This is a genomic window from Smaragdicoccus niigatensis DSM 44881 = NBRC 103563, from assembly GCF_000380645.1.
Lineage (GTDB): Bacteria > Actinomycetota > Actinomycetes > Mycobacteriales > Mycobacteriaceae > Smaragdicoccus > Smaragdicoccus niigatensis.
On the sequence record NZ_AQXZ01000019.1, the window covers coordinates 1 to 57,671 of the forward strand.

General features: G+C 65.3%; 52 protein-coding genes (1 of these 52 running past the window's edge). 12 read left to right on the plus strand and 40 right to left on the minus strand.

The genetic code is table 11. The features are described from left to right. The coding region (locus tag F600_RS29270) for an IS30 family transposase (protein WP_018162658.1) at positions 1-286 on the plus strand (286 nt) is incomplete at its 5' end. A 35-nt stretch (positions 287-321) separates the two neighbouring features. Here the strand turns inward: F600_RS29270 and F600_RS0121165 are convergent. Beyond that, positions 322-2,106, minus strand: a complete 1,785-nt coding sequence (locus F600_RS0121165; RefSeq protein ID WP_018162659.1) for a CocE/NonD family hydrolase — start codon at positions 2,104-2,106, stop codon at positions 322-324. 180 nt (positions 2,107-2,286) lie between these two features. Between F600_RS0121165 and F600_RS0121170 the strand changes: the two genes are divergently transcribed. Beyond that, positions 2,287-3,252, plus strand: a complete 966-nt coding sequence (locus F600_RS0121170) for a GGDEF domain-containing protein (RefSeq protein WP_018162660.1) — start codon at positions 2,287-2,289, stop codon at positions 3,250-3,252. Here F600_RS0121170 and F600_RS0121175 read toward each other — a convergent pair. Next, complete coding sequence (locus tag F600_RS0121175) at positions 3,249-4,988, minus strand: proline--tRNA ligase (protein WP_026306799.1); 1,740 nt, start codon at positions 4,986-4,988, stop codon at positions 3,249-3,251. The two genes, F600_RS0121170 and F600_RS0121175, sit on opposite strands and share 4 nt — an antisense overlap. 37 nt (positions 4,989-5,025) lie before the next feature. Between F600_RS0121175 and F600_RS0121180 the strand changes: the two genes are divergently transcribed. The 3 genes from F600_RS0121180 (at position 5,026) to F600_RS0121190 (ending at position 7,686) form a co-directional block, all read left to right on the plus strand. Continuing rightward, positions 5,026-5,736 carry a dienelactone hydrolase family protein gene (locus F600_RS0121180; protein ID WP_018162662.1) on the plus strand — a complete coding sequence of 237 codons (711 nt, stop codon included), beginning with the start codon at positions 5,026-5,028 and terminating at the stop codon, positions 5,734-5,736. A 112-nt stretch (positions 5,737-5,848) separates the two neighbouring features. Beyond that, a complete protein-coding gene (locus tag F600_RS0121185; RefSeq protein WP_018162663.1) occupies positions 5,849-6,637 on the plus strand; it encodes an SDR family NAD(P)-dependent oxidoreductase in 789 nt (262 codons plus the stop codon). Further along, positions 6,634-7,686, plus strand: coding sequence for an alpha/beta fold hydrolase (locus tag F600_RS0121190; RefSeq protein ID WP_018162664.1), 1,053 nt, complete (start codon positions 6,634-6,636; stop codon positions 7,684-7,686). Before F600_RS0121185 ends, F600_RS0121190 begins: the two co-directional genes overlap by 4 nt. On the opposite strand, the gene F600_RS0121195 is transcribed toward F600_RS0121190, so the two are convergent. From F600_RS0121195 to mqo, 6 genes are all read right to left on the minus strand, one after another. Further along, positions 7,683-9,077: an MFS transporter gene (locus F600_RS0121195; protein ID WP_018162665.1), complete on the minus strand. Its 1,395-nt coding sequence runs from the start codon at positions 9,075-9,077 to the stop codon at positions 7,683-7,685. The genes F600_RS0121190 and F600_RS0121195 overlap by 4 nt on opposite strands. 127 nt (positions 9,078-9,204) lie before the next feature. After that, the gene (cobA, locus tag F600_RS0121200; RefSeq protein WP_018162666.1) at positions 9,205-10,404 is read right to left on the minus strand and encodes a uroporphyrinogen-III C-methyltransferase; all 1,200 of its coding nucleotides are present in this window, start codon (positions 10,402-10,404) and stop codon (positions 9,205-9,207) included. A gap of 9 nt (positions 10,405-10,413) precedes the next feature. Next, the gene (locus F600_RS0121205; RefSeq protein ID WP_018162667.1) at positions 10,414-11,778 is read right to left on the minus strand and encodes a cobyrinic acid a,c-diamide synthase CobB; all 1,365 of its coding nucleotides are present in this window, start codon (positions 11,776-11,778) and stop codon (positions 10,414-10,416) included. Beyond that, on the minus strand, positions 11,772-12,386 hold the full coding sequence (gene cobO / locus F600_RS0121210; protein WP_018162668.1) for a cob(I)yrinic acid a,c-diamide adenosyltransferase: 615 nt from the start codon (positions 12,384-12,386) through the stop codon (positions 11,772-11,774). Before cobO ends, F600_RS0121205 begins: the two co-directional genes overlap by 7 nt. After that, complete coding sequence (locus F600_RS0121215; protein WP_018162669.1) at positions 12,386-14,236, minus strand: magnesium chelatase subunit D family protein; 1,851 nt, start codon at positions 14,234-14,236, stop codon at positions 12,386-12,388. The genes cobO and F600_RS0121215 overlap by 1 nt, the downstream gene beginning before the upstream one ends. Further along, complete coding sequence (gene mqo, locus F600_RS0121220; RefSeq protein WP_018162670.1) at positions 14,233-15,921, minus strand: malate dehydrogenase (quinone); 1,689 nt, start codon at positions 15,919-15,921, stop codon at positions 14,233-14,235. Before mqo ends, F600_RS0121215 begins: the two co-directional genes overlap by 4 nt. Positions 15,922-16,010: 89 nt before the next feature. Here mqo and F600_RS0121225 point away from each other — a divergent pair, with 89 nt between their 5' ends. Further along, entirely contained in the window at positions 16,011-17,021 is a 1,011-nt protein-coding gene (locus F600_RS0121225; protein ID WP_018162671.1) for an alpha/beta hydrolase, read from the plus strand. Between the two features lie 10 nt (positions 17,022-17,031). Here F600_RS0121225 and F600_RS0121230 read toward each other — a convergent pair whose 3' ends face one another. The 6 genes from F600_RS0121230 to F600_RS0121255 all read right to left on the minus strand — a co-directional run bounded on the left by F600_RS0121230 (position 17,032) and on the right by F600_RS0121255 (position 22,727). Next, positions 17,032-17,541, minus strand: coding sequence for a hypothetical protein (locus tag F600_RS0121230; protein WP_018162672.1), 510 nt, complete (start codon positions 17,539-17,541; stop codon positions 17,032-17,034). A gap of 19 nt (positions 17,542-17,560) precedes the next feature. Further along, on the minus strand, positions 17,561-19,060 hold the full coding sequence (locus tag F600_RS0121235) for a cobyric acid synthase (RefSeq protein ID WP_018162673.1): 1,500 nt from the start codon (positions 19,058-19,060) through the stop codon (positions 17,561-17,563). 96 nt (positions 19,061-19,156) lie between these two features. Then, positions 19,157-20,017: a type I methionyl aminopeptidase gene (map, locus tag F600_RS0121240; protein WP_040632256.1), complete on the minus strand. Its 861-nt coding sequence runs from the start codon at positions 20,015-20,017 to the stop codon at positions 19,157-19,159. Between the two features lie 10 nt (positions 20,018-20,027). Then, complete coding sequence (locus F600_RS0121245) at positions 20,028-20,852, minus strand: ABC transporter permease (RefSeq protein ID WP_018162675.1); 825 nt, start codon at positions 20,850-20,852, stop codon at positions 20,028-20,030. Continuing rightward, positions 20,849-21,781: an ABC transporter permease gene (locus F600_RS0121250; RefSeq protein ID WP_018162676.1), complete on the minus strand. Its 933-nt coding sequence runs from the start codon at positions 21,779-21,781 to the stop codon at positions 20,849-20,851. The genes F600_RS0121245 and F600_RS0121250 overlap by 4 nt, the downstream gene beginning before the upstream one ends. Then, entirely contained in the window at positions 21,762-22,727 is a 966-nt protein-coding gene (locus F600_RS0121255; protein ID WP_018162677.1) for an ATP-binding cassette domain-containing protein, read from the minus strand. Before F600_RS0121255 ends, F600_RS0121250 begins: the two co-directional genes overlap by 20 nt. 144 nt (positions 22,728-22,871) lie before the next feature. Between F600_RS0121255 and F600_RS0121260 the strand changes: the two genes are divergently transcribed. Continuing rightward, positions 22,872-23,357, plus strand: coding sequence for a peroxynitrite isomerase (locus tag F600_RS0121260; protein WP_018162678.1), 486 nt, complete (start codon positions 22,872-22,874; stop codon positions 23,355-23,357). A 3-nt stretch (positions 23,358-23,360) separates the two neighbouring features. Here F600_RS0121260 and F600_RS0121265 read toward each other — a convergent pair whose 3' ends face one another. The 7 genes from F600_RS0121265 to dxr all read right to left on the minus strand — a co-directional run bounded on the left by F600_RS0121265 (position 23,361) and on the right by dxr (position 30,121). After that, on the minus strand, positions 23,361-24,830 hold the full coding sequence (locus tag F600_RS0121265; RefSeq protein ID WP_018162679.1) for an APC family permease: 1,470 nt from the start codon (positions 24,828-24,830) through the stop codon (positions 23,361-23,363). Positions 24,831-24,913: 83 nt separating this feature from the next. Then, positions 24,914-25,480 carry a hypothetical protein gene (locus F600_RS0121270; RefSeq protein WP_018162680.1) on the minus strand — a complete coding sequence of 189 codons (567 nt, stop codon included), beginning with the start codon at positions 25,478-25,480 and terminating at the stop codon, positions 24,914-24,916. Next, the gene (locus F600_RS0121275) at positions 25,477-25,731 is read right to left on the minus strand and encodes a hypothetical protein (protein WP_018162681.1); all 255 of its coding nucleotides are present in this window, start codon (positions 25,729-25,731) and stop codon (positions 25,477-25,479) included. Before F600_RS0121275 ends, F600_RS0121270 begins: the two co-directional genes overlap by 4 nt. Before the next feature lie 9 nt (positions 25,732-25,740). Further along, on the minus strand, positions 25,741-26,574 hold the full coding sequence (locus tag F600_RS0121280; protein WP_026306805.1) for a GNAT family N-acetyltransferase: 834 nt from the start codon (positions 26,572-26,574) through the stop codon (positions 25,741-25,743). 45 nt (positions 26,575-26,619) lie between these two features. Further along, positions 26,620-27,780 (minus strand): flavodoxin-dependent (E)-4-hydroxy-3-methylbut-2-enyl-diphosphate synthase, encoded by a 1,161-nt coding sequence (ispG, locus tag F600_RS0121285; protein WP_018162683.1) that lies wholly within the window; start codon positions 27,778-27,780, stop codon positions 26,620-26,622. Then, positions 27,774-28,994 (minus strand): M50 family metallopeptidase, encoded by a 1,221-nt coding sequence (locus F600_RS0121290; RefSeq protein WP_018162684.1) that lies wholly within the window; start codon positions 28,992-28,994, stop codon positions 27,774-27,776. The genes ispG and F600_RS0121290 overlap by 7 nt, the downstream gene beginning before the upstream one ends. A gap of 5 nt (positions 28,995-28,999) precedes the next feature. After that, entirely contained in the window at positions 29,000-30,121 is a 1,122-nt protein-coding gene (dxr, locus tag F600_RS0121295; RefSeq protein ID WP_018162685.1) for a 1-deoxy-D-xylulose-5-phosphate reductoisomerase, read from the minus strand. Positions 30,122-30,301: 180 nt separating this feature from the next. Here dxr and F600_RS0121300 point away from each other — a divergent pair, with 180 nt between their 5' ends. Then, positions 30,302-30,604 carry a DUF2631 domain-containing protein gene (locus F600_RS0121300; protein WP_018162686.1) on the plus strand — a complete coding sequence of 101 codons (303 nt, stop codon included), beginning with the start codon at positions 30,302-30,304 and terminating at the stop codon, positions 30,602-30,604. Positions 30,605-30,799: 195 nt separating this feature from the next. Here the strand turns inward: F600_RS0121300 and rlmN are convergent, their stop codons facing one another. After that, entirely contained in the window at positions 30,800-31,909 is a 1,110-nt protein-coding gene (gene rlmN, locus F600_RS0121305; RefSeq protein ID WP_040632259.1) for a dual-specificity RNA methyltransferase RlmN, read from the minus strand. A gap of 88 nt (positions 31,910-31,997) precedes the next feature. On the opposite strand from rlmN, the gene F600_RS0121310 reads away from it, so the two are divergent. Both F600_RS0121310 and F600_RS0121315 read left to right on the plus strand, forming a co-directional pair. Continuing rightward, positions 31,998-32,330: a LapA family protein gene (locus tag F600_RS0121310; RefSeq protein WP_018162688.1), complete on the plus strand. Its 333-nt coding sequence runs from the start codon at positions 31,998-32,000 to the stop codon at positions 32,328-32,330. Between the two features lie 123 nt (positions 32,331-32,453). Continuing rightward, on the plus strand, positions 32,454-33,290 hold the full coding sequence (locus F600_RS0121315) for a DUF559 domain-containing protein (protein WP_018162689.1): 837 nt from the start codon (positions 32,454-32,456) through the stop codon (positions 33,288-33,290). 60 nt (positions 33,291-33,350) lie between these two features. On the opposite strand, the gene F600_RS0121320 is transcribed toward F600_RS0121315, so the two are convergent. From F600_RS0121320 to rpsB, 5 genes are all read right to left on the minus strand, one after another. Further along, positions 33,351-34,208 (minus strand): phosphatidate cytidylyltransferase, encoded by an 858-nt coding sequence (locus tag F600_RS0121320; protein ID WP_018162690.1) that lies wholly within the window; start codon positions 34,206-34,208, stop codon positions 33,351-33,353. A 33-nt stretch (positions 34,209-34,241) separates the two neighbouring features. Then, complete coding sequence (gene frr / locus F600_RS0121325; RefSeq protein ID WP_018162691.1) at positions 34,242-34,799, minus strand: ribosome recycling factor; 558 nt, start codon at positions 34,797-34,799, stop codon at positions 34,242-34,244. Positions 34,800-34,847: 48 nt separating this feature from the next. Next, positions 34,848-35,576 carry a UMP kinase gene (gene pyrH, locus F600_RS0121330; RefSeq protein ID WP_018162692.1) on the minus strand — a complete coding sequence of 243 codons (729 nt, stop codon included), beginning with the start codon at positions 35,574-35,576 and terminating at the stop codon, positions 34,848-34,850. A 197-nt stretch (positions 35,577-35,773) separates the two neighbouring features. Then, positions 35,774-36,598, minus strand: a complete 825-nt coding sequence (gene tsf, locus F600_RS0121335; RefSeq protein ID WP_018162693.1) for a translation elongation factor Ts — start codon at positions 36,596-36,598, stop codon at positions 35,774-35,776. Positions 36,599-36,636: 38 nt separating this feature from the next. Beyond that, positions 36,637-37,458 carry a 30S ribosomal protein S2 gene (gene rpsB, locus F600_RS0121340; RefSeq protein ID WP_018162694.1) on the minus strand — a complete coding sequence of 274 codons (822 nt, stop codon included), beginning with the start codon at positions 37,456-37,458 and terminating at the stop codon, positions 36,637-36,639. Positions 37,459-37,769: 311 nt separating this feature from the next. Here rpsB and F600_RS0121345 point away from each other — a divergent pair, with 311 nt between their 5' ends. After that, a complete protein-coding gene (locus F600_RS0121345) occupies positions 37,770-38,249 on the plus strand; it encodes a murein hydrolase activator EnvC family protein (RefSeq protein WP_018162695.1) in 480 nt (159 codons plus the stop codon). 12 nt (positions 38,250-38,261) lie between these two features. Here F600_RS0121345 and F600_RS0121350 read toward each other — a convergent pair whose 3' ends face one another. Further along, positions 38,262-39,152 (minus strand): tyrosine recombinase XerC, encoded by an 891-nt coding sequence (locus F600_RS0121350; RefSeq protein ID WP_026306810.1) that lies wholly within the window; start codon positions 39,150-39,152, stop codon positions 38,262-38,264. Between the two features lie 215 nt (positions 39,153-39,367). Between F600_RS0121350 and F600_RS0121360 the strand changes: the two genes are divergently transcribed. Beyond that, a complete protein-coding gene (locus tag F600_RS0121360; RefSeq protein ID WP_018162698.1) occupies positions 39,368-39,712 on the plus strand; it encodes a histone-like nucleoid-structuring protein Lsr2 in 345 nt (114 codons plus the stop codon). Positions 39,713-39,753: 41 nt separating this feature from the next. On the opposite strand, the gene dprA is transcribed toward F600_RS0121360, so the two are convergent. The 12 genes from dprA to F600_RS30760 form a co-directional block, all read right to left on the minus strand. After that, on the minus strand, positions 39,754-40,863 hold the full coding sequence (gene dprA / locus F600_RS0121365) for a DNA-processing protein DprA (RefSeq protein ID WP_018162699.1): 1,110 nt from the start codon (positions 40,861-40,863) through the stop codon (positions 39,754-39,756). Then, positions 40,860-42,368, minus strand: a complete 1,509-nt coding sequence (locus tag F600_RS0121370; RefSeq protein ID WP_018162700.1) for a YifB family Mg chelatase-like AAA ATPase — start codon at positions 42,366-42,368, stop codon at positions 40,860-40,862. The genes dprA and F600_RS0121370 overlap by 4 nt, the downstream gene beginning before the upstream one ends. Beyond that, positions 42,368-42,724 carry a YraN family protein gene (locus tag F600_RS0121375; RefSeq protein ID WP_018162701.1) on the minus strand — a complete coding sequence of 119 codons (357 nt, stop codon included), beginning with the start codon at positions 42,722-42,724 and terminating at the stop codon, positions 42,368-42,370. The genes F600_RS0121370 and F600_RS0121375 overlap by 1 nt, the downstream gene beginning before the upstream one ends. 99 nt (positions 42,725-42,823) lie before the next feature. Then, entirely contained in the window at positions 42,824-43,129 is a 306-nt protein-coding gene (locus tag F600_RS0121380; protein WP_018162702.1) for a DUF2469 domain-containing protein, read from the minus strand. Continuing rightward, positions 43,126-43,887: a ribonuclease HII gene (locus F600_RS0121385; RefSeq protein WP_018162703.1), complete on the minus strand. Its 762-nt coding sequence runs from the start codon at positions 43,885-43,887 to the stop codon at positions 43,126-43,128. The genes F600_RS0121380 and F600_RS0121385 overlap by 4 nt, the downstream gene beginning before the upstream one ends. Before the next feature lie 9 nt (positions 43,888-43,896). Further along, a complete protein-coding gene (gene lepB / locus F600_RS0121390) occupies positions 43,897-44,742 on the minus strand; it encodes a signal peptidase I (protein WP_018162704.1) in 846 nt (281 codons plus the stop codon). Between the two features lie 64 nt (positions 44,743-44,806). Then, positions 44,807-45,148 (minus strand): 50S ribosomal protein L19, encoded by a 342-nt coding sequence (rplS, locus tag F600_RS0121395; RefSeq protein WP_018162705.1) that lies wholly within the window; start codon positions 45,146-45,148, stop codon positions 44,807-44,809. Positions 45,149-45,344: 196 nt separating this feature from the next. Continuing rightward, positions 45,345-46,376, minus strand: coding sequence for a sulfotransferase family protein (locus F600_RS0121400; RefSeq protein ID WP_018162706.1), 1,032 nt, complete (start codon positions 46,374-46,376; stop codon positions 45,345-45,347). Then, complete coding sequence (locus tag F600_RS30750; RefSeq protein ID WP_162141460.1) at positions 46,373-47,221, minus strand: alpha/beta fold hydrolase; 849 nt, start codon at positions 47,219-47,221, stop codon at positions 46,373-46,375. Before F600_RS30750 ends, F600_RS0121400 begins: the two co-directional genes overlap by 4 nt. 69 nt (positions 47,222-47,290) lie before the next feature. Continuing rightward, on the minus strand, positions 47,291-47,584 hold the full coding sequence (locus F600_RS0121410) for a hypothetical protein (protein WP_018162708.1): 294 nt from the start codon (positions 47,582-47,584) through the stop codon (positions 47,291-47,293). Beyond that, a complete protein-coding gene (locus tag F600_RS30755) occupies positions 47,584-52,632 on the minus strand; it encodes a type I polyketide synthase (protein WP_018162709.1) in 5,049 nt (1,682 codons plus the stop codon). Before F600_RS30755 ends, F600_RS0121410 begins: the two co-directional genes overlap by 1 nt. After that, positions 52,629-57,671: the 3' portion of a type I polyketide synthase gene (locus F600_RS30760; protein ID WP_162141461.1), read on the minus strand. Its footprint extends 2,643 nt past the window's final position; the window shows 5,043 of its 7,686 coding nt (coding positions 2,644-7,686); the start codon falls outside the window, past its right edge; it ends in the stop codon at positions 52,629-52,631. Before F600_RS30760 ends, F600_RS30755 begins: the two co-directional genes overlap by 4 nt.

Consider the following 57,671-nt stretch of genomic DNA (forward strand, 5'->3'; position numbering starts at 1 on the left):
AGAGATGGCCTTGCACGCCAAAATCACCGCCACGATCGGCATGCCGATCTACTTCTGCGACCCGCACTCACCGTGGCAGCGCGGCAGCAACGAGAACACGAACGGGCTTCTGCGCCAATACTTCCCGAAAGGAACGGACCTCTCGTTCCACGGCCCGGGAATCCTCGACAACGTCGCATCCGAGCTCAACGGCCGACCGCGAAAGACCCTCAGCTGGAAAACCCCAGCCGAGGCCCTCGAACAACTACTGTCCAATCCAACCGAACCAGTTGCAGCGACCGCTTGAAACCGCCTGGGTTTCCTCGGCTGTCAGACGTCTTTTCAGCCGTAGAACGGCACGATGACCGTCGATGCGTTCGAGCCACCCTCGGTGACGGTGTTCGTCGCCGGCAAGGTGAGCGCCACCGTTCCTGCGGTGAGATCAACCGACCCGGGCGCGTGGGTCGGCACGTCGTAGCTGGTCAGGCGCAACTGCAGCTTGTGCCCCTTCGCCAGCTGGTACACCGTCGGCCAAATCGCGATGTCGAAGTTGTAGAACGTGCCCGGCACCAGCGCCTTGGGCGCGGTGTGGGTATGTACCGGAGCGCCTTCTTGGCTGCGCGTTGTGTCAAGTTCACGGTGTGCGGCACGAAGGTAGCCCTCCGTGATGATCGACTGCGTTCCGTCCGGTCCTACATCGGACACCTTCACGATCCAGTCGGTGTCGGTCGCCGTTGACGCTGCGTTGAGTTTCATCTGGATCGGTCCAGCGATGATCTTGTCTGCAGTCAGCGCGGGACTCTGCCAGGTGACACCGTCGAGCGCGGCCAACTGCTGATCTGTCGGAAAGTACGGCGATGCGGCCACGGTGCCGTAGTCGTCGAGCGGCATGGTCAGGCCGGCCGCCGGATTCGTCAGGTAGGTCTTGAGCCCCGGCAGCAACGGTGGCGTCGTGGTGAGCTGGCCGCTCTTGAGGTAGTACTTCGTGAACTTGCTGGCCGCCGGCGGCCACTGCTGCGCCTGGACGTACTGGCCGGTCGCCGGCTGGATGTAGGCACGGACCTTGGCCCGCTCACCCACCGTCGCATCCGCGAGGTACTTGCTCATGAACTCGAACTGCATCGCGAAGTTGTCGTCGAGTCCGGGCGCACTGAGCGTGGGCGCGAACGGCGCACCACACCCCTTGTGCGTGCACGGATCGACGTACAGACGCGTCTCCACCCCCGGACGCTTCGCCAGCTTTTGATACATCTCGAGCGCGCTGCGGACGAATCCGTCCCGCCAGCCTTCGAGGACGAGAACAGGAACCTTGATATTCGCCGCGTTGTAGATCGGCGAGCGGTCCTTGTAGAACGAGTCGTCGTTGGGGTGCTGCAGGTAGGCCACCGCCACGGGTGTGCCGAGGAGCTGAGACGTCTTCGCGGCCAGCGTCTGGTTCACGTTCGGCAGGTCGGTCCCGATGTAGCCGGGTCCGCCCTGAACACCGAGGTACTGGACGTCGAAGAACAGGTTCGGAATGCCGTCATGCGTGAACGCGTCGCGGTACATGTCTCCGAACGCAACCGCGGGAGCAATCGCGGCCAGGTACTTGGGTTGCTGCTCGGCGGTCAGGTACTGCGTGATCCCGACGTACGAGCCACCGATCATTCCGACCTTGCCATTCGAATAGCTCTCACCACCGAAGTGCTCGACCAGAGCCTTGCCGTCCCGCGCCTCGCGCGGCGAGAAGTAGTTCTCGTTGAGGTTGCCGCCGCTGCCGCCGGTTCCGCGCGTATCGATGACGACGTGCACGAAACCGCGGGTGGCCCAGGACGGGCCGTCACCGCAGAAGCAGAGTCCTTTGCGCCCGTACGGGGTGATCGACATGACGATCGGGAACTTGCCGGGAGCTCGCGCACTGCCGTCCGGGGACGGATAGGTCACCGTCGCCGCCAATGCGACGCCGTCGTCCATCGTCACGGTGACGTCCTCGGCGACGGACTGGAACGTCGCCGCCGGCACCGGCGTGTATTCCGCGGTGCCGGTGATGCCGGGCGCAGTGGTGGCCGGATCCGACCCCGCAGAACCCGGTGCCGCAAAGAGAAGGGAAACTACCGCGACACCAGCTGCCAGCTGTCGAAAACGCACCGGCGGATCGTACGGCCGTGCGAAAATCTGCCACTTTCAACGCGCGGCGTTCAACTTTCAATTACTCCGTCTGAACGACACGCCCCGTGCGGTTGGCGACGAGAACTTCGCGACGTCAGAGATCAGAGTGCCGTCCGCCGAGTGCCGTAAGCCGCGGCTCCGCGCAGGTAATCTGCCCGCATGGACGTTCTCGAAATCGGCGACGCGCCCATTCCCAACCGATTCGACTCGGCGAGTCACGAGATTCTTGCGTTCCTCCGGACCACCGCCCCCATGGGTGTGTGGACAGTCACGCGGTTGGTCGACGGCTCTCAGGTCTACCTCTCAGTCGAGGACGTGAGCCTGGGGGTGTCTGCCGGGGACTCAGTGCCATGGACAGAGACGATGTGTCGCCAGATGGTCGCCGGCCAACCGCATATCGCCATCGATGTTCAGAATGTGCCGGCCTACCGCGCGATCGCCGAAGCCGAAAGCAGACCAATCGCCGCGTACGTCGGGTATCCCCTCGTTACGGCCTCGGGCCAACTGTTTGGAACGATGTGCGGTTTTGGACCGGCGACACTGCCCGCGGACTTCGAACGGCACGGGCCGCTCATCGAGCTGTTATCCCGCTTGCTCGCGACGATTCTCGACTCGGACCTCGAACGCACGCGTTTGGAGCGGGACATCGAGCACGCGAATCTTCGCGCGCAAAAGGACAGTTTGACTGGCCTGCTCAACCGCAACGCCTGGGACCAGATGCTCGCACAGGAGCAACCGCGCGCTCGCCGATTCGGTGAGGCCCACACCGTCATCTGTATCGACCTCGACGGCCTCAAACACATCAACGACACTCTCGGACACCCCGCCGGCGACGACTTCATCCGTCGGGCCGGGCAGGTTCTGCACGCCAATGCCAGGGAGTGCGACTTGGTCGCGCGGGTGGGTGGCGACGAATTCGGCGTGATCGCGTTCGACTCAGATTCGGCCAGCGGGGCCGCGCTGGCCGAGCGGCTCGCGAACGCGCTCGAACAGGCCGGGATTCCCGCCTCGGTCGGGCACGCGCAGTGCACGCTGATGGCCGGACTGGAGCACGCCTGGTCGACGGCCGACACCGCGATGTACGAGCGCAAGCGAAATCGTCGAGGCGCGTCGCCCGCGCGCTAGTTGCGCCGCATCACGACCGTGGCCACGACCTCGTCACCCGGCACTTCGGTGCTTTCGCCGGTGAATCGGTCGCGGATCTCGGCCTTGCCCTCAGCCCAACCGCGGCCGACCACGACGATGAGCGGAACACCCAGGAGTTCGGCGTCCTTGAACTTCACGCCCGGCGACGACTTGCGGTCGTCGAGGAGAACGTCGAACCCGGCGGAGTTCAACTCGGCAGCCAGGCGCTCGCCACCCTCGCGGGCCGCCTCGTCCTTGTTCGCGATGACGACGTGCACGTCGTACGGCGAGACTTCCGACGGCCAGCGGAGCCCGATCGCGTCGTGCATCTGCTCGGCGATGACGGCGACGAGCCGCGAGACGCCGACACCGTAGGAACCCATCGTCACGCGGATCGGCTTGCCGTTCTCGCCGAGAACGTCGACGCTGAAGGCATCGGTGTACTTGCGGCCGAGCTGGAAGATGTGCCCGATCTCGATGCCGCGCGCGGAGACCAGCGGACCGGCACCGTCCGGAGACATGTCACCGTCGCGCACTTCCGCGGCCTCGATCGTGCCGTCCGGCGTGAAGTCGCGACCCGCAACGAGGCCGACGTAGTGCTTGCCGGCTTCGTCCGCGCCCGTGATCCAGGCGGTACCGGTGACCACGCGCGGGTCGACGAGGTAGCGGATCTCGTTGGACTGCAGCGCCTTCGGACCGATGTACCCCTTGACGAGGAACGGGTTGGCGGCGAAGTCGGCGTCGGTCAGCATCTCGATTCCGGCCGGCGCCAACGAGGCTTCGAGGCGCTTCATGTCGACCTCGCGGTCGCCCGGGACGCCGACGCCGAGGATCTCGGTCTTGCCGTTTGGCTGGACGACCTTGACCATGACGTTCTTCAACGTGTCGGCAGCCGTCACCTCACGGTCGAGGTTGGCATTCGCCCAGTCGACCAGCGTCGCGATCGTCTCAGTGCCCGGGGTGTCGTAGATCTTGGCGTCCGCAAGTCCGTCGATCGGCTTCTCGTCCGGGGCTGCGGTGACGACCGCTTCGACGTTGGCCGCGTAGCCGGACTCGACGCACCGGACGAACGTGTCTTCGCCGACGGGACTCTCCGCGAGGAACTCCTCCGAGGCGCTCCCACCCATGGCGCCCGATGTCGCGGCGACGATGACGTACTTGAGGCCGAGACGGTCGAAGATTCGCTGGTAGGCGGCACGGTGTGCGTCGTAGGACGTCTGCAGGCCCTCGTCCGAGACATCGAACGAGTACGAGTCCTTCATGACGAACTCACGACCGCGCAGGATGCCCGCACGCGGCCGCTCTTCGTCGCGGTACTTGGTCTGGATCTGGTACAGCACAACCGGCAGGTCCTTGTACGAGCTGTACTCGCCCTTCACCGTCAGCGCGAAGAGTTCTTCATGCGTCGGACCGAGCAGCATGTCGACGCCCTTGCGGTCCTTGAGGCGGAACAACCCCGGGCCGTACTCGGTCCAGCGGTTTGTCGCTTCGTAGGGCTCGCGCGGAAGCAGGGCCGGCAGCGAGATCTCCTGGGCACCGATCGCGTCCATTTCCTCGCGCACGACGTTCTCGATCTTGCGGAGAACGCGCAAGCCCAGCGGCAGCCAGGAGTAGACGCCCGGCGCGATGCGACGGACATAACCGGCCCGGACCAGCAGCTTATGGCTCGGAACTTCGGCGTCCGCCGGGTCGTCACGAAGGGTGCGAAGAAACAGCTGGGACAGTCGGGTGATCACGACGTGCCAGCATACTTTGGCGGGGTACGTTCGGACCATGCCGACCATCAGCTATCGAACCGGTGACTTCGACCTTCCTGCCTATCTTGCAGTTCCGGACGGGCCCGGCCCGTTCCCCGGTGTGGTCGTCATTCACGACGCCACCGGCTTCCAAGGTGACGTCGAGGCACAGGCCGAGCGCATGGCAGCGCACGGCTATATCGCCATCGCGCCGTCGCTCTATTCGCGCGGTGTGAAGCCACTGTGCGTGGTGAAAACCTTCGCGGCGTCCCAAGCCGGTCGCGGTCAGGCGTTCGACGACATCGACAATGCGCGCAAGCTTCTCCTGGCCCGGCCCGACTGCACCGGCAAGGTCGGCATCATCGGGTTCTGCATGGGTGGAAACTTCGCCATGCAATCCGCGCACAAACTCGACTTCGACGCAGCGTCAGTCAACTACGGCGAGGTGCCGTTCAACGCCGAGAAACTTGAAGGCAGTTGTCCTGTGGTCGGCAGTTTCGGCGGCAAGGACCGGTACCTGTGGGGTGCGGCAGAGCGCCTTGAGAAGCACCTCACGAAGCTCGGCGTTCCGCACGACGTCAAGGAGTACCCGACGGTCGGGCACAGCTTCCTCAACGACTTGCCCGCCGTGGCCCGGAGCCCGTTCCTTCCGGTCAACGTCGTGATGGGTTTCCACGGCACTGACGACGCGGCGGTCGCGGACGCTTGGCAGCGCATCTTCGGGTTCTTCGGCGAGCACCTGTCCTAGGACATCATCGATTGTGCGACGAAGGTCATAGCTCTGGCCCTTTAGTGAGCCAGCTCAACTGTGACAGTATTACTGGCACAGTTGATCGGGCAACGTCAGAAAGTCATCACTCATGAGCCTCCCCAAGCCGCAAGCAAATACCTTCGTCGTCGTCACCGGCGCATCGTCCGGAATCGGCACCGAGATCGCACGCGGTCTCGCACGCCGTGGACACAACCTCATCCTCGTGGCTCGTCGTGCTGACCGCCTCGAGGAGCTCGCCAACGAGGTCGGGTCGAAGTACAACGTCACGGCGACCGTTCAGCCGGCCGACCTCGGAAACCCGGGACACCGCCAGAAGCTGATCGAAACACTCGTCGGGCAGCCGATCGTCGGCCTTGTCAACAGCGCCGGATTCGGCACCAAGGGCGTGTTCCACGAACTCCCCCTTTCTCGCGAACGCGAAGAGGTCGAGGTCAACGTCGTCGCTCTCATGGAGCTCACGCACGCACTCGTTCCGGGCATGGTCGCCCGCGGCGCCGGAGCCGTGCTCAACATCGCCTCGATCGCCGGTGCGCAGCCGGTGCCGTCAATGGCGGTCTACGGCGCCAGCAAGGCGTTCGTCGACTCGTTCTCGCAGGCCATCAATGCCGAACTTCACGGGACCGGAGTGTCCGTCACCTCGCTGTGTCCCGGACCGGTCCCGACCGAATGGGCCGAGATCGCCGAGGCACAAGCGTTCGTCTTCCGTCCCGCGCAGGTATCGCCCAAGCAGGTCGCTGAAGAGGCCATCGTCGGAATGCTGAAAGGAAAGAGCAGCGTGGTCCCTGGTCTGGTCGTCAAGGCAGCAACCATCGCGGGTCGCATGACCCCGCGTTCGATCTCGATGCCGGTCATCCGCACGCTGGGCGGCCGCAAGTGAGCGGTCAACCCTTGATCAGTCGGGAAGCCCTCACGAACCTGACGGACTTCCTGAGCAAGCGCGGTATCGCGGACATGACGGACACTCCGTCCGAGATCCTGTACGACAAGCCGAATGCGACGCTCAAGCGCTACATCCCTGGCCCGAAGCGCGCCGGCCTTCCGGTCTTGCTGGTGCCGCCATTGGGCTCGCAGGCCAAGTGCTTCGACCTGCGCCGAGGCTGCTCGCTCGCTGAGCATCTGGTCGAAAACGGTGTGCCGACGTATCTCATCGACTACGGCGCACCGACCTGGCAGGACCGCAATCTCGGCGTCGAGCACTACATCAACAAGGTGGTGCCCGAAGCCGTCCGCCGGGTCTCCGAGGACAACAACGGCGCGGCCGTCAACGTCATCGGATGGTGCATGGGTGGCCTCATCTCCATCGGCGTCGTTGCCGTGCACCCGGAGTTGCCGATCAACGCGCTGGCGATGGTGGCGAGCCCATTCGACTTCAGCAAGAACCCACTGATGCGGCCGCTCCAGGCGATCGGCAAGTACACCGGCGGAGCGATCGTCGGAAGCGCGATCAAGGTGATGGGTGGCTCGTCCGCCAAAGTCACCGAACTGGCGTTCAAGGCGACGGCACTGCCGACGTACCTCAAGAAGCCAGTGACGCTGTGGCGCAAGCGCGACGACCGTGAGTTCCTCGCGCAGATCGGTGCCGTCGATGAACTGATGAACAACATGCTGGCCTACCCGGGCCGTGCGACCCTGCAGGCCTACCAGCGTCTGGCGATGCGCAACGAACTCGCGTCCGGCAAGATCCAGGGTCCGAACAAGGTGGTCGATCTGTCGGAGATCACGATTCCGGTCATGAATGTGGCGGGCAGTTCCGACGTCATCGCACCGCCGGCAGCCGTCCACCACGTGGGTGAACTGCTTCCGAACAGCCCGGACGTTCGCCTTCCGCTGGCACCCGGCGGCCACCTCGGTGTGCTGACCGGCGGGAAGGCTGCGACGACTACGTGGCGGTACATCGACGAGTTCTTCGCCGATCACCGTCCTTAGTGAGTGACTACTTCGTCCTGCACGGCCTGCGCCTGCGCGACCTGGCTCGGCGTGAAGCGGATGAAGTACGCGACGATCGCCGCAATGCCAGCACACGCAGCGCAGCCGACCAGGGCGAAGGCATAACCGGCGCCCAGCGCCGCAACCTGTGAATCGGTCATCTCCCGCGCCGGTCCGATGGAACCGCCGAGTGACAGCGTGCGCGAGGACGCCATGACGCTGATGAACGCCAGCGCGAGCGGACCGCCGAGCGTCTGCGCGACCTGGGTGATCGCCGTCAGCGGACCGATCTCCTGCGGTCCGACGCCCGCGATCGCACACAGCGGCAGTGGTACGACCGCGAGGCCGACACCGAAGCCGATCGCGAGAACCGGGACGAACAAGTTCCCGAAGTAAGTGGCGGAGCCGTCGAGCGTCGAGCCGTACATCAGGCCGATGACCATGATGACGCCACCGACGATGACCAGCCATCGAGCTTCGACGCGCATCGCGAGCTTGGACGCGATGAACGCTGCGGACCCGAGTCCGAACGCGAACGGCATGAACGCGATACCCGCGTGCAGCGGGCTGAACTGCAGCACATCCTGCACGAACAACGCGACGTAGACCGCCATGCAGAACATGACCGCGCTGGCGAAGAAGATCGCCACGAATGTCGCGACGCGGTCCTTGTCGTGGAACAGCTTGAACGGAAGCAGCGGGTTCTCGGCCTCGGCTTCGACCACGAGGAAGATCAACATCATCGCGACACCGGCCAGCAGTGCGCCGATGACGACGAGGTTGTCCCAGCCCTTCTCCGGCCCCGCACTGAGTCCGTAGACGATCGCCGTACAGCCCGCCGTCGCGAGGACAGCGCCGGGGAGATCGAGCGCCAGGCGCCGGTGCGCAGTCTCCTGCAAGGCCACGCGGGCACCGAGGAGCACAACCACCCCGATCGGGACGTTGATGAGGAAGATCCAGCGCCACGAGACCTCGGTCAAGGCACCACCGATGACAAGACCGGCGATCGAGCCGACGCCCGTCATCGCGGCGAAGATCGCAATCGCCTGATTTCGTGCAGGTCCCGCTGCGAATGTTGTTGCGACCAGCGCAAACGCGGTCGGCGACGCGATCGCGGCACCGGTCCCCTGCAACGCCCGCGCGGCCACCAACATGACGTCGTTGATCGCGAGACCGCACATCAGCGAAGCGCCGGTGAACATGCCGACGCCGAGCAGGAACATCTTCTTGCGACCGAACGAGTCACCGAGGCGACCGCCCAGGAGCATCAGACCACCGAACGCCAACGCGTACGACGTGACGACCGCATTGCGGCTCGCGTCCGAAAGGTGAAGTTCGGTCTGCAGACGGGCAAGCGCCAGGTTCGCGACCGTACCGTCGAGAACAACCATGAGTTGTAGACCGGATAGCACCGCAATCGCCAGACCAAAGGCGGAAGCGGAGACCGGAGTTCTCACGGCAACCTTGCTCGACACCCCAGGGAACTTACCTGTCACGACGTGACTCAGCGAGCCTTCTTCAGGCAAAACCCGCAACCGATCCGATTACGATTATCGCAGGTGGGGAAATGTTTTCGGCCCGTGTCCGAGCTGCAATCGTTCCGAGATCAGCACGCACCACACGCTGTCCACGCATGGTCCCCTCCTGGATGATGGCGGCCGGTGTGTCGGCCGAACGCCCGCCCGCAAGCAGTGCGTCGGCGAACTGCTCGATGCGCTCGACGCCCATGAGGATCACGATCGTTCCGCGCAGACGCGCCAGTGCGTCCCAATCGGTCAGCGAGTCCGGGTGCCCCGGTGCGACGTGACCACTCACGACGACGAACTCGTGCGTGACGCCCCGGTGCGTGACCGGGATGCCAGCCGCAGCAGGGACCGAAATCGAACTAGAGATGCCCGGAACGACGGTGACTGAAACCCCGGCTTCGACGCAGGCTTCGACTTCCTCGTAGCCGCGCCCGAAAACGAACGGGTCGCCGCCCTTCAGGCGTACGACGAACTTGCCGGCCTTCGCCCGGTCGACGATCGCTGCGTTGATCGCTTCCTGCGCCATGTAGCGGCCATACGGGAGCTTCGTCGCGTCGATGACTTCGACGGACGGCGCGAGCTCGCCGAGCAGCTCGGTGGGCGCCAAGCGGTCGACAACCACGACATCAGCGCGGGACAGCAATCGGCGCCCGCGGACGGTGATGAGATCCGGGTCGCCTGGGCCGCCGCCGACGAGGGCCACTGTGCCGGCGAGGATTGCGGGATCGCGCTCGTCGGACACGACACCGGACTGCAGTGCTTCGAGCAGTGCATTGCGCACACTTGCCGACCGGCGGTGTTCACCGCTCGCGAGCACGCCGAGCGTCAGGCCTTCGTACTCGGCCGTCGCCGGGGTGACCGCGGTACCGAGCTTGGCCACGTCCGCGCGAACACAGAACACCTGACGGCGTTCCGCTTCGGCGACGACCGCTGCATTGGTATCCGGCTCATCGGTGCACGCCATCGCGTACCAGGCACCGTCGAGGTCGCCGTCACGGTACTCACGAAGATCGGCGGTGATCTGGCCGAGCTTGACCATGCCCTCGACCGCAGGAGTGACGTCGCGGCTGATCACGTGCACTTTCGCGCCGGTCGAGACCAGCAGTCCCAGACGTCGCTGCGCGACGGATCCGCCACCCACCACTACGACTCGGCGACCAGCCAGATCCAGACCCACCAGGTACGAAGACACGCGATGACTTTACCGGTTGGGATACCGACTAGCCGATTCGGCGAATCTGCGCACTCCCTCCGGGTTACCCATCGGGTGTGTGTGAAGGAATGACGCGTGCACGTTTCCGTGCACAAAGCCTTCGACCGCTGAGCCATTGTCGGTGCGCCAACCCCATGCCGCGGTCGCGCCCGCGACGGGCGTCACGGTGCTGCGGTGGAACTCATGGCCAGCAACCCGAGACCCCGCCGGCCACAGCGGCGAATCGCTCACTGCGACCGCATCGCGGTATCCGAGGGTCAATCGCGGGCTGAACGTGGCGTCGGCTTCCAGAACGCCTGCCATCGGTACGCCGTCGAGCGTTTGGCACAGGTAGAGCAGTCCCGCGCATTCCGCATGGACCGGCATACCGCTCGCGGCTGCGTCCCGAATCTGGGTCAGGAGCGGCGTGTTCTGTGCAAGGTCGGCCGCATGCTGCTCGGGGAATCCACCGGGCAGGACGATCCCCTGTGTCCCTTCGGGCAGACTGTCGGCGAGCGGGTCGAAAGTGACAACCTCGGCGCCGTTCGCCTCGAGGATCTCGCGGTGTTCGGCATATCCGAACGTGAAAGCACGGCCACCGGCAACGGCGATTCGCGATCGGGCAGGATTCTCCGCGGTCAGCGCGGGAATTCCTGTCGAATCGTCAGGGACCTCCTGGGCGATGCGGACGATTGCCGCGAGATCGAGGTGCTTCCGTGCGATCGCGACCATGGCGTGAACCGCCGCCATCGCTTCTGCACCATGCTCGGCTGCGGGAATCAAGCCCAGGTGACGCGACGGAACATGCAGTTCGGAGATCCGGGGCAGCGCGCCGAGCACCGGCAACCCAATCCGCGAGCACGCCTGCCGGAGCACCTGTTCATGCCGCGGGCTGCCCACCTGGTTGAGGATGACTCCCGCGATTCGAATTCGAGAATCGAAGCTGACGAACCCGTGCAGGACGGCGGCGAGGCTTTGGCTGTGGCCTCGTGCGTCGATGACCATGACGACCGGAGCGCCGAGCAGCCTGGCCACATGGGCGGCCGAACCGAACGCCGCTGGCTCGGAGTCGGACGAGTCGATGCGCCCGTCGAACAAGCCCATGACGCCTTCGACGATCGCGATGTCGGTACCGCGCGCGCCATGTGCAAAAAGCGGGAGGATGCGGTCCTCGCCGATGAGGACAGGGTCGAGATTTCGACCGGGGCGTCCGGCTGCGAGGGTGTGATAGCCCGGGTCGATGTAGTCGGGTCCGACCTTGAAGGGCGCGACCCGGTGCCCGGCTTCGCGGAGCGCTCCCATGAGGCCGGTGGCGATCGTCGTCTTGCCACTCCCCGACGCGGGGGCAGCGAGCACGATCGCACGGGTTACCACTCGATGCCTCGTTGGCCCTTGCGGCCGGCGTCCATCGGATGCTTGACCTTGGTCATCTCCGTCACGAGGTCGGCGGCATCCAGGAGTTTCTGCGGCGCATCGCGGCCGGTGATCACGACGTGCTGATTGCCGGGCCGATGCACGAGCGTCTCGACGACCTCGTCGACATCGACCCAGCCCCACTTGAGCGGGTAGGTGAATTCATCGAGCACGTAGAACCGGTGAGTTTCGGACTGAAGTCGCCGGGCGATCTCGCGCCAGCCGTCGAGCGCGGCGGCCGCATGGTCTTCCGTCGACCCCTTGTGCCGAGTCCACGACCAGCCCTCGCCCATCTTGTGCCATTCGACGGCGCCGCCGGAGCCTGTCTGCTCGTGCAGCTGCCCGAGTGTGCGAAACGCGGCTTCCTCGCCGACCTTCCATTTCGCACTCTTGACGAACTGGAAGACACCGACGTCGAAGCCCTGATTCCACGCGCGCAACGCCATCCCGAACGCCGCCGTGGACTTGCCCTTCCCCGGACCCGTGTGGACGGCGAGGATCGGCAGGTTGCGTCGTTGGCGGGTCGTCAGGCCGTCGTCGGGCGTGACTTCGACTTGTCCCTGGGGCATCAGGCAACAGTACGTGCTGCCGCGGCCACCGCAGAAGCCGAGAGTTCCCCAAGCTGGAGGTATTGCGCCCCACACGATTTCGCGAGTTCGGCAGCGAGTCCGAGCCGCACGATTCCGGACTCGCAGTCGATGACGACGACCGCCGCATCTTCGGCCGCGAGGAGCTGAGCTGCGATGCGAGCACGCGTTGTGGCGTCAGTACCGCCGGTCGCGCGACCGTCCGTGAGAACGACGACCAGCGAGCGACGATGCGGATCGCGAGCGCGTTCCCGCAGCACGACTTCCCGTGCCCGAAGCAAGCCTTGCGCGAGCGGAGTTCGACCACCGGTGCGCAGTCCCGACAATCGACGAACGGCGATGTCGACCGACGACGTCGGCGGCAGGACGATCTGGGCGTCGTCGGCGCGGAAACTCACCACCGCGACCTTGTCGCGGCGCTGGTAGGCGTCGCGCAGCAGCGACACCACTGCGCCAGTGACCGCCGCAAGCCGGTCCTTAGCGGCCATCGAGCCGGAGGCATCGACGGCGAAGATCACGAGGTTGCCTTCCCGACCTTCGCGGTGGGCTCCGCGAAGGTCATCCCCCGCGAGCCGGAGTCCGCCCGTGATTCGACCACGTTCGCGCTGCTTGGGGGCGGCCGCGAACACGGTTCCGACCAGGTGAAGGCCGCGACCGAGGTCGTCGGCGACGCGGACTGCGCGGCCCGATGCGGTACGGGCGCGCGATCGACGACCGGCCGCACCCTCCCCGACACCCGGAACTTGAAGCAGTTTCGTGCGGAACGACTTGCCCGGCTGACCAGCCTGGGAGGTGGGTCCGTCACCGGACGGGTTCGGTGTGCCACCGCCACCGGACGGATCCGGCGATGGATCGGGATCTGGTTCCGGCTCTCCGATGGCTTCTTCGGCGTCGCGCATCGCCTGGTCCAACTGCTCGGGCTCGATGCCCGGCTCGTCGAACGGGTCACGCCGACGGCGGTGCGGCAGGGCGAGCTCCGCGGCGACGCGCACGTCGTCTGCCGTGACCTCGTCCGCACCGCGCCAGGCGGCGTGGGCCATCGCGGTGCGCGCGACCACCAGATCGGCGCGCATACCGTCGACGTCGAAAGCTGCGCACACCGAAGCGATCCGACGCAGTTCGTTATCGGGGAGATCGACGTCCTGCAGCTTCCCGCGCGCCGAAATGATGTGCTCGGCGAGTTCGGCGTCAGAATCGGCGTACGCCTCGGCGAACGCCGCCGGGTTCTTCTCGTAGGCAAGACGCCGACGGACGACTTCCGTGCGGATCGTGACGTCCCGGGACGCCGCGACATCGACAGTCAGTCCGAACCGGTCGAGCAGCTGAGGTCGAAGTTCGCCCTCTTCCGGGTTCATGGTTCCTACCAGCACGAATTCCGCCGCGTGCGAGTGCGAGACACCGTCGCGCTCGATGTGAACCCGACCCATGGCCGCAGCGTCGAGGAGGACATCCACGAGGTGGTCGTGCAGCAGGTTCACTTCGTCGACGTAGAGGACACCGAGGTGTGCGGCTGCCAGAAGTCCCGGCTGGAATGCGGTTTCGCCATCCCGCAGGACCTTCTGCAGGTCCAGCGAACCGACGATCCGGTCCTCGGTCGCGCCGACCGGCAGCTCGACCAAGCGGCCTGCGGGAAGGAGAGCCGCCAAGGCACGTACGGCCGTCGATTTCGCGGTTCCCTTTTCGCCGCGCACGAGCACCCCACCGATGCCGGGGTGCACCGCACACAGAACCAGCGCGAGCATGAGTTGCTCATGGCCGACTATCGCACTGAACGGATAGCCGGCCGTGCGGCGAGCACCGTCACGATCAGAATGCTCGCGCGAAGAGGTCATGCCGTGGTGGTGGGCTCGGCTTCCGAAGACTCGTCCGCGGGCGCCTCCGGGTCCGGCGAGATCGGCTGCGCACCATCAGTTTCGGCGGGTGCCGAAACGGCAACGGTCTCCGGCTCGGGAGCAACCGGCGCGGCCTGCTGCTCGACGAGCTGCAGCGCGTTGTTGGTCCAGTCCCAGACCTCGCTGAAGAGCTTCGGGTCCTCGGCCAGGTTCGTGCCCAGCGACGGGATCATCTGCTTGAGCTTGGGCTCCCACGAGTTGTAGCGCGAACCGAAGCAGCGCTTCATGACGTCGAGCATCGCGGTGACCGCGGTCGACGCACCCGGCGAGGCGCCGAGCAGACCGGCGATCGTGCCGTCTTCCGCAGCGATGACCGCGGTACCGAACTCGAGCACACCGCCGATGCCGTTGCGACGGATCACCTGAACGCGCTGACCAGCGTTGATGAGCTCCCAGTCGGCAGCCTTGGCCAGCGGCAGGAACTCGCTCAGCGTGTTGACGCGGCCGTTCGTGGTCTGCAGGAGCTCACCGATGAGGTACTTCGTCAGACCCATCTCGGTCAGACCGACGCCGAGCATCGAGCCGATGTTGTTCGGCTTGATCGACTTGAAGAGGTCGGTGTAGCTGCCTTCCTTGAGGAACTTCGGCGTCCAACCTGCGTAGGGGCCGAACAGCAGGCCAGGCTGGCCATCGATGACGCGAGTGTCGAGGTGCGGGACCGACATCGGCGGTGCGCCGACGGCAGCCTTGCCGTACACCTTGGCCCCGTGGTCGTTGATGAGCTCCGGGTTGGTGCAGCGGAAGAACTGACCGCTCACCGGGAAGCCGGCGAAGCCCTTGGCTTCCTTGATGCCCGACTTCTGGAGCAGCGGAAGTGCGCCACCACCAGCACCGACGAAGACGAACTTGGCGTTGACCTTGCGACGCTCACCGGTACGCGTGTTGCGGACCTTGAGGCTCCAGGTGCCATCCGACTGCTTCGACACGTTGCGCACCTCGTGACCGAAGTACACGTCGCCGCCGGACGCCGAAAGGTAGTTGAGGAGGTTCTTGGTCAGCGAACCGAAGTCGACGTCGGTTCCGCCGTCGGACCAGTTCAGCGCGATCGGGTCGGAGAAGTCGCGACCCTTCCCCATCAGCGGCAGGCGGCGGGAGAACTCGTCCGGCGAGTCGATGTACTCCATGCCGGCGAACAGCGGGTTGCCGACCAGCGCTTCGTAGCGGCGCTTCAGGTAGACCTGGTTCTCGGCACCGTGCACGAACGACACGTGCGGAATCGGGTTGATGAAGTCCTTCGGGTTGTTCAGCACACCCTCGGAGACGGCGTACGCCCAGAACTGACGAGACACCTGGAACTGCTCGTTGACGGTGATCGCCTTGGAGACTTCCACCGAACCATCGGCGTTCTGCGGGGTGTAGTTCAGCTCGCACAGAGCAGAGTGACCCGTTCCAGCGTTGTTCCAGGGGTCGCTGCTCTCGGCCGCCGCGGCATCGAGGCGCTCGAACAACACGATCGACCAGTCCGGCTGCACCTGGCGCAGCAAGGCGGCGAGCGTGGCACTCATGATGCCGGCGCCGACGAGGACGATGTCTGCCTGGAGGTCGCGGTTATCCGACCCATTCACTTTCGACACGGGAGTATTCGACACTGAATTGTCTTCCTTTGTCCATTCACTCACGATCATGTTTTCGACCGTTTGCGGTTAAGCGCCACGTTACTAGGCAGTAAGCACCTGCTTAACCCAACCGTCAGGAACGTCACTACATTAAAGATGTGACCGATAGCGCAACCGGCCTCGAGGCGAGCTGGCAGCCTGATGTGCTCGGCGCCGACTACGACCAGATGGTCATACCCCTCGGCGAAGACCCCGATGGCGAGGGCGAGGTCGTCGCGACGCTCGTTCGCCACACCGCGGGACTGCCGAGTGCACCCACGGGAATCGTCCTCTACGTCCACGGGATGTCGGACTACTTCTTCCACCGTCACGTGGCCGAGCATTTCAGCGCGCAAGGCTATGCGTTCTACGCATTGGACCTGCGCAAATGCGGCCGATCGCGGCTCGAGGGGCACACCCCTCACTATGTCAGTTCCCTGTCGCTTTACGACGCGGATCTGGACTCTGCGATGCGTGTCATCCGCGCGGCGCACGGCCCGCTTCCGGTCGTCATCGTGGCGCACTCGACCGGCGGTCTGGTGATCCCGCTGTGGCTCAACCGTCGGCGCAAGCGGCTGGGCGCCGCGGGCACCGAGGGATTCCGCGGAATGGTCCTCAACAGCCCGTTCTTCGACCTTCCGGCGCCCGCCGCCGTCCGCGCCGCCGGAACAGCCATGGCCGAGGCGATCGGCAGCTTCTGGGGCAAGCAGCCGATGCGCCGCGAAGTCGTCGATGACTACGGCGCGAGCCTCCACGTCAGCCGCGAGGGCGACTGGGACTACAACCTCGACTGGAAGCCGCTGACCGGATTCCCGGTGCGGTTCGGCTGGTTGCGCGCGATTCGGCGAGGCCACTTGGCGCTGCACCGCGGTCTCGACCTTGATGTCCCGGCGCTGATCCTGCGGTCGAAGCTGTCGAACTTGACCGCCGATCAGATCGGACACCCGCTCGAAGTTGCCGACCTCGTGCTCGACGTTCGCCAGATCCAGCGGTGGTCCGGGTCGATCGGCGACCACACGACGATCGTGCCGATTCTCAACGCTCGCCACGATGTGTTCTTGTCGGCTCAGGAGCCGCGCGAGAAGGCGTTCCGGGCGATCGATCGCTGGCTGGCGAACCTCGACGACTAGCCGCCGGCGCTCACCAGGTGCTGGTGCGCAGTACCGCTTCGCTCGCGAATTCGGCGGGTGCCTTCAGGACCGACGGCGTCCCGACGGTCACGTAGCGGTAGTCGGCCCACACCTTGCGACCGGTCTGTTGCGCGACGTCCGCCGACTGGTTCTTGTTGATGAGGAAGGTCGTCGGGATCTGCACCGCCGCGCACGCCGGATCGGATCCGCTCGCCGCGGGATGCGGTACTTCGGCGATCACCAGAGCGGAGAATCGGTAGCCCTGCTCGGCGGCCGCGTGCCACGCGAGGTCGGCTCCCCCGCCGATGCCGACGAGCGTCAGCCACCGGAGTTGGAGCTGCTCGGTCAGCGAGACGATGCCCGCCACCGTCAGTGCCGAAACGTCCTCCGGGACAACAGTTTGCAGCCCAGACTCATTGAGTCGAGCGACAACGGCCGAGACCTCTGGGCCGGTCGCGTTGTCTGCAAGTACGAGAATTGAGTAACCGCCCGAAGGGCCGTGAACTCGGATGCCTTCCACTCGCCCGACAGTACCTGCGCTAGGTCTCCAGCGAGTGACGCACGATGGGATCTGCGCGGTACGAAGCGGTTTGCGCGAGCGCCAGCAACTCGCCTACCTGCACGTTCTCTTCGAGGAGGTCGGCGATCGCGTCGAGGGCGGTTTCCCTCACACTTTCCACGGATGTGTCGGGGGCCACCTGAAATCCCCGTCGACCAGCGGAAATCGCTACTTCCGTCACATACGCGCGCCGGAAGTCGTCATTGGCGAGCAGGCCATGCCAGTGCGTGCCGCGGATGTTGCCGCGCGCGCTTCCCTCATTCCCGAACCACGTGGGGTCGCCGCTGCGAACGACCCGGCCGTGGTGGATCTCGTAGCCCTGGACCGGCAGTCCGTGGGCCGTCCCTTCGGTCTGCCGCAGAACCTTGTCCGGCGCGAACTCGATGTCGAGATCGAGAAGACCGAGTCCATCGACCACTCCTTGACCCGATTCGACGTCGTCGATGATCTGCTTGCCGAGCATCTGGTAGCCACCGCAGATGGCCAATACCGGTCCGGTCCGCGCGGTCAGCGCGTCCGCCAGCCCACGTTCCCGAAGCCAGGCCAGATCCGAGACGGTGGACTTCGAACCGGGCACGACGACGAGATCAGCGGCGGCAACCTGCGCCGGATCGGTCACCCACGAGACCGCGACGCCGGGTTCGCATGCGAGGGCTTCAACGTCGGTCGAGTTCGAAATTCGCGGCAGCCGGATCGCGGCAACGCGCAACCACTCGTCGCCGATCGGGGGCTGGGGAACGCCGACCGGACGATCCGTGACCGTCCCCAGGGAATCCTCGGCGTCGAGCCACAGCCTGTCGGCAAACGGCACGACGCCGAACACCCGACGACCGGTCAGCTGCTCGAGTTGGTCCAGGCCAGGCTGCAGCAGTGAAACGTCGCCGCGGAACTTGTTGACGATGAACCCGGCGATCAGCGCTTGATCGGCCGGATCGAGGACCGCGAGTGTGCCGAACATGTGGGCCAGCACCCCGCCCCGGTCGATGTCGCCCACCACCACGACCGGTATGTCCGCTGCTCTCGCGAGACCCATGTTCGCGATGTCGGTGGCCCGCAAGTTGATTTCCGCCGGCGAACCCGCGCCTTCGCATATGACGACATCGAATTCTTCGCGCAAGCTCGCGAGTTCGGCCGCGGTGAGTTCGCGCAGCCACGCGCGATGCTCGGCGTAGTTTCGGGCGCTGACCTGACCGACCGCCTTACCCCGCACGACAAGCTGGGACGTCCGGTCGGATCCGGGCTTCAGCAGAACGGGATTGAACCGAACGCTCGGCTCCAGCCCGCACGCGCGGGCCTGCATCGCCTGCGCGCGGCCGATCTCGCCGCCATCGAGCGTGACGACGGAGTTGTTCGACATGTTCTGCGCCTTGAACGGCGCGACCTTCAGACCTCGACGGAGGAACGCCCGGCATAACCCTGCGGTGATGAGGCTCTTGCCAGCGTCGGAGGTCGTCCCCGCGACGAGGATCGCGCCACCCATCTCGCTAGCCTCCCGTCGACCCGATGGATTGCCGCCTTGCGCATCTGATCAGGTGCGTAATACGGCAATCCATCGGAACTTGAACGGCCACGCCGCTCACGGCAGCGTGAGGATCTCGGCGCCGGTTTCGGTGACCACGAGCGTGTGCTCGAACTGCGCTGTCCACTTGCGGTCCTTGGTGACCACGGTCCAGCCGTCGTCCCACATGTCGTAGTCGGCGGTGCCGAGGTTGATCATCGGCTCGATCGTGAACGTCATGCCGGGTTCGATCAGGTCGGTGACGTGCGGCGCGTCGTAGTGCAGGATCACCAGACCGCTGTGGAACGTCGGACCGACGCCGTGGCCGGTGAAGTCGCGAACGACGCCGTAGCCGAAGCGATTGGCGTACGCCTCGATGACCCGGCCGATGACATTGAGCTCGCGTCCCGGCTTCACGGCCTTGATGGCGCGCATCGTGGCTTCGCGGGTGCGCTCGACGAGCAGTCGGGCTTCCTCCCGCACGTCGCCTGCGAGGAACGTGGCGTTGGTGTCGCCGTGCACGCCGTGGATGTACGCCGTGACGTCGATGTTGACGATGTCGCCATCCTGGATGACGGTCGAATCGGGGATGCCGTGGCAGATCACTTCATTCAGGGACGTGCAGCACGACTTCGGAAAGCCCTTGTAACCCAACGTCGACGGGTAGGCGCCATGGTCGAGCATGTACTCGTGCGCGATCGCATCGAGCTGATCGGTGGTCACCCCCGGTGCGACAGCCTTGCCGGCCTCCTGCAGCGCCTGAGCTGCGATCTTGCCGGCGATCCGCATCGCCTCGATCGTCTCCGGGGTCTGAACCCACGGCTCCGAGCCTTCTTTGACCTTTGGCTTCCAGACGTACTCCGGGCGCTCGATCGACTTCGGGACATCCCGGATGTCGGAAAGCGTTCCAGGGACCAGTGGCGGACGGACGGCAAGCATGCTGTCCAGATTACCTACCCGCGCGGCTCGCTCGTCCGTAGCCATAGCCTGCGGGGATCGCGAAGATCGAGGTGACGAGCGCGCACCAGCCGATCGTCATCAACAACGGCTCGGCGACGGGTCCCCCGAACGCCAGTCCACGCATCGCGTCGGTCGCGGTCGTGAGCGGCTGATAGGCAACGAATCCGCGCGCGAACTCGGGGAATCCCTCGAGCGGTACGAACCCCGTCGAGAAGAACATCAGCAACGAACTCACGAGCGACAGCGTCTCGACCATCGTGGCTTTCGCCGAGAAGACTGCCATCGCAGTCACCATCGTCGCGAACGCCAAGCCGAACATCAGCGGCACGGCCATGAAGACGAGCGCCGCGAAGGGGCCTTGCTGGAACCGGAAGCCGATGAGGTGCGCGACGATCACGATCAAGACCGTGCCCAGCACGATTCGCACGCCCTCCGCGAGGACCCGAGCCAGCAGACCCGATGCTCGATGGATCGGCAGCACCCACATTCGCGACAACAGGCCGTCTTCGCGTTCACGGCCCATCGCGACCGCCCCGGCCGCCGAACCGGCCATGACGCCGACGATCGCCGCCATCGGCACGGTGCTGTAGAGCGAATCATAACCCGGGCCGTACAGCTTCATGCCGAGCGCGTATTCGGTGACCTGCTTGCCCAGCGCGAGATTGAGCAGCACGAGCAGCCCGGTCGGGAAGACCAGGCTCTGGACCAGGGTCAATGGATCGCGACCCCAACGGCGGATGAGTCGCTGGGTCAGGATCAGCGTGTGCGACGCGAGCGCGCCGGGCGCCGACTCCGCAGTCGTCGTAAGGATCATGGTCGCCTCGCACTCAGCTTGATCGCGAGCGGCGCGAAGATCAGCGTGCCACTGACGAGCCACAGCACAGCCGGGAACGCGATACCCCAGGTCGGACCGGTTTCGAACGTCGGGTCACCGGCCAGCGCACGAAGGAGATAAGCCCACTGCGACACCGGCTGATTGCGCACGAAGGGCTCGATCCACGCCGGGAACTGGTCGGACGGGGCGAACCCGGCGGACAACATTCCGAAGAGCATCTGGGGCAGGATCAGCGCCTGCGAGGTCGCTTCCGGGCTGCGGGTCAGCGAGCCGATGACGTCCGCTCCGAGGGACAACACGAAACCGATCGCCATCGCGAGCAGCAGAAATCCAAACGTGTGCGCAATGCCTAGGTGGAAGCGGAAGCCGATGAGGTAACCGCACACGACCGACGACACGACCGTCAGGGCGCAACGGAACATGTTCGCGCCCATGCGCGCTGCCACCGGCACCCAGTGCGCGATCGGCATCGCGGCGAAGCGCCGGTTGATGCCTTCGACCGCGTCGGTCGCCGACCGGAACGACGCCGCGATCGCCGAGAAGGCCACACCCTGCAGCACGATCATCGGCATGAGGAACTGCGAATAGGTTCCGCTTCCCGACCCGAGAAATGTCATGACTCCGACGAGTGGGATGTAGAACCCGACGGTGAACACAACCGGCGACGCGACCGCAGTCCAGATCTCGCCGTTGCGAAGCGAGGGGGTGATCAGGCGCCGGGTCAGTACCCAGACCTGATTCGTTGCCTTGGGCGGCAGGAATTGCCGCTCGAGGAGGACCGAACTCACGGTGCACTCCGTTCGCTCCGTCGCGCGGTCCGCTCCTCGCTCCGTTCCTCGCTCCTTCGTCGCTGCGGTACTCGCTGCGATGCTCCCGCACTCCTCACGCTCACGACGGAACCGCCGCAACGGCCCCGCGCCCGGTGAGCGACAGGAATACGTCATCGAGAGACGGGCGGCGCAGGGCGATGTCGACGAGTTCGATGCGAGTGGCATCGAGGCGGCGCAAGGCCTCGGCCAGGCTGCGGGCCCCGTCCGGTGCCGGGATCGTGATGTGGTCACTTTCGGCGGTCAGGGTCGCGCGGTACTCCGCCGGAACCATCGGGCCGAGGGCCTTCAGGATCTTCGGGATGTCGCGGAGGTGGAGCGGCACGATCTCGCAGTAGCTACCGCCGGTCCGGGCCTTCAACTCGTCCGCAGTGCCCTCGGCGATGACGGTGCCGTGGTCGATGACGATGATGCGGTCGCTCAACACGTCGGCTTCTTCGAGGTACTGCGTCGTGAGAATCGTCGTGATGCCGTGCCGGCGAAAGTCCTTGACCAGGTCCCAGATTCCCTGCCGGCTGCGCGGGTCGAGTCCCGTCGTCGGTTCGTCGAGGAACACGACCTCCGGCGGCACCACGAGTCCGCACGCGATGTCGACCCGGCGGCGCATACCGCCGGAAAACGTACCGACGCGACGATCCGCGGCATAGGCGAGGCTGAACTCTTCGAGCAGTTCCTCCGCGCGCGCCTTCGCAGCGCGTTTGGTGAGCCCCATGAGACGGCCGAACATCACCAGGTTCTCGCGCGCGGTGAGCAACTCGTCGAGCGCGGCGTACTGGCCGGTGAGCATGATCTTCGAACGCACACCCGCGGGATCGGTCACGACGTCATGGCCGGCAATCACCGCACGACCCGAATCGGGCTCCAGCAGGGTCGACATGATGTTGACGGTCGTGGTCTTGCCGGCGCCGTTGGGTCCCAGGACACCGAGCACTTCCCCACGCTCGGCAGCAAAGCTGATGCCGCGTAGGGCTTGGGTGCGGCCGAATGACTTGGTGATGCCCTCGACCTCGACGGCAAAACTCGTCAAGGGGGTGCTCCGTTCCGTTCGTGCAGGTCTAGCGGATTCAACGTAAGTCGTCGCACGGAGCCCTGGGGCCGTCGGCACAGCGTTGTTATGGTCCTGCGTCCGGAGCGGTATCAAGAGAACGCTCTAACGCGTACTGTCACCGCCATGCCGGAACTGCACCCCGATATCGCACCCTTGGCAGGCTTGCTCGGAACGTGGAAAGGACAGGGCGCGGGCGAGTACCCGACGATCGCGTCGTTCGCCTATCTGGAGGAAGTGACGTTCGGTCACGTCGGCAAGCCGTTCCTGGCATATTCGCAGCGCACGCGGGCCGCCGATGACGGTCGGCCGCTGCACGCCGAGACCGGATATCTGCGCCGCACCGGGGCCGGCTCGATCGAGTTCGTGATCTCGCACCCGTTCGGGGCAGCCGAGATCGAAGAAGGCACGGCTGAGTTCTCCGAAGGCGGCGTCGAACTCGAACTCGCCGCCAAGACCATCGGGCTGACCAGCACCGCGAAGAACATCACCGCGATCGAGCGCACGTTCCGTCTGTCCGGTGACGAACTCACGTACGAAGTGCGCATGGGCGCGGTAGGCCAACCGCTGCAACACCATCTCGCGGCGACGCTGCACCGTCAGACCACGTAGCGGTCAGACCTCCTCGGCGTCTTCGGCGAGGTGATCGATGTCGGTGAACGTCGTCGACGTGCCAGACGCCTTGTTCACGAAGTACGTGACGACCCACAGGACGAGTCCCAGCCCGATCATCCCCAACGCGATCTTGTACTGGATCATCTGCGCCTCGGTGCGCGCCCAGGGGCCCGCCAGGAACAGGCACAGCACCGCTCCCGCCACCGGGACCCAGACCGGCGCCCGGAAGTGCGTCGTCGCGTCATGGCGCTTGAGGATCAAGCACGCGACGTTGACGACTGAGAAGACGCACAGCAGCAGCAGTCCGGTCGTTCCGGACAGCGCGCCGACGACGTTGTTCTTCGACATCTGATTGACGACGACGATCAGTCCGAGGGCCAACGAGGTCGAGAAGATGATCGCAATCCACGGGGATCGGCGCCCGGGGAGCACCGCGCCGAGCGCCTTCGGCAGAACGTGCTGTCGGGCCAGTCCATAGAGCAGTCGGCTCGCCATCAGCATGTTGATGAGCGCGGTATTGGCGACCGCGAACACCGTCATGTACGGAAAGACCTCGTCGATCGGGAAACCAGGGGCGCCGATCCGCACCACATGGAGAAGAATTCCTTCGCTTCCGGCGTCGTAGTCGAGTGGCAGAACGGTGATCACCGCGACGACAACCAGAACGTAGAGAAGGCACGCGATACCGAGGCCCGTGAACATCGTGCGCGGGAAGATCTTCCGCGGATTCTTCGTCTCCTCGACCATGTTGACCGAATCCTCGAAGCCGACCATCGCGAAGAAGGCGATCGTCGTGGCCACGGTGACCGCGAGGAACCAGCCCTTGTCCTGCGGATCGCTGAACACGACGAGGTTCGAGATGTCGCCCTGCCCCGTCCCCCGACCAGCCGCGATGAAGCCGATCGCGATGACGATGAGGAGCGCGGCCATCTCGATGAGAGTCAGAACGACGTTGAATTTCACCGATTCGCCGACACCCCGAAGGTTGATCAAGGCGAGCACCACCATGAACGACATCGCAACGACCAACTGAGCCGTGGTTCCGGTCGGAACGTCGAACCAGCCCAGTCCGTCGGCATTGCTGAACGTCTCATGGAGCCCGGCGAGGAGGTTGCCGGCCACGACGTTCGACGACGTCGACGCGCTGGTGATGCCGGAACAGATGACCGTGAAGGCCACCAGGAACGTGACGAAGTGGATTCCGAAGGCTTTATGGGTATACAGCGCAGCACCTGCGGCCTGCGGAAACTTGCACACGAGCTCGAGGTAGCTGTAGGCGGTGAGCGTCGCGACGACGAACGCCAGGATGAACGGCAACCACGCCATTCCACCGACGTTGGAGATCATCTGCCCGGTCACGGCGTAAACGCCGGCCCCGAGAATGTCGCCGACGATGAACAACAGCAACAACCCGGGGCCGAGTACGCGTTTCAGCTCAGGATGAGCGGGCGTTTCTTTCGTCGCGACCATGACGCCTCCCCTGGCGAAGTGCTCTTGCACTCCATGGTGTCAGCGTTTTGTCTGGTTCGCCGCATTCGCGCGCGAAAAGCTAACTATCCCAACGCCTTTTCGACGTCGGCGCGGCGCTCGTCGGGAACCATGACGCGAATCTCGGTGAGTTGGTCCGCCGACACCTGCTTCGCCCACGCCTGCACCCGATCGATGGGAAGCGCGCCGAAGAGGTCGCCGAGGGCCACCCATTCCTGCTGCTCGACGAGGAGTTCGAGCACGGTGAACTGCAGCTTCTCCGACATTCCCGCGACGAGGTTGACCGTCGTGGCCGCGTCGAGTTCGGCAACCGCACCGGCGATGAGTTCGGGCGACAGCTTGTCGGCCATTTTCGTGGCCCACTGGGCGTCGTTGAAGTACGCGAGACGCGCAACCATCAGCGGGCTACCAACCCGCTCGGCCACCTTCGCCGCCGCGGACACCGGGATCGCCTTGGCCAGTCGACCCACGCCGACGCTGCCCTGGCGGGCGAGTTCGACGACGCAGTTGTCGACGGCCTGGGCCAGCGCACGCAGGTCCGCATCGCTGACGGCCTCGAGGTAGGCGATGCGCTCGGGCGCAACTCCGAGACGTCGTGCCACGCGCCGGACTTCCGGCTTCTGGTCGGTCATTTCGACGCCATCTTCTGCAGCGCCTTACGAATGAGGAGCGGCAGCGCGTCGACCATCTTCGGCCCGGTGGCGATGAGTTCCGCGATCTGGTCTTGGTGCAGATTCTGGACGAGCGACAACAGGTCAGCACGGTCTTCATCCGACAATGCCGCGATTGTCGAGGGCAGTTGCGCGTCAGCGAACAGTTCGTCGAGGCTCGCCGGCGGCGGTGGTCCCTTGCGTTCCTGCTCGGGGGCTGCAGTTTCGGTCACGACGCCAATTTAGTCGAGCATCACCGTGGCGAAGGTACCGACCTGCGTGAATCCGACATTCGCATAAGCCTGGCGAGCGGAAAGGTTGTAGCCGTTGACGTACAGGCTCGCAACTCGGCCACTTGCGACGATCTCGTTGACGACCGTGGCAGTCCCCGCTGCACCGAGTCCCCGGCCGCGCTGCTTCGGATCGACCCAGACACCCTGGATCTGGGCCACCTGGCGGGACATCGCGGCGATCTCGCACTTGAACGCGACTCGGCCGTCCTCGAAACGCGCGAAAGCCCGACCACGAGCGATGAGTTCGGAAATCCGGCGCCGATATCCCCGACCACCGTCGAAGGCGCGTGGATCCGTGCCCACTTCCTCGATGAACATCGCGACCGCGGCCCCGTAGTACGCGTCGATCTCGTGCGGAAGGACCCGTCGCACGTCGAGATCCGCCGGGATCGGCGACGGCGCGGACCGCACCAACAACGGCTGGTCGCTGCGCACTTCCCGGGCCGGCCCCCACGCTTGTTCGAGTTGTTGCCACAGCGGCATCGCAAGATCACGCCGCCCGACGATCGACGAACACAGGCGCGGCCCGCGCTGAGCGCGTTCGGCGAAGGCCCGCATGTCATCCCACGTGCCGTGGATGGGCATGAGACTCGGCCCCGAGAAGCAGAGGGATTCCTCTGGTCCGCCCCGGCTCCAGAGTTCGACGCCGCCGGCCGTGGGTAACCCAGCTTCTTCGATGCGTGCCGCCACCATGCACCCGGCGACCGGATCAGCCGCCAGCGCGCGCAGCACCTCGCGCGTGTCTCGGGGTCCCAGCGATCGAACGCCGAGAAGTTTTAGCACAAGGTCTAATGTGCCACGATCAACGCCAAAATTGGTCCGGAGGGCCTAACTCCCTTGGTCAGCCGGCATTTCTTCGGCTAGGCGCAAGGCTTCCTCGATGAGCGTCTCGACGATCATCGACTCCGGAACGGTCTTGATGACCTCACCGCGGACGAAGATCTGTCCCTTGCCATTGCCCGACGCAACGCCGAGGTCAGCCTCGCGTGCTTCGCCGGGCCCGTTCACAACGCAGCCCATGACGGCGACGCGCAGCGGAACCTCCATACCCTCGAGGCCCGCGGAGACTTCGTTGGCCAGCTTGTAGACGTCGACCTGGGCGCGGCCGCACGACGGGCACGACACGATTTCGAGCTTGCGCGGGCGCAAATTGAGCGACTGCAGAATCTGGTTGCCGACCTTGACCTCTTCGACCGGCGGCGCAGACAGCGAGACACGAATCGTGTCGCCGATGCCTTCCGCGAGCAGTGCGCCGAAGGCGACCGCCGACTTGATCGTGCCTTGGAACGCCGGGCCGGCCTCGGTGACGCCGAGGTGCAGCGGGTAGTCGCACTTAGCGGCCAGCTGGCGGTACGCCTCGACCATGATCACCGGGTCGTTGTGCTTGACCGAGATCTTGATGTCGCCGTAGCCATGGTCTTCGAACAGGCTGGCTTCCCACAGCGCGGACTCGACGAGCGCCTCCGGGGTCGCCTTGCCGTACTTGGCGAGCAGTCGCGGGTCGAGCGAACCGGCGTTGACGCCGATCCGGATCGGGATGCCGGCGGCACCGGCGGCCTTGGCGACCTCGCCGACGCGACCGTCGAATTCCTTGATGTTGCCGGGATTGACGCGCACGGCCGCACAGCCGGCATCGATCGCCGCGAAGATGTAGCGCGGCTGGAAGTGGATGTCCGCGATCACCGGGATCTGGCTGTGCCTGGCGATCTCCGCCAGCGCGTCAGCGTCTTCCTGCCGCGGGCACGCGACGCGCACGATGTCGCAGCCGGACGCGGTGAGCTCCGCGATCTGCTGCAGCGTCGCGTTGATGTCGTGCGTCTTCGTGGTCGTCATCGACTGAACCGAAATCGGCGATTCGCTACCGACCCCGACCGCGCCGACCTTGAGCTGCCGGGTCTGCCGACGCGGAGCAAGGATAGGAACCGGAGCGCTGGGCATGCCCAAACCGATGGTCGTCACGTTCGTCAATTCTACTTTCGGATTCACCATTGGATCGGGTTGAGAATGTCTGCCGCGAGGGTGAGCAGCATGTATGCGCCGCCCAAGACGATCACCGCATACGTCACCGGCAGGAGCTTGAGGTAGTCGAACGGCCCGCCCGGTGCGAGTCCCCTGCGGGCCCGGAACCAGTCACGTGCCTTCTCGTACCCGACGACGGCGATATGTCCACCGTCGAGCGGAAGCAATGGGAGCAGGTTGAACACCGCGAGGAAGAAGTTCAGCGAGGCCAGGAGCCCGATGAACATCTGCCACAGTCCCTGTTCGGCGGCCTGACCACCGATTTCGCTGGCACCCAGGACACTGATCGGGGTGTCGGACCGACGTTCGCCGCCGGTCACCGCGTCCCACAGGGACGAGACTTTGCTCGGCATCTCGAGCAGCGCCTCCCCCGTCTTGACGAAGAGGTCGCCCGTGAAGCCGACCGATGCTGGAATCGCCGGGAGCAGCGAGTACTTCTCGATCGGATGCGCGTCGTTCTTGCCCTCGAGCTTGATACCGACGGCACCGACGGTGCGCACCGTGAAGTTTCCGGTACGCCCGTTCTTGAACTTGCGGGGCACCTGCTCGACGTGGACCGGGATCATCATTTCCTGGTCGCCGCGGCGAACCGTGAAGTTCGCGACGCCCTCGACGCCGCGCGTCTCCGCCACCACGTCTTCAGTCGTCTTGGTCTCTTCACCGTTCACGGCGATGATCCGGTCGCCGGCCTTCATGCCAGCGAGCTCGGCGGGCCCGGCGCCGGTGCACGAGGCCAGCGATCCGTCGTCGTTCTGGAACGGCGCCACACACGTCAGTTCACCGACCTCGACCCACGTGTTCGCGCGCAGGTCCGGCAGGCCCCAACCGACCGCGAGGATGACGACCAACACGAATCCGAGAACGATGTTCATGCCGATACCCGCGAACATCACGAGCATCCGCTTCCAGGTGGCCTGCTTGTACATCGCCTGCGGCTCTTCTTCGGGCGTGAGCTCGTCGAGCGCCGTCATGCCGGCGATGTCGCAGAAGCCACCGAGCGGAATGGCCTTGAGGCCGTACTCGGTGTGTCCGCGGCGGAAGGAGAAGATCTTGGGGCCGAAGCCGACGAAATACCGGCGTACACGCATGCCAGTCGCCTGCGCGGCCCACATGTGTCCGCACTCGTGCAGGGCGATCGAGATCGCGATGCCGAGGGCGAACAGAATCACGCCGATAAGGAACACGTAGTTCAGGCCTCCACAGTCGTCAGTGCACGCGCGCGAGCCCAAGTGTCGGCTGCGAGCACGTCATCCAAGGTAGCGGGTTCAGCTGACCATTGGCTTGCCGCAGTGAGCACCGTCTCGACAGTTCGAACAATTCCGGGGAACGACAGCCGTCCCTCGAGGAACGCTGCGGCCGCGACTTCATTGGCGGCGTTGTAGACCGCCGGCAGGCATCCCCCCGCCGTACCGGCCGCGCGCGCCAATTGCACTGCGGGGAAAACAGAGTCGTCGAGGGGTTCGAAAGCCCACGTCGAGGCCTGCGAGAAATCGCACTTCGGGGCCGCGCCTGCGACCCGGTTCGGCCACCCGAGCGCCAAGGAGATCGGCAGGCGCATGTCCGGCGGGCTCGCCTGAGCGAGGGTCGAGCCGTCGGTGAACGTGACCATCGAGTGCACGATCGACTGCGGGTGCACCGTGACGTCGATCCGGTCGTAGGGAATGCCGAACAGAAGGTGCGTCTCGATGAGTTCGAGTCCCTTGTTCACCAGGGTCGCCGAGTTCAGCGTGTTCATCGGACCCATCGACCAGGTCGGGTGCGCGAACGCCTGCTCAGCAGTGACGCTTTCGAGCTGATCGGCGGTCCATCCCCGGAACGGACCGCCAGAGGCGGTGAGGATCAAGCGGTCGACTTCTTCGGCGCGACCACCGCGCAGGCACTGTGCGAGTGCACTGTGCTCACTGTCCACGGGCACGATCTGGCCGGGTGCAGCGGCTTTCGTGACGAGCGGTCCCCCGGCGACGAGCGACTCTTTGTTCGCCAGGGCCAGCCGGGCACCGGATTCCAGAGTGGCCAGGGTCGGCTCGAGGCCCAGCGAGCCGACGAGCGCGTTGAGCACGACATCAGCTTCGGTCCGGTGGACGAGCTCGGTCGCGGCTCGGGCCCCGGTCAGCGCGCCGTCGATCTGGGCGCCCGCGACCGGATCGGCGACCGCGATGTTCCGGACCCCGAATTGTGTGGCCTGCTCGACGAGAAGATCGATCCGGGCACCGCTGGCGGCGAGGCCGACCACTTCGAACATCTCGCGATTGGCCGCGATCACGTCGAGCGCCTGCGTACCGATCGAACCGGTACTACCGAGAATCAGCACTTTCAACGGGGTCACGGGCGCCATTCTTCCCTAACACCCTGAGTGACTCGCAGTGTTGGGGGCCGGATGTCGCTGACGCTGGATCCGCGGAGCCCTCAGCGGACATCCGGCCCCCAACACTAGGTACGACACGCGGTCGTATGCCACGATATGCACAGACCTTCGTGATTAGGAGTAAGCGTGAGTGAGCTGGCGAAGACCGAGGATTCGGTGATTTTTGAAGCGCACGGTGGCGACGAAGAGCACACCGACGTGGCACACCACGAGCCGTCGGTCGTACCGGACCCGAACTGGGGTTGGGTCGGCGAATCGCCGAAGGCATTCCGCATCGCCGGCGTGATCATCGCGGTGTTCCTGCTGTTCCTGCTGCACGGCAACCACACCGGTCACGTCGAGGACGCGTACCTGCTTGGATTCGCGGTGTTCATCCTGCTCATCATCTTCAAGGACTGGGCCCTTAACCGCGTCTCGATGCGGAAGTAACGCTCAGCGTTCTCCGCCGCTAACTAGCGATTTCCGTCCGCGGGGTATCGCGCACAGTGCACACCACGCCCTGAGCGCGAACCCTGCGGACGAACTCGTTTTCGGGCTGGTTGATATTCAGTCGTCGGAGGCAACCACGACGTGCACCGTGCCAGCTGCCCGTGACGTTCGATGCGACCAGAGACAGCGCCGCGGTCAGGCGTTCTCCGCCGCCAACTGCCCACAGGCAGCAGCGATTTCGCGCCCGCGGGTATCGCGCACTGTGCACGCCACGCCCTGAGCGCGAACCCTGCGGACGAACTCGTTTTCGACCGGCTTCGGGCTGGCATCCCACTCGCTCCCCGGCGTCGGGTTGAGCGGAATCAGGTTCACGTGGACCATCTGGCCGAGAGCCTTGAACAGCTTCTTGCCGAGCAGGTCCGCCCGCCACGGCTGGTCGTTCACGTCTCTGATCAGCGCATACTCGATCGAGACGCGGCGCCCGGACTTGTGCGCGTAGTACTTGGCCGCATCGAGGACCTCGGCGATCGGCCAACGGTTGTTGACCGGAACCAGGGTGTCCCGCAGTTCGTCGTCGGGCGTATGCAGCGACACCGCGAGCGTGACGCTGAGTCCTTCGTCGGCAAGCTTGCGAATGGCCGGCGCGAGTCCCACGGTCGACACCGTCACCGATCGCTGCGAGATGCCGAGGCCGTGCGGCGCGGGTGAGGTGATCTTGCGAACGGCATCGAGGACGCGTTTGTAGTTCGCGAGCGGCTCCCCCATGCCCATGAAAACCACGTTCGACAGGCGGCCCGCGCCACCGTGGATCTCACCGTCGCGGAGGTCAGCAGCAGCGGCGCGCACCTGGTCGACGATCTCGGCGGTCGACAGGTTCCGGGTCAGGCCGGCTTGGCCGGTCGCACAGAACGGGCATGCCATTCCGCATCCCGCCTGGCTCGAGATGCACAGCGTCGCGCGGTCGGGGTACCGCATGAGCACGCTCTCGAGCAGTGTGCCGTCACCCGCGCGCCACAGCGTCTTGCGAGTGTCGCCGTCATCGCATGCGACCTGCTTGATCGGGTCGAGGAGCTTCGGGAACAGCTTCTCCGCAACCGCGGGTCGCACGCTCGCCGGAAGGTCGGTCATCTGATCCGGGTCGGCGACGAGTCGTCCGTAATACTGACGGGCGAGCTGGTCAGCGCGGAACGCCGGCAGTCCGAGTTCGACGACGACCTCGCGCAGCTGAGCAGCATCGAGATCGGCAAGGTGGCGCGGTGGCATCCGACGCTTCGGGGCGTCGAACACGAGGGGCAAGGAAGACATAGCTGGCCTAGTGTCTCACCTGCGAGTACGCGGGCACCAATTCAGCGAATTCAACAGATCAGCGGCGCTCGTTTGTGATGATCTTGCCATGTCCTCTCATGAAGACCCGCGGGCCGAACCGCCAGCGGAAATCGTTCGCGCCGAACCGGATCAGGGCAAGAAGGCGCCAAAGGCCAAACCGCGCAAGAGCGGCGCCTCGTACGCTCTGGGCGGCCTGGTGGTCGGTTCGCTCATCACGATCGTGATGCTCGTCTTCATCCTCCAGAACCTGCAGAGCTCGAAAGTCACCTTCCTCGCGTGGGACTTTGAGCTTCCGCTCGGTATTTCGCTGCTCCTGTCCGCGATCGCTGGAGCGCTCATCACCGCCTTCATCGGCGGCGTCCGGATCTTCCAGTTAAAAAGAACGATGCGGAAGGTCTGACGCAAATCGGGTCCGCACGCCGCCGCGAAGGAAACTATGCCTTCGTGACGCCGTGAACGGCCGGTTTGGGCGACCGGGATTCGGAATTCGCAATCCGGGCTGAGTCTGGTGGAGATTCCTCCCATGCGAGACATCGAGCGGCTACTCATCGGACACGGCGGAGTCGTGTCGACGGCCCAATTGATCGATGCCGGAATGAACCGGCGGACCATCCGCGTGCTGGAGGCGAAAGGCTGGCGGAGCCTACGCTTCGGCTGGTGGGCGTGCCCGGGTGCCGACCCGGCGGTCGAAAGTGCGGTCAAACTCGGCGGCGTTCTGGCCTGCGAGTCAGTCCTGCGAAGATCCCACGTGTGGACACCGTCGAACAACCAGCACATTCGGTTCGGCAAGCACTCCCATCGATCGTCTGGAATTCGGAACTGCCGACCACGAGGCCACAACCCGCCGCTCGCGACATCGGTTGATTCGCTGGAGACCGCGCTCTCTTCTGCGGTGAACTGCCTCGACGTCGAGGAGGTGATCGTGGTTCTGGACTCGATGCTCCACCTCAAGCTGATCGACGAAGCGTCAGCCGCCACCGCTCTGAACTCGTCGCGGTTCGCGCACCTCGATCTGCTGAGCAAGTGCGACCGCAAGAGTGAGTCCGGTACCGAAACCATGGTTCGTGTCAGACTGCGCGGCTTGGGAATTCACGTCCGAACGCAGGTCGTCATCAACACGATCGGCCGAGTCGATCTGCTGATCGGAAAACGCCTGATCATCGAATACGACGGATTGGAGTACCACGCCGGGCAGTTCGAAGCGGACCGTGAGCGGGATCGCAGGCTCATCGCACTCGGATTCATCGTGATCCGGCTGTCGTACAACCAGGTCGTCTATGACTGGACTGCGGCGCTGCCGGACATCCTCGCGGTAATCCGCCGACGTGAGCATCGACGAGCGGCACAGATCGTCGTGTGACAGGGGCACGAGGGAAACTATGCCTTCGTGACGCCGTGAGCGGCCGGTTTGCGCGCTCGGTTACGCAACCAGCGGCGTCAGAATCACCCAGGCGACGAACGCCGACGGCAGGATCGAGTCCAAGCGGTCCATCGCGCCGCCGTGGCCCGGGAGCATGGTGCCCATGTCCTTGATGCCGAGGTCGCGCTTGAACTGCGACTCGATGAGGTCACCGAGCGTGGCGACGAAGACCAGAACCACGCCCAGGATCGCACCAGCGTAAAGCGGTCCGTCGAGCAGCAGCCATACCGAGAGCGTTCCACCGATGATGCCCGCGCTGAGCGAACCGGCAAAGCCTTCCCACGACTTCTTCGGGCTGATGGCGGGCACCATCGGGTGCTTGCCGAACATCACGCCCGCGGCGTAGCCGCCGACGTCATTGCAGACCACGCAGATGACCGCGCACATCACGCGGAACCCGCCGTTGTCCTGCTGCACGAGGAGGCTCGCGAAAGCGCCCAGCAACGGAACCCATACGAGCACGAAAATCGAGGTCGCCGAGTCCCGCAGCCAGTTCTTCGGCGGGTTTTTGAGGCCCTGCAGGAACAGACGCCAGATGATGATGAGGACCGCCGAACCGGTGAACGCTGCGGCCACACCGTCGATGCCACTGGTCCAACTGGTCCAGATGATTACCTGCCCACCGACGAACAGCGGGATTCGCGGCACATGGACTTCCGCCTCGCGAAGGCGGCGAATGACCTCGAACGTGCCGATGGCCACCGCCACCGCCATGACCGGAATGAGTGCCAGGGGCGCGAAAAGCAGAATTACGAGGAGGCCACCGCCGAGCACGACGCCGACAGCGATCGCGGCGGGGAGATTCCGACCCGCCCGTGACTTCTTCTCAGCCACTGCCGCATCCGCCGCCACTCGCATCTCCTCGATCTTTGGTGATTCTCAGGTGAAACTTTAGACCTCGAGAAGCTCAGCTTCCTTGTGCTTCACCAATTCATCGATGTGCGCGACGTACTTCGACGTGGTTTTGTCGAGTTCCTTCTCCGCACGACCGACTTCGTCCTCGCCGGCCTCGCCGTCTTTCTGAATTCGGGACAATTCGTCCATCGTCTTGCGACGAACGTTGCGGATTGCGATCTTGGCGTCCTCGCCCTTCGACTTCGCCTGCTTCGCCATTTCCCGGCGGCGCTCTTCGGTGAGCTGCGGGATGGCGATGCGGATGAGGGCGCCGTCGTTGGAGGGGTTGACGCCGAGGTCCGAGTTACGGATCGCCGTCTCGATGCTCCGAAGCTGGTTGGCCTCATATGGCTTGATCACCGCCAGGCGCGGCTCCGGAATGTTGATGCTCGCGAGCTGGGTGATCGGCGTCATCACGCCGTAGTACTCGATCACGATCCGCGAGAACATCGCCGGGTTCGCGCGGCCGGTGCGGATCGATGCCAAGTTGTCCTTGGCCACCGTGACCGCGTTCTCCATCTTTTCTTCAGCCTCGAAAAGTGCTTCGTCGATCACTTGCGGGGATCCCCTTGTCTTTCGGTGAGCTGTTTTCTCGGACAGGCGTCAGGAACGGACGAGGGTGCCGATGCGCTCCCCCGACACCGCACGCGCGATGTTGCCCTTGGTCAGCAGATTGAACACGAGCATGGGCATCTGGTTGTCCATGCAGAGACTGAACGCGGTCGCGTCGGCGACCTTGAGGCCACGCTCGATGACCTCGCGGTGCGAGACCTCGTCGAACATCTTGGCGTCCGGGTTGGTACGCGGGTCGGCATCGAAGACACCGTCGACCGCCTTCGCCATGAGGACAACCTCGGCGCCGATCTCGAGAGCGCGCTGCGCCGCGGTCGTGTCGGTCGAGAAGTACGGCATACCCATGCCGGCACCGAAGATCACGACGCGGCCCTTCTCCAGGTGGCGGCGGGCCCGCAACGGCAGGTACGGCTCGGCGACCTGCCCCATCGCGATCGCGGTCTGCACGCGGGTGTGCACTCCCATGCGCTCCAGGAAGTCCTGCAGGGCAAGCGAGTTCATGACCGTGCCAAGCATGCCCATGTAGTCGGAGCGGTTGCGGTCCATACCGCGTTCGGACAGCTGAGCGCCGCGGAAGAAGTTGCCACCGCCGATCACGACCGCGACCTCGACACCCTGTGCCACCACGTCAGCGATCTGCTCGGCAACCGCCTGCACGACATCCGGGTCAACGCCGACGTTGCCACCACCGAACATCTCGCCACCGAGCTTGAGCAGGACCCGCTTGTATCCCTTACGCTCGGGCGCCACCTCGGTCATTGCACTCCTTCGATATTCATCGCCGCCAGGTGCTGATCCGCACGACTGTCGACAGGGAAGCGCCTTACATACTGCCTCATTGGGCGCGCTGAAATAGAACCGACCGCCGATTACCCGGCCGACCCCCGTCGATCTCTTCCGACCGACGAAAAAGTGGCCCCGTCGAACGAATTCGACGGGGCCACTTTCACGTGCTGCTAGCTTGCGCCGACCTCGAAGCGGGCGAAGGCGGTCACCTTCGCGCCGGCCTCGTCGAGGATGGCCTTCACGGTCTTCTTCGAGTCCTGGACCGAAGACTGCTCGAGCAGAACGACGTCCTTGAAGAAGCCGTTGAGACGACCCTCGACGATCTTCGCGAGAGCCTGCTCCGGCTTGCCCTCAGCGCGAGCGGTCTCCTCGGCGATGTGACGCTCCGACGCGACGATGTCGGCCGGAACCTCGTCCCGCGAGACGTACTTCGCCTTGAGCGCGGCAACCTGCATGGCAGCGGCACGGGCAGCCTCAGCTGCACCATCACCCTCGCCCTCGAACTGGACGAGCACGCCGACGGCCGGCGGCAGGTCCGAAGCACGCTTGTGCAGGTAGACCGCGGTCGGGCCGTCGAACGAGACGACGCGACGGAGAACGAGCTTCTCACCGATCTTGGCAGCGAGCTGCTGAACGGCGTCCGAGACGGTCTTGCCACCGAGGTCAACGGCGCCGAGGGCGTCGACGTCCGCCGGCTTGGCGGCGGCAGCTGCCGTGACGATCTCGGTCGCGAGGCCCTGGAATTCGGCGTTCTTGGCGACGAAGTCGGTCTCGGAGTTGATCTCGATCATGACGCCACCCTGAGCGGCGACGAGGCCCTCAGCGGTGGTGCGCTCGGCACGCTTGCCGACGTCCTTCGCACCCTTGATGCGAAGAACCTCAACGGCCTTCTCGAAGTCGCCCTCGGTCTCCTCGAGCGCCCTCTTGCAGTCCATCATTCCGGAGCCGGTGAGCTCGCGGAGCCGCTTGACATCTGCAGCGGTGTAGTTCGCCATGACTGGCGATCTCCCTTCCAGGAAGTGTTGTGGAATGACTATTCGGCAGCCGGAGTAGCACCAGCGTCGGTGGACGCGGCCGGAGCAGCCTCAGCGAGCAGCTCCTGCTCCCACTCAGCCAGCGGCTCGCTTGCCGCAGCTTCCGGCTTCTCGTCGTCACCAGCGGCAACGCCGGCACGAGCCTTCAGGCCCTCGGCGACGGCCGAAGCGACGACCTTGGTGAGGAGCGCGGCCGAACGGATGGCGTCGTCGTTGCCCGGGATCGGGTAGTCGACGAGGTCCGGGTCGCAGTTGGTGTCCAGGATCGCGATGACCGGGATGTGCAGCTTGCGAGCCTCGCCAACGGCGATGTGCTCCTTGTTGGTGTCGACAACCCACACGGCCGACGGAACCTTGGCCATGTCGCGGATACCGCCGAGGGTGCGCTCGAGCTTGGTCATCTCACGCGTGAGCATGAGGATTTCCTTCTTGGTGCGACCTTCGAAACCGCCGGTCTGCTCCATCGACTCGAGTTCCTTCAGGCGCTGCAGGCGCTTGTGAACGGTCTGGAAGTTGGTGAGCATGCCACCGAGCCAGCGCTGGTTGACGTACGGCATTCCGACGCGCGTCGCCTCACCCGCGATCGACTCCTGCGCCTGCTTCTTGGTGCCGACGAAGAGGACGGTGCCGCCGTGGGCAACGGTCTCCTTGACGAACTCGTAAGCGCGATCGATGTAGGTCAGCGTCTGCTGCAAGTCGATGATGTAGATGCCGTTGCGGTCGGTGAAGATGAAGCGCTTCATCTTCGGGTTCCAACGACGGGTCTGGTGACCGAAGTGCGCACCGCTGTCAAGCAGCTGGCGCATGGTTACAACAGCCATGGCTGTAGTTCTCACTCTCAATTGCCGGTTGTCACGGGATGCCAGGCTGGCTCCCGCCCTGGCGTCTCTGGCGCCGTCAGAACCGCACCCGAAGGTCCGGACCAGCTGACGGCTGACTCACACGGTTCGCCCGAAAGGGACGAGACAATGTGCGCGAGACGCGCGAAGTCGACCCCAACTGTTCACACAGCTGAAGCCGCACCGGTTAGTGTACGGCCTCACAACGCATCCGCTCAAACCGGAATCCGGGGTTATCCACAACCCCGCAACCGTGCCTTCCCTCGAGTCGGCACGCAGGGTGCGATAGACCCGTGTCGATCCTCGTCCGGCTCCTCTGCCCAGTCCTCACAGCCCTCGCTTGCGCCGCCCCGGCGGGCGCCCAAACCCCTTGGGAATGGCCGGTTCCCGCACCACGCGCCATAGTCCGCGGGTTTGACAACCCACCGCAGAACTGGCTGCCCGGTCACCGCGGCGTCGATCTCGGCACCGTCTCCGGCGCCACCGTTCGAGCCGCTGGTGCCGGGCGGGTCGTCTTCGCGGGCAATGTCGGCGGTAAGCCGGTCGTGTCGATCGAGCATCGCGACGGCTTGCGCACGACCTATGAACCGGTCACCGCCACTGTCGAAACCGGCACCGTTGTGGAGCCTGGTCAGCCGATCGGCGTCGTTGTTGCCGGACATCCGGAGTGCGCCGCGACCGCGTGCTTGCACTGGGGGCTTCGGCGCGGAGACGACTACCTCGATCCGCTTCAATTGGTGAGACCGCGTCAGATTCGGTTGAAACCGCTCTAGGACAGACAAGGCCTAGGCGCGCGGATGAGCCTGGTCGTGCACCGCTCGCAGCCGCGCCACGGACACGTGGGTATAGATCTGCGTCGTCGCCAGACTCGCGTGGCCGAGGAGTTCCTGAACGACTCGCAGATCCGCGCCGCCTTCGAGCAGGTGGGTCGCCGCGGTGTGCCGAAGGCCGTGCGGCCCCATGTCCGGGGCGCCCGGAACCGCTGCGATCGCTTCATGCACGACCGTGCGAACCTGACGAGCGTCGAGACGCCCTCCCCTGGCACCCAGGAATACGGCGTCGCCCGACTTCGCCGTCGCGATCTCGGGGCGGCCACGATCGATCCACGCCTTCGCGGCGTCGCGCGCCGGCAATCCGAAGGGCACGGTCCGTTGCTTGTCGCCCTTGCCCGTCACCCGGACCAGGCACTGCGAGAGGTCGAGGTCGGGAATGTCGATGCCGCACAGCTCACTCACGCGGATTCCGGTCGCGTAGAGCAGTTCGATGATGAGACGGTCGCGCAGCGCCATCGGGTCCTCTTGCCGCGCACCGGACTCCGCGGCCGCCACTAAAGCGCTCGCGTGGTTTTCGCGCAGGACCGGCGGCAGCGTGCGATTCGGGCGCGGGCCCTGCAGTCGAACGCCTGGATCGTCCGGCAGCCGCTCCGTCTTGGCGAGCCACGCCGTGAAGGTACGAATCGACGCCACTCGCCGCGCCAATGTCGTGCGCGCCGCACCGTTCGCCGACTGATGGGCCAGCCAGGCGCGCAGGACGATGAGCGTCAGCGGACCGTCACCGCGTTCCGCCACGAATTCGATGAACGACCGCGCGTCGGTGAGGTAAGCCCTCACCGTGTGCGGAGAGCGCCGTCGCGCGTACGCGAGGTAGTCCGCGTAGTCCTCGAGCGAGGACTCCAGCATGGCGACGGTACTCACGTGGTCAAACGTCGCGCTCACCATCGTCGCGGGCAAGCAGGCGCGCACGATCGAGACGGAATCTGCACATTCCCACCTTTTTCGGCGACATGGTTAGCGGAATGTTTGACACCCGTAATGAAGGGAATAGGACCTAGCGGTACTCTCGCGAATATTCCGGACCGGAACTCGCCTCGAATCCGAAAGGACAACGACACATGGCCCGCACGGTGACCGTGAACCTCGTGGACGACATCGACGGCGTCACACCCGCCGACGAAACCGTCCACTTCTCCTTCGACGGCTCCGAATTCGTCATCGACCTGTGCGAATCCAACGCCGCTGAACTGCGGGAACAGTTGGAAGAGTGGATCTCCCACGCTCGCCGGGTCAGCGGCCGCGCACGCAAGCGTGGCACCGGACTCAACGCCGCAGCCGCCGCCGGCCCGATTCCGACAGTCGAAATCCGGGAATGGGCCCGGAAAAACGGCTACGGAGTCGCCAGCCGCGGACGAATTCCAGCAGACGTCGTCGAGGCTTATCAATCGAGGATTGCTGGGTAATTGCTTGTCCTCCATTCGAAGGACAAGCAATTACACCCTGGTCAGGACGCCTCCGCCTGCTTGGCACGCCGCCACCGGAGGCCACTGACACGCGCCTCACCTTGCAATTCGAGCCTCGGCAAGATGGCACGAACCCGTGCGGCGTCGACTCCAGACCGCTGCGCGATGCGCTCGACGTCGACTCCCGCACCTCTCGTGGGCAAGGCTGCCGCAACCGCCACTTCGTCAGGCTCACGGTCGGACGAGTCGCCGAATGGAAGATGCATCGGCGCAGCCGCGGCAAGGACGTCGTGCGCCGAGGTCACCAGCGACGCCTCGCCTTGCCGGATCATCGAGTGACAACCCACCGATGTCGCGGACTCGACTGACCCCGGTACCGCCAATGCCTGACGCCCGAGCCGACGGGCCCACTTGACCGTGTTTCGAGCACCGGATCGGTGTCCAGCCTCGACGACGACCGTCACCTCCGACAAGGCCGCGATCAGTCGATTGCGCTCGAGAAACCGCTGTTTGGCTGCCGAAACCCCCGGTGCGTACTCGCTGATCACCAACCCGGACCTCGCCACCTCGTCGAGCAGTTGAGCGTGCGCTGCCGGATAAGGAAGATCCACCCCACAGGCCACCACGGCGACGGTGATCGATCCCTCAGCCAAGGCCACCCGGTGCGCGGCCGCGTCGATTCCGAAGGCACCGCCCGAAACGATCGTCCAGCCGGCGGCGGCCACTCCGCTGACGATCTCCGCGGTGACGTAGCGACCGTAGGCGCTGGGCGCCCGCGTACCCACGACCGCAATCGAGCGGTCGCAAAGATCCGACACACTCGCGCTGCCTCGGACCCACAAGGCAATTGGCGGAGCCGACGACGCGCCACCGCCGAACGCCAGGAACCGGAAGGCGGGCCAGTCTGGATCGTCCGGTGTCACGAGCCGCCCACCACATCGAGTGATCGCGTCGAGGTGCTCGACCGACCGATCCTCTCGACCGCGCTGCAGCGCGGCCTCCCGCAGCGGAGTGGGTAGCTCCTTCTCCCGGATTGCCCGCGCCGCTTCGACCGGTCCCACCGCGTCGATCAGGGCGGACAGAGCCGGACTCGGCCCCTGCGCGACGTGGGACAGGAACGCCCAGGCCAGGGATCGCTCGTCGGTGTTCACGCCGACCCCCGTTCCCGGAACATGAGCGCCGACGCGACATCGTCGGGCTTCAGCGCAGTACCGCCGCGGAGATCGCAGATAGACCAGGCGACGCGCAACGTACGGTCGGCTCCGCGAGCCGTCAACAGGCCGCGTCGCATGCCCGTCTCCAGATCAGCGATCGCCCGGTTGCTCGGCCGAAAGCGTCCGCGAAGGACGTTTCCCGGTACTTCGGCGTTCGTGGTCCAGCCGAAGCTCTGCCATCGTTCTGCTGCCGCACAGCGGGCCGCAACGACTCTAGATCGAACGACGCTGGTCGGCTCCCCGTCCGCGTCGAGCAGCCGGCCCGACGCTTCCGGGCGCATGACGATCTTGAGATCAACACGGTCCATCAGAGGCCCCGATATGCGTCCCAGGTAGCGCGACCGCAGGGTCGACTGACACGTGCAGTCCTTGTCCTTGGCCGCAGCGCACGGACAGGGATTGGCCGCCAAGATCAACTGGAACCGTGCCGGATAGCGAGCCACCCCATCACGTCTGGCGATTCGAACTTCGCCCTCCTCGATCGGCGTTCGCAAGGCGTCGAGAACTCGCGTCCCGAATTCCGGGCATTCGTCGAGAAACAGGATCCCGCGATGCGCCCGACTGACGGCTCCCGGTCGAGCCATTCCGGTCCCGCCGCCGATCAACGAAGTGATCGTCGACGTGTGGTGTGGTGCCACGAACGGTGGGTTCGTGACGAGTGGCTCCTTGGGGTCGAGGATGCCGGCGACCGAATGGATCGCCGACACCTCGATCGACTCTCGTTCCGACAACACCGGCAGTAGCCCCGGGATACGTTGCGCGATCATCGTCTTTCCCGTCCCGGGCGGGCCGACAAGCATCATGTTGTGACCTCCGGCCGCAGAGACCTCAGCGGCCCACCGCGCCTCAACTTGCCCGACGATATCCACCAGGTCCGGCCCAGGTGCGCGACTCGGCGCCACTGACCCCGTCGGCTCGACTAGCGATCCTTCGCCGCGCAGCCACTGACAAACGTGCCGCAATGTTTCTGCGCCGAAGACTTCGATGTCGTCGACCAGAGCCGCCTCCGTGAGCGACTCCACCGGAACAACGACGCGCGCGAAGCCCTCCGTGCGAGCCGCGAGGACCGCCGGAAGCACCCCACGAACCGCGCGGACGCGACCGTCGAGGGCAAGTTCGCCGAGCAGGATCGTTCCAGCCAGGCGATGGTCGGGAAGTTCACCGGAGGCGTTCAACGCGGCGATCGCCAACGCGAGGTCGTAGACCGACCCGACCTTCGGCAGCATCGCGGGCGAGAGCGCCAGAGTGACCCGACTTTCCGGCCACTTCTCCCCCGAATTGGTGACCGCCGCCCGAATTCGGTCCCGCGCCTCCGACAGCGCAGTGTCCGGCAGGCCAACAAGACTCACACCGGGCAGACCCCGGCCGACGTCAGCCTCGATCTCCACGAGCTGACCGTCGACGCCCGTCACCGCGACCGAGAATGCACGCCCGAGTGCCATCAGAACGCACCCCGCACGTGCTGAACCACCGGGCGATAGCCACGGCGCGCGACCACCGCGACGACGTCAAAGCGCACCCGGCGCCACGGCCGAGTCTGTTCACTGAGCCAGATACCGGCCAGTCGGCGGAGGCGTTGCTGTTTGCGAGCCGTCACGGCTTCTTCGGGACGGCCGTATCCGTCGCCCGTTCGCGTCTTGACCTCGACAAACACGATGTCGGAGCCATCTGCGGCGACGACGTCGAGTTCGCCGTGCCGACAGCGCCAGTTGCGGTCGAGGACTTGGAGTCCGATTGCTTCGAGAAATTCCACCGCGAGGTCTTCGCCCCGGGTGCCGATGTCTTGATTGGTTGCCACGCGCTCAGGCTGCCGAGGGCCTCGGACAACCTTCGACCACTGACCCGCAGCGACCGCCGACCCTGTGGAATGCTCCGACTCGGGTAAAGAACGCCGAGACTACTGCGGCAGGCGCAGGTCCGTCTTCTCGAGTTCCTCGATGTTGACGTCCTTGAAAGTGATCACTCGGACGTGCTTGACGAACCGGGCCGGGCGATACATGTCCCATACCCAGGCGTCCGACATCCGGACCTCGAAGTAGACCTCACCGCCGGCGTTCTGCGGCAGCAGCTCGACCGAATTCGCCAGGTAGAAGCGTCGTTCGGTCTCAACGACGTACGTGAACTGACCGACCACGTCCTTGTACTCGCGGTACAGGGACAGCTCCATCTCGGTCTCGTACCGCTCGACGTCTTCAGCACTCATAGATAGTGCAATCCTCCTGGCATCGGTTGATACCCATCATCGTCCACCGAGAGTGGATCAGCTAATCCGTCGGCCCCCGCGAAACGGCGGCCGCGAACGTTGCGAAACGACAGTCTGTGCTCACTACTTGGACCCAGTTCGGCAAGCGCCGCCGTGTGGATTGCGGTGCTGTAGCCCTTATGGATCGCGAACCCGTAGCCCGGGATCTGCTTGTCCATCTCGACCATGATGCGGTCGCGCGTGACCTTCGCGAGGATGCTCGCCGCCGCGATACACGCGGCGCTGGCATCACCGCCGACGACCGCAAGCGACGGTGCGGGCAGACCCGGAACGCGGAAGCCATCGGTGAGGACGTACTCCGGCTTCGGGTCGAGGGCCGACACCGCCCGGCGCATGCCTTCAATATTCGAGACGTGCAGGCCGATCGTATCGATCTCCCACGCCGGCACCGCGATCACCGACCAGGCCAGTGCGAGGCGCTTGATCACGGGGAACAGCGCTTCGCGTTCCGGCTCAGTCAAGCGTTTTGAATCGTCGAGCCCAGCAAGCGAGGACTGCGGCCGCGGCGCCAGAACACACGCGGCGATCACCAATGGACCCGCACACGCTCCGCGTCCCGCTTCGTCAGCCCCAGCGATGGGCCCGAGGCCGCTGCGATGCAGCGTTGCCTCGATCGTGCGCAATCCCGCAGACCTGCGCACGATGGTCCGAGGCGGCCAACTCTCCCGAGCCGGCCGCACGACCGTCCGAAGTGCCATCAACCAACCTTAGTTCGCCTGGATGTCCGGCGAATGGATCACTCCCATGCGGCTCGGCGGCAACACGACGAACACCGCCTTGCCCCGCACGTTGCCGATCGGGACGGTGCCAGTGGCCTCGGCGTCACCCATGTAGTCCGCCGCATCCTTGTCGCATCGTGGCAGCTCCGGATGGATCACGCAGCTGTGGAAACGCGAGTCGGCCGAGTTGTTCCGGTTGTCGCCCATGACCCAGAGACGTCCGGCGGGAACCGTGACGGCCGGGAAACAACGCGGCGACTTCGACTCGGTCTTGCAGTCCTGCTGACCCGGGATGAAGGGGAAGTCGGTCTTGACGTACGGCTCATCGAGCGGCTTGCCATCGACGAGGATTCGACCTTGCTCATCACAGCATTCGACGGTCTGGCCGCCGGTGGCGATGACGCGCTTGACGAGGTCGTTCTCATCTGGCGGCACGATGCCGATGAAGGCACCGGCGTTCTGGAGGGCGCGGATCGCGGGGTTGTGCGAGCGGATCGAAACGTACGCGCCGTTCCACGAATCAGGTCCCAGGAAGACGACCACGTCGCCTGCTTTCGGGTCTCCGAAGCGATAGCTGATCTTCTCGACGACGATCCGGTCGCCGGTGCAGCCGGCGCAACCATGCAGCGTGGGCTCCATCGACTCGGAAGGGATCAGATAAACCCGCGCGATGAACGTCTGAAGCAAGAAGGTCAGCGCGAGCGCGATGATGATGAGAATCGGCAGCTCACGCCAAAAAGACTTCGGCTTATCGCTTTTCCCGTTACCGGCGGGCTCGTCTTGAGTTGCCGGAATACGGAAAGAGCCGGTGGACTCGGCGGCTTGATCGGACACCCGATCAGCCTAACCATGTCCACCGGCTCTGGAGAGCGAGGGCTCACCTGCGCTCAGGAAAGATTCAGCGCTTTTCCTTGATCTTGGCAGCCTTGCCACGGAGGTCGCGCAGGTAGTAGAGCTTCGCACGACGAACGTCACCGCGAGTCACGACCTCGATGCGGTCGATGTTGGGGCTGTGCACCGGGAAGGTGCGCTCGACGCCGACACCGAACGAGATCTTGCGAACGGTGAAGGTCTCGCGGATGCCGCCACCCTGGCGACGGATCACGACGCCCTTGAAGACCTGCACGCGCTCCTTCGAGCCTTCAATAACCTTGACGTGCACGTTGAGGGTGTCACCGGCGCGGAAGGCCGGGATGTCGTCGCGCAGCGACTGGGCGTCGACGATGTCCAGGGTGTTCATGTCTATGTCTCACATTCTTGATGTGTGCGAGCAGAGGAACCTGGCGGCGGTCTGCAAGACCCACTCGACCGGTTCGTGCTCCTGCCATGGCGGGCTGTCTGTAGGCACACGTGTGCTCAGACAACCCCGCAATTGTGCCAGATAGAAGGGCTATTCACGAAATCACCGGAGTGCTCGCCGGTTAATACGCCGCCGTTCATATCCGGGCCGGCGGGACCGGAGACGTGAGCGTCTCGAAGTCATCCCGCCAACCGGGGTTGATCGGGGCCAGCGTCTCGAGCCACACCTCGGCGATCTCGCGCCACCGGTCCGGGTTACGGATACCCGAGAAGATCTTGCCCATCTCGCGGGCGTAGTGGATGGTGTCGCGAGTCTCGGACTTGATTCGCATCATCGTCGACAGTTTCCCCGGACGGTTTGGCACCTTGGCGGGCTCGTATCCGAACTCGCGCATGCTGTCCTTGCACACCGTCTCGATGAGACCGATGCGCTCGGGCGCAATGCCGAAAAGGCGGTACTCATCACGGTTGACGGGGTGGCTCGCCGACTGGAACCAGGGCAACGGTGGCATGTCACCCGGGTCCGGACTGTTTGCCGCGTGGCTCAGTACGGCGTCGTCCCAAGGCTCCCCGACAAACTGCAGTATTCGTCGCAACTGCGCCTCGGGTGCACTGCGCAGGTCTTCGAGCCGCACTCGGAGCACACGGTCCGCAAACGGCATGACCTCCTTGCGTGCGTGTTCGTAGACCAGGCAATTCCCGAGGTCTCGGGGACAGCCCCACGGCATGCTGCGCAGCGAGTCCACCGAGGTTCGCGGGTCCCGAACCATCTGGATAACCCGCGCGTCGGGAAAGTCCCGGAAGATTGCGGGCAGATGCGCGGTGTGGCCGGGCGACTTGTCGCCGTATCGAGCCCGGCCCAGCTTCTCGGCCTTGAGCCGGATGATCGCCTGGAACGCCAAGTGGATGTTCTCGCGAGTGAGATCGCTAGGCACCGCGGCCCGGACCTCAGCGGTCGGCAGATTCAGCCAGCGGTAGCTAAAGGTGTCGAAATAGCAGTCGAGGAACTTCGAGGCCGAGACCCCGTCGTCGGCGAGCGCGTACCAGATGTAGAACCACGTCTCGTGCGTGATGTAGATGTTCGGATGCGCCGACAACATCGTGCGCATGAGGGTCGTGCCGGACCGTGGATTTCCGACGATGAAGATCGGCGGTTCGTTCGCAGTCATGAGGCGGAGGAGGGGCTGCTCTCGGCCTGGAGCGCCGAAAGGATCTCACGTACGACGACTTCGGGCTTCTCCAGCGGGGAGAAATGTGGCAGCTCGTCGTCTTCGGTCGGCACCATGACGCCGGTGACGTTGGGCAGGTTCTCCATCAAGAATTTGTAGGACAACGTCCAACCGTGCGAGCCCGTGTCGTAAATCAAGTGGGTCGGCGCTTCGATCGATGGGATCGCCTCCTTCGTCAGCGGCCCGACGACGGCGCAGTCCTTCAGCAAACTGGTTTTGCCATAGAGCTTCATCATCTTCTCGGTCGTCCACTGCGCCGGCAGATCCTTGAGCGGGCCCCACTTGTTCGGCAGCTTGAACGCCTCGTTGAGCACGAACTCGCCGTCGAAACGACGGTCCGCCGGAATCGGAATGCCCAGGCGGCCAAGCAGGTCCACGGCCCATTCGGCCCGCTCTTTGTCCTCAGTCCAATACGGGACCAGCACCGGTACCGCGGCTTCGATGATGACGATGCTTCGTACCCGATCGGGATAGTGGTAGGCGAAATAGAGCGCAACATCGCCGCCGAAGCTGTGGCCCACGATGTCGGCCTTCTCGATGCCGAGATGGTCCATGAGCTCGACGAGATCGCGTGCGGCGTCCGTCGGGGTATAGCCGGTGTCGGTCATGGAGCTGTACCCGTGGCCGCGCAGATCGTAGGTGAGGGTCTGATACTGGTCCCACAGCATCGGGACGATCTTCAGATGCCAGGTCGCCAGGTTGCCGCCGATCCCGTGGATGAGGACGAGGTCCGGCCCGTCACCCACCTGCTCGTAGTGGAGTGTCGCACCGTCGGAGAGCTGCATTTTCGACATTGCTTCGGTCGTGCCTGTCTGTCGCGGTTCAGGATGGATCGGGCTGGGGGTCGGTACTCGTCAGGAGACGCGCACGGTGACGTGCTCCTCGACGAAGTCGACGAGTTCGCCCAGAGTGAGTTCGCGGGTTTCGGGCGGCATCGTGCCGAGACGGGCGTACAGCTCGTCCAGCGGCATCACGCCGTACTTTCGGACGAGGCGCGTACACAGCACGACCAGATCGAGCGACTTCATGTTCAAATCGCGAAGAAGGCGGGTGTCGCCGCTGAGATCGGTATCGAACTCCCAGTCCCCCTTCATATCCTCGATGGTCGTCAGGATGGTCCGGAGAATCTCTCCATGTGGTTCAGACATCACTCTCTCCTCGATAACGCAGCATTTGACATGACAATGGGGTCGGGGCTCGCCGCACAGGCAAGGGCCAACGACTCGGCGCGGGCTAGCAGGTCATCCGTGGCCGCCGCGCCCGGACAAACGACGGCAGCCCAGGTCGATCCGCAGCTGGCGAGCCAGACTTGCGGGTCGTCTCGCCACCCAGAGCTCCGGTAGACGCCGACACCGGCGTCGGTCAGTTCGACGTCCGCCGGGGTGATTCGGCCATCCACGACGGTCCGAAGGAACCTCGCGATCGCTTCCTTGGAGAGATGTTCGCGCACGAGCGCGGGCATGCTGCTCACGGAGAGGCCGCTGCGCGAGCGCTCGGCTCGGGTCCGGATGCGCGACGCCCACACCCGTCGGATCAATCCCGTCTCGTCCTCGAGAGCAACGTCGAGCACGAAATGCAATACATGCGGTGCGGGCGCGAGCCCCACGCTCTCCGGATCGACGGCCCGCGCCAGATCGGGTAGCGCGGTCGGCCGCACGATCGGATCGGCGACGAGCGGCAGATGGAATCGCCGATCGACCTGACCCAGCAGTCGGAACCGCACATTGCCGTCGCGATCTCGAACCTCGGCGTCGCCCTCGATGACGAACGTGCCGGCGTTCCGGACCGCGACGACGCACTCCAACTGCTCCCCCGCGGCGGCCGGTGCCCCGAACAGTTCGATCGCCTTGATCGATCTCGGAAACACCAGGTACCCCTCGGCGAGGTGTTCGACCGTCCACACTCCGAACAACTGCCCGGCTGCGTCGAGGACAACGGGGTCGGCGAGCGTCGGGAACGGCTGCCCACCGGCGTGCAGCGGGAATCGCTCCGCCCCACTCAAACCCGCGGTCAGCCCGTGGTCACTGAGCTGCCGGATCTCGGCAATCCCCCGCCACGTGGGTCCGTGATACATGACGTCCCGGTACAGGTCTTCCGACGTGAATCCGGGCATGGCGGGCGCCTTCGACTCCCACGGCGTCGGCCGCGCCGGATACGTCGGTGCCATCGTCACGGCCGCTTCGACGGCCGTGGACGCGACGGTTCCGTCGAGTACCGCGATCGCGCAGTCGATTCGACCTTGGGCCGAGTCGGTGACCTGCGCGCGAATCTCGACCGTCCGCGATCCGTCTCCGAATTCGATCCACCGTCGAGCCGCCACGTTGTCGAACCGCGTCACCACACGCCCGGGCTGCAACGCCGCCGCCGCCTGCGCCATGAGTTCCAGACTGAGCGTCAACGGCATGATCGGCAGCGCACGCAAAGTGTTGTCCCGCGTCGACACTTCACGCCCGATGGTGTGGTCCGCGAGCCACTCGGCGTGGTCGGGGTCGATGGTCAGCCGAGCGATCGCTGTCGTGCCGGGTACGAACTCCACCCACGACCCCAGCACCGGATGATCTTGAGAGTTCGCTTCCGACGGAGGTCCCTCGCCTACGTCGGAAGCCAACTCAAAAGGGCTACCACCACCTTGCGCAAGAGCGAGGTCGGCAATCTGTTGGAGCGTGCGGCATCCGGTCAACTTCTCCATGTCGAGGGCCTGCACTGCGGGCCGGCGCTTGCGGAGGGTCCCCAAGATCTCGACGCGCTTGATCGAGTCGATACCCAAGTCGGCCTCAAGATCGGCGGACAGGTCGATCACCTCAGCCGGGTACCCGGTGCGATCGCTGACGATCTCGCGCAAGATTCGGTCGATGTCACCGGTTTCGGTCGGCTGCGGCGGCGGTGCCGACACCACCGCGACGGGTTCGATTCGCGGCGCCGGAGTCGCTGGCACCACGTCCGGCTCGACTGTCGGCGCCGCGACCGGCGCGGGCGACGGCAGAGCCGCCGCGACGACCGGAGCCGGCATACCGTTCCGCGCCCGAGGGCGTGCGGCCGGACGCGGGGACGCGACGCCGGTCGGCGGACTGCCGAGGAACGCCAGGAGCACGTTCTCCTGCACGGACAGGAAGTGGTCCATTGTCTCGAGGTAGCGATGGGCCACCGCAGCGACATCGGATTGCAGCGGCGGCGCGTCGTACGACGTCGAAGCCGCGGGGACCGGCGACGAATCCGGACCGATGGCGGAGGCGCCGTTCGTGGCGGCCTTCGCGAGGGGTGGAGGTGCCGACGCGGTGAGGTTTAGGGATGGCGGTGACATCGTGTTGCCCTTCTTGAACGTGCCGAGACTCATGGCCGCAAAGCCGGTTTTGAGGGTCACCTCGGTGGGGCTCTTCACCCGGGGCGCGGTGGAGCGCACCCGATCCGAGGTGAGGGCGGTAACGCCTACGTCCACGCCCTGTGCGAACAGCAGCCCGATCGCGTGATTGATCTGGGTGGTGTCGCTCGAATGCTCGAGGTTGGTGGCGACGGCCACGATGGGACGACCACGCAGGACGTCCTCGGTGAAGGACATCAGGTGGTTTCCCGCGCCGACCTCGACGAAGATGCGGAATCCGTCGTCGTACATCCGCTCGACCATCCGCCGGAACTCGACCGGCTCGGACCACTGGGCAGCTAGCAGATCCCCGATCGACGTGGTGTCGTCGACGACGTCGGCCGTGGCGCACGAATACGCGGTCACGGCCGGTGGCGCGAACTTCCATCCCGCCAGCGCCTGCTGGAGTCTGTCAGTGTGCCGCTGGAACCACGGCGTGTGATAGGGACGATCGAACCTCAGCACTTCGGTGATGATCGCCTGGCTCCGCGCTGCAGCCAGAAGCCTCTCGCGGTCCTCCGCGGCGACCGCGATGACGGTCTGGAATGGACAGTTGTCCATCGCGACGAATCCGTCGACCTCGGCCAGCAGAATCTCGGCGGCCTCCCGATCCGCCCCGAGCGCGATCAGCGCCACGGGGGCGATGTCGGTGTCGGCCGCGGATGCTTCCTCCGCGCGGACGAGAGCTTGCGCGAGTTCGGTGAAGCCGGTGGTGCCCAGCTCCCGGAACACGCCCGCGGCCCGCAACGCGGCGCACTCGCCACTGCTGTGCCCCGCGACCGCATCAGGTTCGACACCGAGCGAGCCCAAAACGCGGACCATCGCCTCGGCCGTGGACAGCACGCCGGATACGGCACCACCCATGGTCCAGCTGTACTCGGCCGTGGCCGCCTTCTCGGTCTCCGTGAGTCCTGGTGCCGGGTGGAGCAAATGGCTCGGCGCCACGCCCCCGACGTCGGCCCGGATCGCATTCGCTTCCTCGAACGCACCCCGCGCCTCCGGGAAATGCAGAACGAGCTCGGACATCATTCCCGGGTATTGCGATCCCTCGCCGGGGAACAGGAAGGCAACCTTGCCCTGCTTCGCAAGCGGAGACGAGGCGTAGTAGATGCCCGCACCGTCACGAATTCGGCTTCGCGAAGCGTCGCGGAGGCGCTGCGCCGCCCGCTCGAGCTTGGCACGCAAGTCGGCGCGCGACGTCGCAACAACGGCGAGGCGTTCGGTTTCATCGGCGTGTATCTGCGCGGCGAGCCGGTGGGCAATTGCGATCAGCGGCTCGTCTACGTCACCCTCGAGCTCGCGCGCCAGATCTTCGGCGCGCGTGGCAAGGTCGGCGCGCGAGCGCGCGGCGAGTACGCACAGTTCAGTGGGCCAATCGGGCAGGAACTGCTGGACCGGCCACGATCTGCTGTTGCTGACCGCTCGCGTCGGGACGTATTCCTCAAGCACGAGATGGCCGTTGATGCCGCCGAATCCGAATGAACTCACGGCGGCACGACGCGGCAGCGACGAATCGGCCGTCCAGGCTCGCGTCTCGGAGTTGAGATAGAACGGCGATTCGGCGAGCCCGAGCTTCGGATTGGGGTTCTCGCAGTGCAGGGACGGCGGCAGTACTCGATGGTGCAGCGCCAATGCGGTCTTGATCAGTCCGGCCGCGCCGGCCGCCGGCATCGCGTGACCGATCATCGACTTCACCGAGCCGACGGCAACCGTCGGCACCTCGCCGCGCCGACCGCCGAACACCTCACGCATCGACTGCATTTCGACGACGTCGCCGACCGGAGTGCCGGTGCCGTGTGCCTCGATGAGGCCTATCGTCTGAGGATCGACTCCAGCGTCCGCATACGCCTTGTGCATCGCGAGTACTTGTCCCTCACGGCGCGGCGCCATGAGTCCGTTACTGCGACCGTCGCTCGCGATCCCGACACCGCGGACCACCGCGTAGATCCGGTCGTCGTCCCGCTCCGCGTCCGCCAGCCGTTTGAGCACCACGAAGGCGACGCCCTCGCTCAGCAGCGTGCCGTCCGCGTCCTTGTCAAACGGACGAATATGCTCAGTCTTGGACAACGCGCCCATCTGGCCGAACACACCGAGGATGGGCATCGACGTCCAGATTTGCGAGCCGCCCGCGAGGGCCAGGTCGCAATCGCCGCTACGCAGCTCCCGCGTCGCAGCCTTGACCGCCAGCAGGGACGACGCACACGCGGCGTCCACGGTGTAGTTCGGACCCATCAGGTCGAGGCGATTGGCAATGCGGCCCGTGATCATGTTCGGGGTCAAGGCCGGGGCGGTGTCAGCCCCGAACGGAGGCAGCGAATCCTTGAGCTGCGTGCGGATCTCCTCGAGTTCCGCGTCGGACATTTCCGGTTGAAGTTGTTTGATGACCTGCAAGGTCTGCGTGACGATGAGCGTGTGTTGGACCGCGTTCACGCTCCCCGAGTTCGGGTACAGGCCGCGGCCCAGCACCACCGCGGTGCGATGCCGAATCTCTGGCGGCGCATCGAGATACCCGGCATCAGCGAGAGCGTCACGCGCAAGCCGCAGCGCCAGCCACTGATCGGGCTCGCCGCCGACGTCATGCGGCGGAACACCGAACGGCAGCGGATCGAATGTCGCGAGGTCGGCGATGTAGCCGCCACGCTTGGCCGATACCCGATCGGTCGCAGTCGATCCGTGGGCGTAGTAGACGTCCGGGTCCCACGCACTTGGCGGCGGGTCGGTGACGCAATCGACGCCGTTGAGGATGTTCCGCCAGAATTCGCCGACGTCACGTGACCCGGGGTAAAGGCAGGCCATCCCGATGATCGCGATCGAGCTCGCGGTGTTGTTGTCGCTCATGACTGACCCCAGACCGAGGACTTCTTGGTGACTGCGACATCCCCCGCCGCGTTCGCTTGCGCGAGCCGGTTCAGCGCTTTGCTTCCGGCGGACGCGAAGTCGTCGAGCCGGGCCAGTAGATGTCCTCTGTTTGTATAGAACCAGAAATTGGCATGGCTGATCGGCGATTGCACGTCCGGAAGAATTCGCATCTCACAGCGGACCTGAGGGCCCCAATCACCCACGTCGAACACGGTCAGGCGCCGTACCGCGGACGGCAGGAGTGTCACGTCCCAGTGGATCCGGCCCCAGATCAATTGGAGCTGGAAAGCCGCGTCGATCAGGACTGGATCGAGAACCCAGGGCGCTGTCCCGGCACGGAATTCGTCGGGGTTCGAGGGCGAGATCAACGCGGAACCGCCGGTGGGACACAACGCGACCAGAGTGTCGATCGCCTGGAAGGCCGGCCCGTGGAACAGCCACTGGTCGTAGGCGGTCGCCGCATCGATCGTCGGTGGGCTCAAACACGGACCGAGCAGGGGCAAGGGACCTGCGGTGTCGATCTCGGTGTCCCCGAACTCGACCGTGGCGGAATAGCTGTCACGTGTGTTGCCCGGCTGGCGAATCGTCACCGCCGCCGAAGGCCCCCGCGACTCGGGCCGCACGTCGACGACCAGTGGCACCGAACCGTCGTCAACGTGGATGCCCTGGAACACCCGGATGTCCCGAATTGCCGTCATCCCACGGTGCGGTGAGGCAACCTGTGCCGCCCCGGCCATGAGTTCCATGGCGAAGGCAAACGGCAGCACGGGGCGTCCGTCGAGGCAGTGGTCGTCGAGGTACGGGTCGTCGAGTCGCGAGAAGGCCGTCGACAGCGACATCGACCCGTCCGAGCGACGGTCGACCGCTGCGCCCTCGACCAGCCGGGATGCCTGCGCGTCGAATCGCTCGGGCTCGGTGAGGTCGAATGCGCCGATCACGACCTCGGCAGGACCGTCGGGCGCCATGATCTCGTCGACGAACGCCGCCACGCCTTCGTCCGGAGAAATGAGCCCGACCCCGCGTTCGGCGAATTGCCGTTCCACTTCGGCCGACACCATGCCTGCACCACCCCAGGGACCCCAGTTGAAGGCCACGACGCGGGCCGGCCAGCGCTTACTCAACTCACCCGCGACCTTGTTCATCGCCTCGTTGGCTGCGGCGTAGTCGACCTGGCCGCGGTTGCCTTCTCGGGCCGTTACCGAGCTGAACAGGGCCAACAGCCGCAACTCCGCAAGGTCGAGGTTCGACCGCAGCACCTCGAGCGGCGTGAGTTTCGTGGCCAGTACCCGATCGAAGGACGCGGCCGACTTGTCGGTGATGAGGCGATCCTCGATGACGCCGGCGCCGTGGATCACGCCGTCGATTCGCCCGTACTGTCGGCGAACGTCCGCAACGCACTGTGCAAACTCTGCGCGGTTGGTCAGGTCGCACGACAGGTAGACGGCGTGTGCACCACGCTGCGCAACTCGTTCGAGCGTGCGGTCGATCTCGCGCTGCCCGATCAGACGTGAGCATTCGCGCTCGATGTCCTTCGGCGTGCACGAGAGCCCGCGACGGCGCAGATCCTGGAGCAATCGCGCCTTGAGCTCCCGGGAATCCTCGACGTTCTGGGTGAGGGCGCTCTCCGGCGTCTGCCGGGCCGGGATACGGCCAACGAGGACGAAGGTCGCCGGCACCTCTTGTGCGAGCGCGACGACGCATTCGGCCGTGATGCCACGCGCTCCGCCGGTGACCAACACGATGGAGTCACCCGACAGCGGACACCCTTGCGATTCGGTCACCGAGGCCGGCCGAAGCTCTACTCGCCGCCGCTCGCCATCCAGGCCATAGGCGATTTCCCGATCGGGTCCGGCAGTGAAGAGTTCGGCGAACACCTGTCGTGCCGCAATGGCGGGGTCTGCGGTCGCGAGATCAACGGCGCGAACTCGCACTCGAGGCCACTCCTGAGACAAGCTCTTCAAGAAGCCGGGCAACCAGTAGTTCGAACGCGAGGTGTTCGCGGCAGTGTCACCGAAGCCGAAGGAACCATCGATTGCCGTGACTCCGACAATCGCGGCTCCCCCGCGCTCAGCGGACTGGTCGAGGTCCGCGGCAAGCAGCTTGACCAGCCAGAACATCGTCGACGAGCCGGCACCGAGGCTCGGCGCAACGGCTCGATCGAAGGCATCGAGGTGCACGAGTGCCGCGATGCGTCCCTTCTGCGCACGGATGCCCGTCACGACTCGGCTCACGTCGTCCCGGGAACTATCGAGGGGCAGTGTCAAGGGCTGGTGGTTCGAACCGCCGGAGAGGGCGACTCGGGAGACCTGCCGTCCGGTGCGGACCAGCATTCGCTCGATCTCGTCCGCGAGCGATCCGCCACCGATGAGGAGGATGACGCCGTCACTACCGAACCCGGCGTCAACGGCCGCGGGGCCGGCGCCGACGGGCGTCGGCACGTACCTGCGCACGCCAGGTGTCCGCGACACAGGTTCGGCCGGGGTAGCGGAGGGCGTCAAGTCACCCGGATGGCCGCCGGACGATATGACACCCCGAATGACGGCCGCGTGAGTGTCCAGGAAGTGATCCATCACGTCCTGGAAGTGCATGACCACGTCCGCGCGCTCAGCCGAATCGATGCCAACGGACTCGCGTGACGAAGCGATCCCGGCGGCCGGAGCAACGGCGGTTTCGGGCAGGGCGGTTTCGGGCCCAGCGGTTTCGGGCGCGGCGGTCATCGGCTCAGGTGATTTCGGTTCGTCAGCGAATCGCACCGGAATCGGCAGATTGCGCGGCTGGTCGACGGCCCGCGCGGGCTTCGCCCGACTTCCATTGACCAGCCACGTCGTCGCGGAGTAGTCGGGAGTCGCACCGGCGAGGTCCGCCACGTCGACCTTGACGACATTGCGGCCGTCGTACAGCCGCAGCACGTCGACCCGCGCACCCTCGGCGAGAAGGGCGCCGATCCCGTTGAGGAACGACCACAGGCCCGGCTTGCCCGATGCGGCGAGCGGCATAGCGGCATGCGGCCGGTCACCAAGAATGCTGCCCACCAAACCCGTGAGCACCTGCCCTGGGCCGACCTCGACGAACAGCCGAGCGCCCGCCTCGTACATCGCATCAACCTGTTCGACGAACCGAACCGGGCTCGTCAGGTGACTCGCCAACTGCTCGCGGATCGCCTCGGGTGAGGAACCGTACTCCCGTGCGGTCGTATTCGAAAAGACGCTCGACTGCGGCGAGCGGAATTCGGTCCGCTGCATGTAGGACAGAAATTTGTCCGCCGCCGGCGCGACAATTGGTGAGTGGAAGGCACACGCGACGGGCAGTCGGCGAGCGCGGAGTCCTTGCCCGGCGCACCAGTCGATGGCGGCAGCCACGGCCGCCTCCGGGCCCGAGACGACGACTTGGTTCGGCGCGTTGATGTTCGCCACCGACACTGCCGGGACTGCTGAGAGGAGACTATTGACGTCACTCATCGACGCAAACACCGCGGCCATGGAGCCGCTATCGCCACCCGCGGAAGCCTCGGCCATGAGCCGACCCCGCGCCTCAGACAGACGCAGCAGATCTCGTTTGGTCAGCACGCCCGCGTAATGCAACGCGGTGAACTCACCGTAGCTATGTCCGGCAGCCAAGTCCGCGCTGACGCCTAAGCGCCGCAGGAGCGCGACCAGGGCGACCTCGACGGCGCCGAGTGCGGGCTGCGCGACGTTCGTGGCGGTCAGCGCCGCGGACTGCGCTGTGCGTTCATCGTCGCTGAATGCCGGCGGTGGGTAGATAAAGGAACTCAGCGGCAGTTTGAGCGCCGTACCGAGGACATCGTTGGCCTGTTGGAGTTCGCGGTGAACGTCCGGGAAAAGGACCGCGAGATCGCGGGCCATATTGACGAATTGGGACCCCTGACCAGGAAACACGAAGGCTGTCCGACCATTCACTGCCAGCGGCGCGGCGCTGAAATGAATTCCGTTCGGCAGATGGAAGCGGTCACCCGCGCTGCGAAGCTGGGCCGCTGCCGTTCGCAACGCAGTGCGCAGATCATCGAGGCCGTTCGCGACGATGCTCAGGGTCGCCGGTCCCACTTGGGTACGTGAGTTGACCGAGTACGACAGATCCGCGAGCGGCACGGACTGCTCGCCCTCCAACTGACGCGAGAACTCCTCGACCCGATCGATCAGCTCCGCACGGGTCGCCGCCCGCAGCACGAACAATTCGGTGTTCCAGGCCGTGACCGCAGGGGTCGTGCGCTCCTGGTACTCCCCGCGGTACTCCTCCACGACGACGTGGAAATTCGTTCCGCCGAATCCGAATCCGCTGACACCGGCGCGGCGGGGTGCGGAACTGTCGGACTGCAGCCAGGGACGAGTCGCGGCGCTGACGTAGAACGGACTGCCGTCGGCACGCACCATGGCGTTGGGTGAGACAACACCGATCGTTGCGGGTAATACCTTGTGGTACAGGGCTTTCGAGAGCTTGATGAGCCCGGCGACGCCCGCGGTCGCCTTGGTGTGACCGATCATCGACTTGACCGAGCCGACGGCTACCGATTGTGGATCGGCCCCCGATTCGGTGAAGACCTGCATGAGCGAGGTCAATTCACTGCGGTCGCCGGCGGCCGTGCCGGTGCCATGCGCCTCGATCAGGCCGACGGTCGCCGGCGGGAAGCCCGCATTCGCGTAGGCCCGTCGAAGTGCACGCATCTGTCCTTCCGGGCGTGGTGCGGTCAGCCCGCGTGCCCGACCGTCGCTCGAGCCGCCCACTCCCCGGATGACGCCGTAGATCCGATCACCATCTCGCTCCGCGTCTTCCAGACGCTTGAGCACCAAGGACGCGAATCCCTCACTGATCGCGATCCCGTCGGCGCCGGAGTCGAACGGGCGCGAGCGTCCGTTCGGCGAGAGCGCCTGGGTCTTGCTGAAGCACAGGTATCCGAACGGCGACTGAATCGCGTCGACGCCGCCGACCACGACGGTGTCGCTCGTCCGCGCCTCCAAATCGCGAACCGCCAGGTAAACAGCCGCGAGCGACGACGCGCACGC

Bases quoted from the DNA above. Each gene is read 5' to 3' on its own strand.
- F600_RS0121170 (WP_018162660.1), top strand. From the start codon at position 2,287: ATGGACGTTCTCGAAATCGGCGACGCGCCCATTCCCAACCGATTCGAC.
- F600_RS0121180 (WP_018162662.1), top strand. From the start codon at position 5,026: ATGCCGACCATCAGCTATCGAACCGGTGACTTCGACCTTCCTGCCTAT.
- F600_RS0121185 (WP_018162663.1), top strand. From the start codon at position 5,849: ATGAGCCTCCCCAAGCCGCAAGCAAATACCTTCGTCGTCGTCACCGGC.
- F600_RS0121195 (WP_018162665.1), bottom strand. From the start codon at position 9,077: ATGGTTGTTCTCGACGGTACGGTCGCGAACCTGGCGCTTGCCCGTCTG.
- cobO (WP_018162668.1), bottom strand. From the start codon at position 12,386: ATGCCCCAGGGACAAGTCGAAGTCACGCCCGACGACGGCCTGACGACC.
- F600_RS0121215 (WP_018162669.1), bottom strand. From the start codon at position 14,236: ATGACCTCTTCGCGCGAGCATTCTGATCGTGACGGTGCTCGCCGCACG.
- mqo (WP_018162670.1), bottom strand. From the start codon at position 15,921: ATGATCGTGAGTGAATGGACAAAGGAAGACAATTCAGTGTCGAATACT.
- F600_RS0121235 (WP_018162673.1), bottom strand. From the start codon at position 19,060: ATGGGTGGCGCGATCCTCGTCGCGGGGACGACCTCCGACGCTGGCAAG.
- map (WP_040632256.1), bottom strand. From the start codon at position 20,017: ATGCTTGCCGTCCGTCCGCCACTGGTCCCTGGAACGCTTTCCGACATC.
- F600_RS0121245 (WP_018162675.1), bottom strand. From the start codon at position 20,852: ATGATCCTTACGACGACTGCGGAGTCGGCGCCCGGCGCGCTCGCGTCG.
- F600_RS0121260 (WP_018162678.1), top strand. From the start codon at position 22,872: ATGCCGGAACTGCACCCCGATATCGCACCCTTGGCAGGCTTGCTCGGA.
- F600_RS0121265 (WP_018162679.1), bottom strand. From the start codon at position 24,830: ATGGTCGCGACGAAAGAAACGCCCGCTCATCCTGAGCTGAAACGCGTA.
- F600_RS0121270 (WP_018162680.1), bottom strand. From the start codon at position 25,480: ATGACCGACCAGAAGCCGGAAGTCCGGCGCGTGGCACGACGTCTCGGA.
- ispG (WP_018162683.1), bottom strand. From the start codon at position 27,780: ATGGTGAATCCGAAAGTAGAATTGACGAACGTGACGACCATCGGTTTG.
- rlmN (WP_040632259.1), bottom strand. From the start codon at position 31,909: ATGTCTTCCTTGCCCCTCGTGTTCGACGCCCCGAAGCGTCGGATGCCA.
- F600_RS0121310 (WP_018162688.1), top strand. From the start codon at position 31,998: ATGTCCTCTCATGAAGACCCGCGGGCCGAACCGCCAGCGGAAATCGTT.
- F600_RS0121315 (WP_018162689.1), top strand. From the start codon at position 32,454: ATGCGAGACATCGAGCGGCTACTCATCGGACACGGCGGAGTCGTGTCG.
- F600_RS0121320 (WP_018162690.1), bottom strand. From the start codon at position 34,208: ATGCGAGTGGCGGCGGATGCGGCAGTGGCTGAGAAGAAGTCACGGGCG.
- pyrH (WP_018162692.1), bottom strand. From the start codon at position 35,576: ATGACCGAGGTGGCGCCCGAGCGTAAGGGATACAAGCGGGTCCTGCTC.
- tsf (WP_018162693.1), bottom strand. From the start codon at position 36,598: ATGGCGAACTACACCGCTGCAGATGTCAAGCGGCTCCGCGAGCTCACC.
- rpsB (WP_018162694.1), bottom strand. From the start codon at position 37,458: ATGGCTGTTGTAACCATGCGCCAGCTGCTTGACAGCGGTGCGCACTTC.
- F600_RS0121360 (WP_018162698.1), top strand. From the start codon at position 39,368: ATGGCCCGCACGGTGACCGTGAACCTCGTGGACGACATCGACGGCGTC.
- F600_RS0121370 (WP_018162700.1), bottom strand. From the start codon at position 42,368: ATGGCACTCGGGCGTGCATTCTCGGTCGCGGTGACGGGCGTCGACGGT.
- F600_RS0121380 (WP_018162702.1), bottom strand. From the start codon at position 43,129: ATGAGTGCTGAAGACGTCGAGCGGTACGAGACCGAGATGGAGCTGTCC.
- F600_RS0121385 (WP_018162703.1), bottom strand. From the start codon at position 43,887: ATGGCACTTCGGACGGTCGTGCGGCCGGCTCGGGAGAGTTGGCCGCCT.
- rplS (WP_018162705.1), bottom strand. From the start codon at position 45,148: ATGAACACCCTGGACATCGTCGACGCCCAGTCGCTGCGCGACGACATC.
- F600_RS0121400 (WP_018162706.1), bottom strand. From the start codon at position 46,376: ATGACTGCGAACGAACCGCCGATCTTCATCGTCGGAAATCCACGGTCC.
- F600_RS30750 (WP_162141460.1), bottom strand. From the start codon at position 47,221: ATGCAGCTCTCCGACGGTGCGACACTCCACTACGAGCAGGTGGGTGAC.
- F600_RS0121410 (WP_018162708.1), bottom strand. From the start codon at position 47,584: ATGTCTGAACCACATGGAGAGATTCTCCGGACCATCCTGACGACCATC.
- F600_RS30755 (WP_018162709.1), bottom strand. From the start codon at position 52,632: ATGAGCGACAACAACACCGCGAGCTCGATCGCGATCATCGGGATGGCC.